The sequence below is a fragment of the Vibrio profundum genome, from assembly GCF_050337555.1.
GTDB lineage: Bacteria > Pseudomonadota > Gammaproteobacteria > Enterobacterales > Vibrionaceae > Vibrio > Vibrio profundum.
In genome coordinates this window covers 1-51,780 of record NZ_JAKJTA010000024.1, presented here as the reverse complement: position 1 = coordinate 51,780, position 51,780 = coordinate 1, and the positions used below count along the sequence as shown (strand labels likewise).

Sequence of the window (51,780 nt, the reverse complement as noted above, 5' to 3'; positions counted from 1 at the left end):
CATGACACAAGCACTCAAAGGATGGTGTCGTCTAGCGAAATCAACACGAGTTCTCTCCCTATGTAACTTTGCTGATGCTTTATGGGATAGAAGAGTCGGTATCTGTAACTATGCAAAATATAAGCTAACGAATGCTCGGGTTGAAGCTGGGAATGTTTCTATAGGTTTACTCAGAAGAAGAGCCCGAGGCATCAGAGATATAGATTACTTCAAACTGAAGATCAGACAAACATCCGTACCTGATACTCATTCAACCTTTTATCCAAATATCAAGCTCACTTAAGCGGAGAAGAGCCCTTAAGCTAATCCGTTGTTTTATAAATTAGCAAAGTCACCGACTCACTTTTGTCCAGTAATCAGTTTCAATCTTTAGTGCCAGATTCTCGTGACTTCTTCAACAGTAAAAAAACTCTCACAAGGTGTGAGAGCTCTAATAATTATTATTCACTGACAGCCATTCGACTTTTATTTTTCGTACCGACATAGAAACATTTCCGCCGACTCATCTGCTAGAAATTCAATCTCTTCATCAGACAACTCACTTCGCATTCCCATAAGTTGAGGCCAAAAACCGTTGCCTTTGATCAGGCTATGAAGTTGATTATTGGCAAACTCAATGTTGATATCCTTCAGTCGGCCATCTTCTCGGGCTATTTTTATCCAGCGTTGAATAGCCGTTTCCTGCCCTGAGACCTTTTCGAACTCTTTCTTTAGCTCTTGTGCGTTGTAAAACAGGTAGCCAAAGGCCACGCGCGCTAAGTTAAGGTAGTCGGTTGAGCCGATAAATTTTAGCTCGATAGTCAGCATGTTAGCAAGCTGCGCTTTGAGTGAGCTATCAGCGTTATATGCAACTGGAATATCAACGGTCGCGCGTTTCCAAAGATCGGAGACGAGATGCATGACTAAGGCTTCTTTGGTGGCAAAGTGGTTGTATACGGTGCGTTTAGATACGCCCGCAATTTGTGCCAGTTTATCCATACTGGTGGCCTGAACGCCATAATCTTTAAATGCAGAGGTTGCCGCTGAGACGATCGCCTCTCGCTTTAGTTCACTACACGTTTTTTTCTTCACGGTCATAATTTCATATTGCTCGGTGAGGTTGTAAATATTCTACACTTACCAGTTTACTTTTTAAACCCATGAGAATAAACTGCACCGTACAGTTTACTTTTTTGTTCAAAAAACAAGCTTGTTAGTTTGATGGTTTAGAGAATCGAATTGACGTGCTTCGCCTTGTGAGTTTAGGGAGAGTCGTGATGACTACAGAAAAATCTAGTCAATTGTTATCGAACCGTGTTGAAGGGAAGTTTGTTAACTCTCCTAGCCAAAACCACAGTTCTTCGGCCAATTTTTGGCAGGTAAGTAAGGCGTATTTTACTGCGAAACGGCAAACGCCTCGGCCAACGGCTGATATTCCGGTGTTACCGATCCAAGCCGAGCAGCTCGCAGCTCACCACGATGCTATTTTTCGCTTAGGGCATTCAACTATGCTAATACGCTTAAATGGTAAATTCATTCTGACTGATCCGGTGCTGAGCGAGCGAGCTTCTCCAGTACAATGGGCTGGGCCTAAACGTTTTCACGATAGCCCGCTAAGTGCGCAAGAGCTGCCGCCAATTGACGTTGTGGTGATTAGTCATGATCATTATGATCACTTAGATAAAAGCGCGATTGCGCAGCTTAAAACTAAAGTTAAGCAGTTCGTGACCCCAACTGGAGTCGGGGAGAGGTTGGTGAAATGGGGAGTAGACCAAGATAAGGTGCTGGAATTAGATTGGTGGCAAGAGAAAGTCATTGATGGCATTAAATTCGTGGCGACTCCTGCTCATCACTTTTCCGGCCGAGGTTTGTTCGATAGAAATACAACCTTATGGGCAAGTTGGGTGATTCAAAGCGAGCAGCAGAATTTGTTTTTTAGCGGTGATAGTGGTTATTTCGAAGGCTTTAAGCAAATCGGCGAGAAGTATGGCCCTTTTGATATCGCGATGGTGGAAACTGGCGCGTACAATGAGCTGTGGAGCACCGTTCACATGATGCCAGAGCAAAGTATGCAGGCTAATCTAGATTTAAATAGCTGCTATATGATGCCAATCCACAACGGCACGTTTGATTTATCTTTGCATGATTGGTTCGAACCTTTAGAGCGAATTCTATCACTCGCTAAACAAAATAACGTCACCTTGCTAACGCCAAAGTTTGGTCAAGAAATGATGCTAGATTCCCTACCTGATACGCCTCGCTGGTGGCGAGAGGTTGAGCCACAGCAAAGCTGGGTAAATAGCGCTGCAGCGGGTACTTGCTAGCGCGTTAATTTGAAGTGTACTGTTGTTGAACAGTGCGGTTTATGAATATTAGCGATCATCTATACAGTGGTGAAGCTGAGAAGTGTTAACTAAAAAGGCCGATAGATAACTATCGGCCTTTTATTTTTATCAATCTATTATCAGCAACAAGGTCACGTTCTAGATAGATTGGGTCAGCTGATGGTAGCGTCCGCCACGAGCAATGAGCTGTTCGTGAGAGCCGTATTCGATTATTTCGCCTTGTTCAATTAGACAAATAGCGTCCATGTTTGCAAGGTTCACTAAACGGTGAGTGATAAAGAGCACGGTTTTGTCTGCGTAGTGCTTTTCCAAGAGAGACATGATTTGCTTCTCAGTCGACTTATCCAAACCTTCGGTTGGTTCGTCTAGCAATAACACTGGTGCATTGTGCAAGATAGCTCTTGCTATGCCGATACGGCGCTTTTCACCACCGGATAGCTGACGCCCACCGTCACCGAGCCAAGCATCTAGCCCTTTGTCATCGAGAAGTTTGTCGAGGCCGACCTCGGTTAGAGTCTTAGATAGCTGTTCGTCTGAAGCGTCTGGTGATGCCATCAACAAGTTGTCGCGTAGCGTACCATTAAGAATGTCGACACGTTGGCTAACGACACTCACTGCTTGACGAAGCTGGCTTTCATTCCACTGGGTAAGAGGTTTGCCTGCGATCGATACTGAGCCTGATTGCGGGTCCCAGTAGCGAGAAAGTAGTTGCAGCATGGTTGATTTTCCTGAACCAGTTTGACCCAAGATTGCCACTTTTTTCTTGGCTTCAATGCTAAGGCTCACTTTGTTCAAGACCACTTTTGATGAATCAGGGTAGCAGAACTCCACGCCATCAAAATCAATCGAATATTGGCCGCTATGGCTGGTGGGTTGCGCTACAAACTCAACATCAGGCTCAGCTAAGATCACGTCATTTAGGCGTCGAGCTGAAGTTAATGTCTGGCCTAAGTATTGGAATGCGCCAGCAATTGGCATAATCATTTCAAAACTGGCCATTGTGGCAAACGCCATCAAGGCAATCATTGGGCCCGGTGGATGACCACCAACGCCATTGGCAGATAGCCAAATGATTAAAACTAACGTCCAGCCGCTTGCCAGCATAAGTAGCGCTTGAGCTAAGCCGTTTAAGTGAGCATTGATGAACTGATTCTTGAGCAGTTTAGATTGCGCAGTATAGATGGCATTACGGTAACGCTCTTCAGCACCAAATAGCGTGAGCTCACTGTAACCTTCTAGCCAATCGAGAGTCGCCACGCGCATCTCTGCCGTATTGAGCGTCAGTTTTTCACCATTATTTTTGCCTAGTTTGTAAAACAGGATCGGCCAAAGCAATAGTAAGCCAAGCAAAATTGCGCCTAGTGTGAGGCCCAATCTGACATCAAAGTAGCATAGGAAAATCGTTAGTGAAGCAATACCGAAGACACCAACGACGATAGGGCTGATAAGGCGCAAATAGACATGGTCCATTGCGTCAATGTCAGACACTAGGCGGTTCAGTAAGTCGCCATCACGTAAGTTGGATACGCGGCCGGGGATCAGCGGCGTTAGCTTTTCAAAGAAGAAAATGCGCAGATCAGTCAGCAGTTTGAAGGTCGCATCGTGGCTAACAACCCGCTCGCCCCAACGACCTGCGGTTCGACCGATGGCGAAGCCGCGTACAAAGCCTGCTGGTAGCATATAGTTGAACGACTTACGCGCGACGGTGAGTCCAGCGACGGCAGACGCAGACAAGAACCACCCCGACAAGGTTAGCAAGCCAATCGAGCACAGCAAGGTAGCAAAAGCGAGCAGCATACCCAGAGATAGGCCAAACCAATGCTTCTTATAAAGTTTCAGGTAAGGGAGTAAATCACGCATCGAGGTTCCCCTTGTTAGCCAAGTCTTGTTGTAAGTTGGACTTTAGCATGTCGTTAAATAGACCATCTTGGCCTGAAAGTTGTTCGAAATTACCAGCTTGAACCAGTTTACCCTCTTGCATGACAAGAATTTGCTGCACGTCTTTAAGTGGCGCTAATTGGTGAGTGACCATCAGTGTAGTTTTACCCTGAATTTGTTTATTCAGGCCATCCATAACAAGGCGTTCGCTGCGAGCATCAAGGCTTGCTGTTGGTTCATCCAGTAGCCAAAATTGCCCATTTTGCAGCATGGCACGAGCTAGCGCTAAACGCTGAGCTTGTCCAACTGAAAGGCCACCTGAGCGATCTGAAATTTGATAGTCAAGACCGTGCTGGCTGACAAACTCCTCGGCATAGGAGTCTTGTAGGGCTTGATCAATCGTGCTCTCAGGCACATCTTGTTGACCTAACGTGATGTTTTCTTTGATGGTGCCATGCAGCAGCAATGGGTTTTGTCCAACCCAGCTAATCTGCTCACGCCAGCTATTGTGGCTAAGCTCACGTAGCTCAATACCATTCACTTTTAAGCTACCTTGGTAAGGCATAAAGCCTAAAATTGCGTTGATTAAGCTGGTTTTACCTGCGCCACTTGGGCCAACAAGAGCTGAAGTGCTTTGGTTATCAATCTTAAATGAAACAGGGCCGACAAGTTGGCTGCCATCAGGACTAAAGACTTCTAGTTGGTTTGCTTCAATTTCCACTCGATTTTGTTTTTCAAGCAGTTGTTCACCGGATTGGACTTTACTGACATCCACTTCGAGGAATTCAACAATACTTTCTGCAGCGCCGATGGCTTGCATTTTTGCATGGTAGAAAGTCCCGAGATCTCTCAGTGGCTGATAGAATTCAGGCGCTAAAATCAAGACAAATAAAGCCGAAAGCAAAGAGATTGCGACACCGTAGTGGCCAAAATCAAGTTCACCAATGAAGCTAAAGCCAAAATAAACCGCAGTGATGGCGATGGATACGGACGTAAAAAATTCCAACACGGCAGACGAAAGGAAGGCAATCTTCAAGACGTCCATGGTGCGGGTACGAAATACTTCGGATGCGCCTTTCATCACTTCGGTTTCTGCCGGAGCGCGGTCGAAAAGACGAATAGTGGTCATCGCTTGTAAACGGTCGTAGAAATGACCCGACAAGCGTTGCAGCGCTTTGAAGTTCTTTCTGTTCGCTTCGGCAGCTTTGATACCGACTAGCGCCATAAAGAAAGGAACCAGTGGGGCAGTGATCAAGAAAATCAGTCCAGCGGCCCAGTTAACGGGGAACACAACCGCCAAAATAACAAATGGAATCAGCACAGAAAGCGACATTTGCGGTAAGTAACGTGCAAAAAAGTCATGCATGTTTTCGACTTGCTCTAGCATCAAGGTAGCCCAAGAACCAGCAGGCTTGCCTTTAATGTAGGCAGGGCCTAATTCACGCAATTTTTCTAAGATTTGCTGTCTGATATAAATACGGATTTGTTCGCCACAGCGTTGTCCGGCGATTTCCCTTCCCCAAGCACATGCAGCGCGTGCAGCGATGGTAGCAACGAGTCCGGCGAAGTAGGGTAATAACGTATATTTATCAGCATGTTTCATGATTAACTGATCAAGTATGCTAGCAAGCAGTGCCGCTTGCACTAGCAGAAATAGACTTGATACTACGCCCAAGCCGACAGCAATCATTAGCCAGCGTTTTGCTAACTTACTTTGCTGCTTGAGCCAGGCGTTCAAGCTGCGTCTTTTATTTTTATCCATTTTGAAGGCTTAATGGTCGTTGTTAGGTGTGTAATGAGCACGGGATTATACAAAAGAAAGCCCAATGGTAATACCATTGGGCCACTGCGAATTTTGACTAAATATGCAAAATCACTTTACGAATTACGATTCATTCACCAGCCCGTCGAGGTAGCGCTCGGCATCAAGCGCAGCCATGCAACCTGTCCCTGCGGATGTGATTGCTTGACGATAATTGTGATCCATAACATCACCTGCCGCGAAGACGCCCGGGATACTGGTTTGAGTCGCGTTACCTTCTAAGCCTGATTTCACAAGAATATAATCATCTTTCATGTCTAATTGGCCGTTGAAGATTTGTGTATTTGGCTGGTGGCCAATGGCAACAAACACGCCCATTACATCCAATGTTTCAACACTGTCAGACTGAGTATCTTTGATGCGCATACCCGTAACGCCCATGTCGTCACCCAACACTTCATCGAGGGTGCGGTCGGTGTGCAGCACGATATTGCCGCTCGCGACTTTCTCCATGAGACGTTTGACGAGAATTTTCTCGGCACGGAAGCTATCACGGCGATGAACCAAGTGAACTTCAGACGCGATATTCGACAGATACAGGGCTTCTTCAACCGCCGTATTTCCGCCACCGATGACGGCTACTTTTTGGTTACGATAGAAGAAACCATCGCACGTTGCACAAGCAGAAACGCCGCGGCCTTTAAAGGCTTCTTCCGAGTCCAAACCAAGATATTTCGCTGATGCACCCGTTGAAATAATCAAGGCGTTACAAGTGTATTCTTGGCTATCACCTTTGAGGCGGAATGGGCGCTGTGACAGATCAACTTCGTTAATATGATCAAACACCATCTCAGTTTCGAACTTTTCCGCATGCTCTTTCATTCGTTCCATTAGAGCGGGTCCAGTTAGCCCTTCAGCATCGCCAGGCCAGTTTTCCACTTCTGTGGTCGTTGTTAGCTGACCGCCTTGCTGGATACCCGTGACCAGAACAGGTTTTAGGTTCGCTCTCGCAGCATATACTGCGGCGGTATAGCCAGCAGGCCCAGAGCCTAAAATTAATAAATCACAATGCTTTATGTCGCTCATGCAGACTCCATATTCGATGATGGCGATAGTTCTTGGCTTGATTGTATGGAAATCACAGCTCTAATAAAAGTGTTTTAGGCCCGCTGTTTGTTTTATCTTCACTCGGCATCGACGGAAACTTCAACTTCATAGGAGGTGAACTTTCTTACATTGATGACACCAGTATCAAAAATAAGGTACTGGCCTTTAATACCTTTTAAAACGCCTTGCACTTCAGGGTTCTTATCAAAGTTATGTGAAGTAATTTTGGTCGGGTGCTCGGTCACTGGGTACGACAGTTGCGTGATCGACTCCGTTAGTGGGGTGATGGCATCGTCACCAAACTCTTGTTTGATCTCAGCCACTTTAGGTTCAACCAACGCCATTAGACGGGCGCACTCTTCTTGCAGGGCAAGAGGGTCACCATCGCCTTTCAGTAATGCGCGCCAATTGGTTTTATCTGCAATGTGTTTGGCGATTTCAACTTCAATTAACCCCGAAATATAGCGAGTCTTTACCTTGAAAATAGGTAAGCCTTGCGTAGCGCCTTGGTCAATCCAACGTGTTGGTATCTGAGTGTGCCGAGTAATGCCTACTTTCAAGTTGGAAGTGTTAGACAAATAGACAAAGTGATCGACCATGCAGTTTTCTTCCCCCCACTGAGGCTCTCGGCAAGTGCCTTCGGCGTAGTGACAGGTTTCAGGCTTCATAATGCACATGTCACAGCTGGCGAGCTTCCTCATACAAACGAAACAGTGGCCCTGTGAGTAGCTTTTCTTAGTTTTCTTACCACATGAACTGCAAAAGATATTGCCAGTATGAGTAAGAGAAAGCGTTTGGCCAATGTATTGGTTTAGCTCAATGCTGGCCTCACCTACGGGTAAGTGGTAGCTGACCGCGCCGTTTAGGCTAGCACGCATTTTTTTTAGTGTTCCAGTCGCAAGTTTTTGCATAGACATGACTCTGCTATTGTTTTGTTTTTATCAATGGTTTTGTTTTTATCAATAAGTGTTGTGCTTTTATCAATAAGGTTAAGCGCCGCTGGCCAAAATGACCAACGGCGGAAGAAAAGATTTAATGCTGGTTGAGGATGGGGTTATCTGGGTGTTGATCGCCGTCTTCAAGAGGCGTTGAGTTTGGGGCCGTGATGGATATTTTCGGACCAAGAAACTTTGGCTGGGCATCTAGGATAAAGAGATCCAGAAAGGCTTTGACTCTCGCGAATACTTCACGAAAACGCGTCATAAATCCGGTTTTTTCGGTTGGTCCCGGTACGGCTAAGCAAGTGGCGTGAATGCCACGATGTTGAGCGATATAGAGTGCTCGTTCACAGTGAAAATTTTGCGAAATAATCAAAAAATGATCGGCGCCAAATACTTCTTTCGCGCGCATGACGGAATCCAAGGTGCTAAAGCCAGCGTAATCGAGATAAATACGTTGATCAGGCACACCGGCCTTGATTAGGTCGCGTTTCATGGTCCAAGGTTCGTTGTATGAACGATGGGCGTTATCGCCACTCAATAGAAAGTAGTTAACTTTCCCTTCTTTATACAACTTAATCGCAGCATCGATACGGTGGGAGTAGTATTCATTGAGCGTGCGGCCTAGGTATTTGCTGGTTCCCAATACCAACGCGATATTAAAGTGAGGGACAGGTTGTCCCTCTTCAATAATGGCGCTATCTGTTTGTAAGCTAACCCAGCGATCTAAGGCAAAAAGCACTAACGAACCGGCAAGGATAGCATAGGAAATATAACGAATAAGACGTCGGAATTGAATCCGAATAATTGGCATAAGATCCTACTTTTTATCTCTTAGATAGTGAGGGTTATCAACCCTAAATATGACGATTCCGTTGTGCCCAGTCGCCGATGACGATGAAGCACAGCAATATGATAGCTAACATAACACCGGGGCTGAGCTGACGGAAGCCATGAGCGACATATGGGGTAATTTTGACAATCACTAAACCGTAACCGAAAGCGTTGATTAGAACAAAGATAACAATTCTGATGATGAAATGCTGGTTGCGCATAGCACGACGAATAAACCCATTGATCTCGTTACCAAGTAAGATCAATGTACATGCGATAAGCGCTGTGGATATTTCAGAAATGTACGGGAGAATATCTTTTCCAAACGGAGCTAATAATTGAAACATGATAGTAAAATATATGCCCCTCGAAAGAAGGGGCACCTCATAGTTTAAGTTGGACGTTAACTTATTCTGTTACTTTGAAATTAAAACGCGGTGCGCTTGTAGCGACGGTAAACTGGTTGCCAGAAGTGCTGGTCAATTGCAGCTTCTAGAGCTTCGTCAGTGATTTCTAATGCAACACCTTGCTCGATGGCTTTTTTCGCCACGGCAAATGCGATTTTCTTCGATACAGAGTGAATTTCTTCTAGCGGCGGCAACAGCGGACCATGGCCATTGATAGCTAGTGGTGAACAAGTTGCCAGCGCGCGACTTGACTCCATCAGCATGCCTTCAGTTACGCGCTTCGCATTGACAGCGAGAACACCCAGACCGATACCTGGGAAAATGTAGCTGTTGTTACATTGTGCGATCGGGTAAGTTTTGTCGCCATGGACGACAGGATCGAACGGGCTGCCGGTTGCAACGAGTGCTTCGCCGTTAGTCCAACGAATGATGTCATTTGGTGTCGCTTCTACGCGACTCGTTGGGTTTGATAGCGGGAAGATAATCGGACGGGGGCAATGCTTGTGCATCTCTTGAATGATTTCTTTGCTAAACAGACCCGGTGCACCTGATACGCCAACCAGTACCGTTGGTTTACCATTGCACATAACATCATGCAGAGAGTAACCAGTGCTTTCGTCACTCGTCCAATCTTTGGTGTTGCTACGTTTTTGTACCAGCTTTTGCTGGAAGTCGAGCAGGTTAGGCATGCCTTCTTGTAGCAAGCCCCAACGGTCGACCATGTAGACTTGCGAGCGAGCTTGCTGGTCAGAAATGCCTTCCGCTACCATTTGCGCAATAATCGCTTCGGCAATACCACAACCTGCAGAACCTGCACCGAGGAATGCAATACGTTGATCTGATAGCTTATTACCTGCTGCTTTACATGCCGCGAGTAGTGAGCCAACAGTGACGGCTGCTGTACCTTGGATGTCATCGTTAAAGCAGCAAATGCGATCTTTGTAGCGCTCTAGCAGCGGCATCGCGTTTTTCTGCGCGAAATCTTCAAACTGGACCAGTACATCAGGCCAGCGGCGCTGTACGGCTTGAATGAATTCTTCAACAAATTCTTCGTATTCTGAACCGGTAATACGTGGATGACGCCAACCCATGTACATTGGGTCTGCTAAGCGTTGCGGGTTATTGGTACCCACATCAAGAACAATTGGAAGGGTATAGGCTGGGCTGATACCACCACATGCCGTGTAAAGTGCCAGCTTACCAATCGGAATGCCCATCCCGCCGATACCTTGGTCACCCAGACCAAGAATACGCTCGCCATCAGTGACAACGATAACCTTAACGTGCTGGTTGGTTGAGTTGTTTAGCAGGTCGTCGATGCGCTCACGATTTTCGTAAGAGATGAACAGACCACGGCCACGGCGGTAAATATTGGAGAAGTTCTCACAAGCGGCGCCCACTGTCGGAGTGTAGATGATAGGCATCATCTCAGTGACGTGGTTTTGCACTAAACGATAAAATAGAGTTTCGTTGGTGTCTTGAATGTTACGTAGGTAAACATGCTTATCCATATCATTTTCAAAGTTTTGATATTGTTGGTAAGCACGTTCTACTTGTTCTTCTATGGTCTCGGTCGATTCTGGAAGTAAACCTTCTAAGTTAAAAGACATGCGCTCTGAAGCGGAAAATGCGCTGCCCTTATTTAAAAGAGGAGTACTAAGAAGAGCGGGACCAGCATAAGGGATATAAAGAGGACGTTTGTCGTTATTCATCGTTAGCCTAAGCCTATCTGACAGTGTAAGGAAACCCGCAAATAATAGGAGTAAGTTACTATGATGTAAATAGTGAATCGTTTTCGTGACTGATAAAACTCTTATTTATGTTGATATGGCTCAATCTTAGAGCACTGAGCGCGGTGTTTTTTCCGTGTTAAGAGACATTTTCAATGAAAGCGTCATTATGTATATAATCTGTTTCGATTTTACCGACGGAAACTTAGCTTTTATATGCTCTCATTGCCGATAGATACGATTCAAGATGATTTTTGTGTTTTGCTTGCTGATAACCATATGGTTGTGCAGGCGGAAACTGGCTCAGGGAAATCAACGCGTTTACCCGTATGGGCGAAGCGATTCGGACGTGTCTTAGTGATTGAACCCAGACGCATAGCGTGTACTTCTTTAGCGGAATACGTGGCCGATCTTGAAAACTGCCAGTTGGGTGAACAAATAGGCTACGCGATAAAACTGGATGTGCGTTGCACTGATAACAGCGATATCGTGTTTGTGACTCCTGGGGTGGCGTTGCAGTGGTACGTGGAAAACCAGTTGTCTGACTTCGCGGTTGTCATGGTGGATGAGTTCCACGAGCGTCGTTGGGATACGGATTTACTGGTGGCGCTACTTAAAAAAGCAGCAAACCATCGTTTGATAGTGACGTCGGCTACTTTGGACAGCGAGAAAATAGCCCATTATTTGCAAGCCAAAAGGTTAATTGCGAAAGGCCGTAATTATCAAGTCTCAACCCTATATCGTAGCCGGGAGTCCCATTTCCTTCCTGAGGTTTACAATCTTGAACGAAGGGTGAAGGAAGAGGTTCATCGCCTTGAACTCGATGGAGATATCTTGGTGTTTCTTCCCGGAAGAAAAGAAATATCAGCGTGCCAAGCCGCTTTGAACGGTTTAGATGATTGGATTGTTGCGCCGTTGCACGCGTCAGTATCGGACCAGCAGCGTCATGTTGCGCTGAATGTTCAGCCGCAGAGAAAAATCGTGTTGGCGACAAATGTGGCTGAAACCTCCTTAACTATTCCTAATATCACGGCCGTGATTGATAGTGGATTAGAGCGCCGCAACGTGCAGCGCAATGGTCGCACCGCACTGATTCTGACTCATATTTCTAAAGCCAGTGCTCAGCAGAGAACTGGTCGTGCAGGGCGGGTGAGAGATGGCGTATGCGTTCGGCTTTATGGGCAATATGCTTCGCTGGAAAATGTGACTCCGCCACAAATGCAGCGTGAGTCTCTGGTCGATCCCGTTTTAGCGGCTGCGGCATGTGGTTACCGATTAGACGATCTAGATTGGCTAGATGTTATTCCAGAAAAAGCATTGTTCTACGCGAACGAGCAACTTGTGTTGATGGAAGCGCTCGATGAGGCTGGCAATATTACAGCACACGGTCGCCAGTTAGCGACATTGCCTATTGACCCTTTATACGCAGACTTAGTGAGCCGAATCGAGAAAAAGGCGACTAAAGAAGCCATGATAGATCTCACCGCGGCTTTGTCTGTCCCAGCTGCCTTGTATAGCTTGCCAAAAGGGGCGGAAGAATTGGAGAGTTTGAGTAAGTCAGAGCCATATAGCTGCGATGTCTCTATATTGATTAACCTCGTGCGGGGAAAGTACTACCCAGAGATCTCAGTAGACACTGAGGCCATTAAGGAAGCCAAAGGGCTAGCCAGCCAAATGCGCAGTGCGTTTGCGTTACCGGACTTATCTGTCGCGTCGACATATGTTAGGCATGCATTGGCTGAAGCCATCGTTACTTTGCACCCAGAGCTGCTGTTTGTTCGGCGTGTTAAACGACGAGAGACAATGGGTAATGGCGTGATGGAAGTGCAAATTGGCAAACACTCAAGACTGTTGGACAAGAGTGAATCGGTGTTAGTTTTGGATACACACAGTTTGTCTGGGCGGGGCGTTAAGCAAACAGTAACCATCGCAACGGTTACTATGCCAGTGCCGCTAGAGTTTATTGGAAAGCATGGGTTAGGTGAGTGGCAGCAGGGCGAGACGGCGTTGAAAAATGGTGAGCTATTAAGTCAACTAGAGCTTGTTTATGCTGGCCGTATTATTTCGACCAAGCAAGTTGAAGCGCAAGGAGGTTTGAGTGTAAAGCCCGTGCTTGATGCCGTTATGTCAGGCAAATTACTAGGGGATTTTGCAGTTGTGATGACGCGCAAGATTGATCATTGGAGACTTTATGTTGAGTTGGGGTATAGTGACGTCAAAGATCATCACAACGTCACTTTTACAACTTGGTTTACGCAGCAATTACATGATTTAGAAGTGCAATCGCTTCATGATATAGCCTTGTTCTCGGCCGACGATTTCGCTTTCGACGGCATTCCTGACTGGGAATATTCAGAGTTTGCTCAAGCTCACCCCCTAGAGTTGACCTTAGCAGGGGTGCATCTCAGTGTGGAATACGATACGGCGAAAAGACGTATTTGTGTCACCTATTGTAGTGGTTTGAGAAAAGATGCGCCGAAACGCTGGGAGCTGCCTAAATGGTCTGGATGGCGCATTCAATATAAGAAGGCCAGTAAAACGGTCGATATCAGATAAAAGTATCGTTGGTCATTATCGGTCGGTGTGAAGCGCTTGATTAGTGTTACTTACAAGTGCGCGTTTCGACAACAAGTCTGTAACTTTGTTATCTTCAGATACCAAATTCACGTTGGCTTTGTAGGGTGAATGTTAACACTGTGCCTTTTATATGCCCTTTGTGCTCGCAAAATGGTAATAAAATAACGTTTTCTTATAATGTATTGATATATGCAGCGGTATCTATAATAGTAGGACAATAGTAGCAGTAATATGGGTGAGCAAATGGCACAGCAAGAGCTTGAATATGTAGAGTTTGATTACACCTCTTTCTTGAGCGAATCTTGTGGGAAACAGTGGACATTCGTTGAAGCAATGAACGCCTACATTGCAGGGCTAGCCACAACTCTTGGATATAGCAATCTGATTAGTGCCCAAGATGCCCATTCTTCGCCAGAAGATCGCCTTTGGCATGCTGCTTTAAAAGTGTTATCGACGAACCATAGTGATGAATCTAATTTAGTCACCCTTTGCACGTTGGCGAAAACAGAAGGCATCGAAAGTATCAAACTCGTCATGCCTTACCCGCTAAATCACACCCAGATAGACTCCATTATGGTCGAAAGTGGTACTGATATTTCGTGCCTTAACGAGGGCATGGAAGAAGAGTTCATTATTCAGCTCAAAGCAGAAAGCGAATGACTTTACCTACGCTAAGTTATAGATATACTTCAAACTTTTTATTATTTTTCCTTTATCTAGCTCACTCATCCCAATGATTGTTTAGCCTTTTTCTGCGTGTTTGTTAACCTTAGTTATAATCAGGATGATTAATTGAGGTATGGAATGCAGACGGCGCGGAATCGACGACCCCTCACTCAACTTGCTGGCTGCTCGTTAGCTGTATTTTGTCCTTTTGCCTTGGCACAAGACGGCTCACCGGCAGGAAAAATCACTTATGATTATTTGTATGTTGATGCGAACTCTGGCTCGAATAACTCAGATTTTGGTGACAACAGCAACGTAACCGCAGTCGGTGTCGGTGGGAGCATGTTGTACAAAGAAAACTGGCTGCTCGTCACTGACTACGCAGCTCGGTTTGTACACCCAGAAAATCAAACCAACGAATACTATACGTTACGCCCCGGGGTCGGTTACAAATACAGTTATAATGAACAATTGGACTTTTCTTCACGTGCGCGTTTTGGCGTATTGTGGTCTACCGTAACCAATGACATTACCAACCAGCAAATCTCTAGCGACACCGCCTCAATCTATGGTCTTGATTTAACTATTACGTATCGACCAATAAAAACGTTCGAACTGAATTTAACCGGTGAGCTTAGCAGAAGCCGCATTATAGATGAAGATATCTGGAAGCTCAGCGCTGAATACTGGTGGGAACCACGTTTCGCTGTCGGCGTATTCTACACCTACAGAGACGCTCAAGTGAGCTCCACTAGCGAAGGTGGAGTGCTAGCGAGATATGCTTACTAGTGCGTATAAGCTTATGTTAATATTCTATTCCGAAAATAAACTCAACTTAGGATGAAACAGAATGTTTATTGTATCGATCTGTTATACGTGCGAGCTATCAGAGGTGGAAAAGCATCTAGCTGCTCATGTGGAATATTTGGATAAGTATTATCAGCAAGGCGTATTTCTAGCGTCAGGTAGAAAAGAGCCGCGCACAGGTGGTGTGATTTTAGCAAAAGCGTCGAGTCGAGAAGAGCTTGAGCAGGTGTTAAATGAAGACCCATTTAAGCAACATGGATTAGGTGACTATCAAGTGACCGAATTCCTTCCAACTAAAACGGCTTCCGAGTTGGAGTTCATGCGACACCAGCCAGAGTTAGCGTAATACTCAGCATATTTAGAGTGGAACAGCATTACTAAAGCGACATGACTAAAGAGCCACACGACTTTAAATCGTGTGGCTCTTTGTTGTCTTATACGAGTTCAGCTAACATCTCAGCAGAGTACTCAACCAGTGGTTTTCCTGTTTTTACTCTCGATACATAGTCAGGGTTAGCAATGAAAGGTCGGCCAATCGCCAGTAAATCAAATTTGTTGTTTTCAATTGCTTCACCGCCTGATTGCGCAGTATAGCTGCCCACGCCAATTAAGGTTTTACTGTAATGCGAGCGAAGGTAGTTGGAGACGGTGCCATCGAGGTGTGGGTAAACGGCGCTGTCATCAAAAATACCTGCATGTATGTACGCAAGACTGCGCTTTTCTAGTTCCAATAGATAATGGTCGAATACTTGTCTGTCGCGATCGTCACTATCAATGTAGTGGTAGGCAGCCGGAGACAACCTAAGCGCGGTACGTTGCTCGCCAATCCGTTTGGTGATGGCATCAATCACAGCTAATGGAAAGCGAACCATGTTCTCTGGCGTTCCGCCAAACTCATCTTCACGAATGTTCGTTGAGTAGTGTAGGAATTGATCGATCAGATAGCCATTTGCTCCATGAATTTCGACGCCATCAAACCCTGCGTCAATTGCATTTTCGGCAGCTTGTGCGTAGTCGGTGAGTAACTGTTCTATTTCTGTTGGGTTTAGTGCTTTTGGTACGGTATAAACTAACTCGCGCATACGAGGTACGGTCCCATCAAAGGCGATAGCCGATGGGGCGACGGTTTCTCCGCCGAAGAAAAATGGGTGTGCAACGCGACCAGTGTGCCAAAGTTGGGCGAAAATTTTGCCTCCATTACCGTGAACAGCATCAGTAACTTTACGCCAGCCTTGGATTTGCGCCTCGCTAAATAGACCGGGAACGTTGGGGTAGCCCTGAGCATCTGGGCGGATAATGACCGCTTCTGAAATAATCAAGCCAGCCTCAGCTCTGCGCGCATAATACTCAGCCATTTGTTGAGTTGGTACTAAGTTATCGTCGGCCATACAACGGGTTAAGGGAGCCATGACAATGCGGTTGTTTAACGTGATAGAATCGTTCAGCGCGAGAGGGGTAAACAGATTATCCATGATGATTTTCTCAGTAATTTGAACACGCGTTCAAGTTAAATGATTTTGAATGATCGTTCAAGTTGAATTTGAACGATCATTCAAATTTGTTTAAGATTCAATTTTACGGTGATAGAGAGGTATATAGTGCGCAGCGCTGAGTTTAATCGTGAAGAAGTATTGCGGTCTGCCATGGATGCGTTTATCGCCAAAGGGTACAACCAAACGAGTATGCAGGATCTAAAAAAAGCGACTGGCCTGCATCCGGGATCCATTTATTGTGCATTTACCAATAAACGTGGTTTGTTATTGGCGGCGCTAGAACATTACCGTCGTGAGCGTCGGGATGAATTCGCAGCGCTGTTCTCTGAGTCAGACTCGGTGATCGCCGGAATTGAAGCGTATATTGCACAAGTGGTCGATGAATGCGAACGTGATGAAATAAAAGATTGCTTGTTGCAAAAGGCGTTAAGCGAGCTTGCTCCACAAGATCAAGAAGTCGAAGTATTGATCAGCAGTATTTTGAAAGAATGGCACAGCGCGTTTCAACATCAGTTAGAACGGGCCAAAACGAATGGAGAGATCAGCCAAGATAAAGACACGATGCTGCTCGCACAATATATCGTAATGAGTATCTATGGTTTAAGAACGTTCTCACACACACAGCCTGAAGCGGGAACCCTTAGACAATTGAGTGAGATAGTGATTACAACTATTCGCTGTGACACTCAGTAGCGGTTACCGCCCCAATCTAGGGCTTTCATTACGACTATCGACAGCTATTACCACCGCCAATCACTATTATTGATAACAGCGATTATTGATAACAGCGAATGCTGAGAGCAGCTGTTGCTGTCACTATGGTAGCGATAACTGTGGAAACAAGGTGTCTTTTTACGACTATACTTTCTTACACCTTATTCATTCTCGGTTAATGAATTTAAGCCGTAATGACAGAAAAAAGATTGGTGAAGTGCAATGATGAAAGGGCATAAGAATAAGCACGGTTTCTACGTTCTTGATAAATCGTACTACCCAGAGCATATTCATATCGCACGTTTGCTTGGTTCGTGGAACTTAGAAACGGCGCGTGATGTGATGCGAGAGCAAGAGCGATTTTTTGTAAACTCTTTTTCTGATGAGCAATGGGCTGGGATCGCAGATATGACTGGCTGGAAGTCGGCTACGCCTGAAGCGTTAGACGTCGTTAACTCTGCCGTTGTCGGGTTTGTAGAACTGGGTTTTCGGTTCCACGCGGTCATTGCTAGCCCTCATATGACTTGTTTGCAAGAGAGTATTGCAGAGAGCACCAGTGAGTTAGAGCTTGAGATCTACTACGTGGATAGTGAAGAAGAGGCTCTGGCTTGGTGCCGTGCCAAACTCGCTGGCCTCAAATCTAAATAAACCTCCGTAGCCACTACGAAAGTGGCTTACCATACCTTGCTAAGAGCTAAGAGCTAAGAGCTAAGAGCTAAGAGCTAAGAGCTAAGAGCTAAGAGCTAAGAGCTAAGAGCTAAGAGCTAAGAGCTACGGGCAAGATTATCGACATGCCGGATACCCGCGGTGACGGCGCTTTTTACGATTTGTGCTGGTGCATTGGCCCGAAGCATCACAAAAAGACCCAAAATAGATGTCGTCAGAAAATCAGCCTCTTCTTTTAGTGACACCACCCCTTGAAGTTTTCCATGTCGCTCTGCGTTCCCAAGCGCGTTATAGAATGCATTGGTGATTCGGGCGAAATACTTATTAATGAATTCTTCTCCGCTGGGGTCACTTGGCCCAAATTCCACGGCCGTATTGCATAATAGGCAGCCCAAGCCCGCCGCATGACCATCGATCGCTTGTGCGAAAAACCTAAATAAACTACGGATCTCGCCTAATCCAGCCTCTGGTGTTTCTAGAGGACTGAAGTTTCGCTCAACATTTGTTTGGTTGTATCGGTCAAGAGCTATTTTAAACAGCTTCTGCTTACTTTCAAATTCAGCGTATAGACTAAACCGACTAATACCTAACGTTTCTACTAGCATCTGCGAGGAGGCGACGGCAAAGCCGTGGCGTTGAAACAAATCGATGGCCTTATCAATCACAGTATTTCGGTCATAAGATTTGGTTCTCGGCATAGGGGTGTATCCTTGTTGATTTCTATTTATGATCGAATTATAGTCTATACCAGAACGATCGTTCTGTTAACGTTTCTACTGGTCATTTGGAGGACCTATGAGCACATATTCTTTACTAGTTGTTACTGCTACCCCCAACCCTAATGAAATGGCGTCGGTTCAAGAATATCTACAAGGTGTAATGCCATTATTTGCTCAAGCGGGCGCTGAGTTAGTTTCTCGTTCGAAAGTCAGTGAGGTTCTGAAAGGGAATCCGGTAGGAATGGTGTTGGTCATGAAGTTTGAATCAGACGATGTAATTAAAACATTGTTTAACCTGCCTGAATATCAAGCTCTGGTTCCTGTGCGCGACAAAGGCTTTAAGGAAATAAACATCATGATTAGTCATGAATTGTAATTCGAGTCACAATGTTAAGGTTTAAGCAAAGCTTACATTTCAGTGACGCAACTAGCCGTTTTGATACCACAAGGTTAAGAAATTCCTAAATTATATTCTAACCAGGCTTGTGGTTTATCGCTGCAATAAAAAAGCAACCTAACTTTCGGCTAGGTTGCTTTTTAGCTTTTACGAGCAGTGATGGTTTTCGTTGTACAGTAGCTTGTTAGGCATTAACCGTTCGGAATTTGAGTAGGTGTTTTATTCGTTTTTTTGTTTGCAGCAGCATTCAACCAATAAATGATAACGCCAACGGTAATACATCCAGCAATGACTCTCACTACGGTTGTCATCGTGCCGTCATAGACGTCGCTACTGATGTCGATGAGAAGGGCGACGAGAGCAAGGCGAATGGAAGTAAGCAAAGAAGCGCTTATTCCCGTTTGACCTGTGCTTGCTTCCATTGCTTTGGTAAAGAATATTCCGATACTTATACCTGCACCCAACGAGTAGAGAACCATAGCGCCCGTGATGTACATCGGTGTTTGTTGCCAAGCCACTGGCATTGACCACATTAAGATAGTGGAGAGCACCAGAATAGTGAAACCGACGCTTTTCATTTTTTCCAAGCCAAACCAACCGATTAAGCGGCCACTGTTCAGGCTGGCAATAACGAAGGCGATAAGCAAACTGACTTGATAGAAAGGAAAGTGGGCTTTTTCGACATGCAGTTTATCAACATAGATCAGGGACATATTGGAGATAAATACCATGTATCCAGAAAATATCATGGTTGTAATAATAGTGTTGGCCCAAAAGTTACCATTTTTCAACACAGTAAGATAATTACCACCAATCTCTCTTGCCGAGAAGGGCTTACGCTTTTCAATGGGTAATGATTCAGGCAACTTCAGCCAGCAGATGGCACCGGAAATCAACGCCAAGCCAGCAATAAACAAAAAGTTAAAGTGGAAGCCTAGGGTATAGTTGATCCAGCCACCAATCATAGGCGCAAAAGCGATTAGGCTGACAACCAGACTATTTAGGTCACCAACTAACTTTGCGGCTTTCTCGGCTTTATATAAGTCAAAGACAACAGATGCGCCAATAATAAAGCACGCTGCGCTACCGAAACCCTGAACAAATCGCCAGAAAATCAGCATATTAATACTGCTTGAGAATACACAACCAAAGCTGGCTGTGATAAATAAAATGTAACCGACATTGAGCACGCGCTTACGGCCAAACGAATCGGAAGCTGGCCCATGAATTAATGACGCGACACATACTCCCAGAAAGTTAAAACTCAAAATGCGTTGGATCATGACTTCGTTCGTCGCGAAGGCATGCATGATATCCGGGAATGCGGGTAGGTAGATGTCCGTTTCCATGGCAGCTGCCAAGAATATCATAATGATCAGGAAGCGAATGGTACGTTCACTTAGCCGATGTTGTGTCATAAAGGCTCCTCGATAGGATTTTCTCAACGAACGCTGAGAAAAGGAATGCTACAAGTTGCAGCAAACGGGTTATCTCAAAAATACTTGAAAGGGGCGTATCTGCCGACGGGAAGTCGGATGTTAAATTTCGGCCCTATTTGGTACGAGAGTCAGATTATTGAGTCCAGCTCTAAGAAGGGATAATGAATACCTTCCCATAGTTTTACCTGACGATGTAAAACTATGTGGGTCATGTAACTGTATTTGGCGAAGAGAGAGGATAAGGTTCTTCTTTGAGGCAGTCTAACCTTCTTTACTTTATGGCACAAGTTGCCATGGTGGTGTTTTACTCTGTTTTTATATTGAACAATGGAAGGTTATGGGGTTGGCATCAGGTGAGGTTTGTCCAAGGGAAAGCTAGCAGGCTTTTTCATGATATTTTGTCGTATCAGACTGGATTTCATCCCTCCAAAATGGTAAAAAGTCCGATTCCCATGCTCATCTTGAACAAGCTCGCTGAAAGTTTGTTTTTCGTTGTTTTGGACAACAGTTTAGGCATTGAAAATGATTGTCGATGGCTTTAGCGTTTAGTTCGCTAAAGAGTCGAATTTGGTTAATTTATTTACGGAACGCGAATGTTAGTAAGAAATTTAAAAGCAAGGCATCTTAACATGATTGCGCTTGGCGGCTCGATTGGTACGGGGATCTTCCTCGCGAGTGGCTATGCAATCTCAGTTGCTGGACCTGGTGGAGCGATAGCCGCTTATAGTTTGATTGCCATCATGGTCTATTTTCTTATCACTAGCCTAGGGGAAATGGCAACGCACAAACCAACGACTGGTTCGTTTTGTGAATATTCAACGGAATATGTTAATTCATCGTTTGGTTTCGCGATGGGCTACAATTATTGGTTCAACTGGGCGATTACCATTGCTGCTGAAATTTCTGCGGCGACAATTATCGTTAAGTTTTGGTTTCCGGATATGTCCCCCGTTTTAGTCTCTGGCCTTTTCTTTATCCTGATCCTTGGCGTTAATCTGTTTTCAGTGAAAGTATTTGGTGAAACCGAATACATCATGTCTTTCATGAAAGTAGCAGTGATCATCATCTTTATCGTTTTGGCGACATGTTTGTTGTTTACTCAGCCTCATCTTGGTACACACAATTTCACCATCGCAGATGGACCATTCCACAACGGCTGGTCAGGGTTTATAAGTGTCTTTTTAATCGCTGGATTTTCATTTCAAGGCTGTGAGCTGATAGGCATCAGTGCTGGTGAAACGAAAGATCCTGAGAAGAACATCCCGAAGGCAGTCCGTAGCGTATTCTGGCGTTTACTATTGTTTTATGTATTGTCGACGTTACTAATCAGCTTACTCGTGCCTTTCAATGACCCGAGTCTGGCTCATGGTGACAGTGTTGAATCTAGCCCATTTACTTTAGTGTTCCAGCAGTATTTCAACACAGGCATCGCGACGAATGTTTTGAACTTCATCGTATTGATTGCTGTGATCTCTGCAGCTAATGCAAGCATGTACTCGTCTACCCGTACTCTTTGGTACATGGGTGATAAAGGACAAGCACCGAAAATTTTTGCTAAGACAACGTCATTCGGTTTACCAATATACGCTTTGATGGCGACAGCAGTGGTAGGCTCAGCTGTTTTCTTATCATCATTGACCGGCAGCGGCCAACTGTTCACTATCTTGTTGAATATTTCAGCTTTATGCGGCTTTATTGCTTGGTTTGGTATTGCGTTGAGCCACTATTGTTTCCGGAAGAAAGTTCTGAAAGGGGATACTTCTAAACTGAAGTACACGGCTAAGATGTTCCCTTATGCTCCGATCATTTCCATGATTTTCATTGCATTGATCATTGCGGGTCAAGCACTAGAAATGAAGCTGACGGTATTCAATGTAATGACTAACTATGGTGCATTGATTGTGTTCATCGCGATTATGGTCGCGCATCGACTGTTTAGAGCTAAGCCTCGGCCTCAGGTTCAATTAGAAAATCAGTAACATCATTTATAAATGAAGCCCAGCAATCTTGCTGGGCTTTTTGTTTTTATCAGAGGAATTCTATTGTGTATAGCGCAGAAAATACCCAAAAAATGAAATCAAGAACAAAGAAAGTCTCACTGTTCGCCTTTATTGGCATCGTAGGGATAATTTTAATGATGAACGCATTTACGTCTGTGCGGGCAGGACATGTCGAAGTCGCGACATTGTTCGGTAAAGTTCAGCCTAAGGTATATCAAAATGGTTTTCACTTTATTAATCCATTGGAAAAGCTGACGGTTTTCGATGTACGGAACAAGTCGTTGCTGTTTGCTAGTGTACCTGTTCCAACTCAAGATCAATTAACATCAGAAATTGATGTACGAATCCAATACCGAATCAATGCGGCCATGACTCCTAAGATCCTTGAGAATACGGGAACAGCTCAGCAGTTGGTGGAGGTGAAACTACGCAGCCAACTTTATTCCGTACTACGTGATGTCGCGAAGACGGTACCAAAGGCTGAAGACTTCTTTGATAGTTCTACTCAGAATAAGATGCAAGATAATATGCAGATATTGCTGAGTGATCGTCTCGCTCAATATGGCATAGAGGTGCAGCAGGTCTTGCTAAGTAATACAAAATTACCTGAATATATTGTGCAAGCAATCAAATCGAAGAAGGTGCGCGAGCAGCAAGTTCAGCAAGAGAAAGCAGAACTGCAGCGTATTGCCATTGCCTCACAACAAAAAGTAGCACAAGCCAAAGCTGATGCAGAAGCCGCCGCTCAAATTGCTAAGAAAACCGCGATTCTTGCTAAAGCAGAAGCGCAAAAGACTAAAACGTTAGCAGATGCTGAAGCATATAAAATTACGAAAGTAGAAAAAGCGCTCAGCAAAGCAGGCAAAGGGTATATACAACTTCAGTCTTTGAATACGTTAGCGAAAATGGCGAAAGACCCATCGAGCAAATTTTATTTCTTGAATGGAAAAAGCAGCCAGCCTTTCCCATTGTTAAACTTAAATAAATAAGTTCTTGTCAGAGAGAAAGTAGCTTCGGCTACTTTCTCTCTCTCTCTGTTTAATACCCTCTATGTGTTTTTAAAACACAGACTTGCGTAAGCAAACTTCAGTAATAAAGCCCCCCTACCAATAAATTACGGTGTCACTAAACGATATCCAATAGGCGATAAACCTAGCCTGAAGGTATAGTGAATCCGCTATGCAATAACTTGAATTCTGTCCTTTATAGCCTATTAATTACTCTAGAGAGATTTTTGGTCAGGGGGGATACTCAACATGTCGCGTACACTTATATTACTGGTGTCTTTCTTATCATTTTCAGCTTTTTCAGAAGAAATAGAAGTGATTGAAATTTCTGAATTAAAAGAAGAGTATGCTCGACCAGATAGTATTCCTTTTCCGGAAGATAACCCACTAACTCAGCAAAAATTGGTGCTAGGGAAAGCATTATATTTTGATCCTAGGTTGTCGGATTCTGGGACACAATCTTGTGCGACTTGCCATAACCCAAGTTTTTCTTGGGGAGATGGTATGGGGCTCGGGGTTGGGCATCAACATCAGAGGCTTGGCAGGAAATCGCCGACGATCCTGAATCTCGCATGGGATGAAATTTATATGTGGGATGGGCGTAAGGCAACGCTAGAGGAGCAAGCTCTTGGCCCAATGGAATCGACTGCCGAAATGAATATGGATCTGAAAAAGTTACCGACCGTTCTAGCGAGTATTCCCGGCTACGTGGTGATGTTCAAACAAGCGTTTCCTCAAGACCCCCATCCAATTAATGTGCAGAACGTGGGAAAGGCGATCGCTACGTTTGAAAGAACGGTAATATCTGGAGAGGCTCCTTTTGATCGCTGGATAAACGGGGATGAAGGTGCATTAACTGATGAAGAAAAACAAGGCTTTATGGTATTTACCGGTAAAGCGAACTGTGGAAGCTGTCACTCGAGCTGGACTTTTTCTGATAGCAGTTTTCATGATATAGGCTTACCGACTGATGATATTGGCCGAGGCAAGTTACTTCCCAATATGGAAAAAATGCAGTTTGCCTTTAAGACCGTGGGGTTGCGTAACATCGACTTACGTGGTCCGTATATGCATGACGGCTCGATAGGGACTTTGGAAGAAGTCGTTGAGCACTATAATTCAGGGTTTATAAGTCGACCAAGTTTGTCGGATGAAATTGAACCAATAGATCTCACTAAAGAAGAGAAGAAACAGCTGGTGGCCTTCATGCGAGCCCTGACGAGCCAAGATGAGCCAACTTCTCTTCCTTTGTTGCCGAGGTAATTATGAAACGTTATTACTTAGCTATGTTGGTATTGCTGGGCCTATCTGTAGGTGTTCACGCTTCAACCGAAGTCACTCAAGGTGATAAAGCCAAGCAGGAATATGAAGCGAATAAAGACACGTCAGTCGCTCTTATTCAAAAGAGAAAAAGTTTTTATCTCAAAAGTGTTGGTGTCGATAAACCCAAGCGTAAACCGAAAGAAATGAGAATTAAAGCAGGTGAAGTTCTATATATCCTTAATTCAGAAAAAAAAATCACTCACAATATTTATGATGAAACAGATAAATCATGGGTATTAGTGGCGCAAGAACCAGGAGATATAGCGGCGGTTATTTTTACCGAAAAAGGGGAGCATGACCTGAAATGTGCCATTCACCCTAAAATGAAAGTTAAGCTAATAGTTGAATAAGCCTTATGAAGCTAACAATCATCAAGACCTTAGTATTGACTTTTATCTTAGTCTTTTTAATGATTTTGGTTTTAGCGATCTATTCGGTTACATCTTTGGTAAAGCTTGGAAGCTACGTTGAGCAAATTTATCAAGGACCACTGCAAACGATCAGTTATTCGCGTGCTGCACAAGTCAATTTCATTTTGATGCGTAATGCGTATTCGACCATTAAACACAATACCGCAGAGATCGACGAAGAGGAAATGCTCGATCTCCTTTCGGAGCATTATGAAATTGGTTTAGAAGATTTAGATGTTGTAAAAGAATGGTCAAGAGATGATAAATCGCTGAAAGTGATGGACGAAATTATAGCTCTTGCGACGCAAGCGCATGAGGCTCTCCTTGATAGCATCGATTCGGGTGATGAGGTTGATCCACAGATCTTTGAACAGTTTGAAGAGTTAAATGAGCTGTGTGAGTTGTTAGTCGAATATGAAGCGGCGTATGGGTTCCGATTCCTCCACTCGGTTGGAGCTGAAGTGCAGCGCACGCCAATGATCTTTGGTGTATTTTTTGCCGTAGCGTTTGCTCTCATTTCGATGTTTGGCTATTACGTTATTCGATCTATTAATGGCCCACTAAAGTATCTAGTGAAAAAACTTCGTTTGTTGTCTTCGGGCGATCTTACACAAGTTCCTGAAGTATCAAAAAAAGATAATGAGTTCAATATTATTACACTCAACGTACGCGAATTAATTAAATCGCTGGAAACGATCATAGTGCAAATAAAGTCGAGCGTGCTGCACTTAAATGAAAAGTCGGAAGATATTATGTGTCACTCGACCAATACTAAAAAGTCGGTGACGAAGCAAAAAGACTTGGCGATCAATACGTCTCAAGCAATGTCAGAAGTAAAAGAAAGCACCCACGAAATATTCACCAGTATTACCGATTCTGTGAATGAGTTGAATGAAACGTCCAATTCAGCCCAAGAAGGTAATACTGTAGTACAGAAAACGATTGCCAATGTGAATGTCTTATCGGAGCAGTTCGCCATAGTATCGTCACAAATTGAGGAATTAGAGACCGATGTAGAAGGGGTCAACTCTATTTTAGAGGCCATAAAAACGATTGCCGATCAAACCAACTTATTGGCCCTTAATGCGGCGATAGAAGCGGCGCGTGCGGGTGAACAAGGGCGAGGTTTTGCGGTGGTTGCCGATGAGGTTCGTAGTCTGTCGACACGTACTCAAGAATCGACAGGTCAGATACATGAAGTGATCGAACGCCTGCAAACAAGCTCTCAAACAGCAATAAAAGCGATGAAAGAAGGGGTTCAGCATACTAAAAGTACCAGCGAAATGATCAATGAAGTGGGTGAGTCTTTCTCCGGCATTAACGCAAAAGTCGATAGTCTAATTACTAAAATGGATCACATTGAATCGAAAACCTCGGCCCAAGAAAGTACCATGGAGAATTTAGACCGTTTAGTACATGAAATAACCGAGATCGCGCAATCAACGTTGAATACAGCCGATAAAACCTCGGCAAAAAGCCAACAACTTAACCAAATATCAGGTGATCTTCACCAGTTGGTAGACAAGTTCAAACTAGAGTCTGATGATTAGTCCGAGTCCGAGTCCGAGTCCGAGTCCGAGTCCGAGTCCGAGTCCGAATCTGTAGAGAAGAATATGATCTGTTTAGAGGTAATCCGTCAGGGCGGAAATAGTATTCAATAGAAAAAGCCGCCAATATCAGGCGGCTTTTTTAAGGAAGATTACTTGCTAGGCTAAACATGCAAACTGGCAAGAATCCCGTATGTATAAGTTAAAAATCCGTTTCATCCAACGTGAGTATGCCAGATATTGCATCGTATTCGATGATTTCCGCGTAACGCGCCCATTCAATGAAGGTTTCAAAGACACGTTTTGCTTCGTCGTCACTAAAGTGATCTTCGAGCTCGGTCAAGAAGCGCGCTTCATGAACAGTATGGTTAGGGCGCTCTTTCAAGATACGAATTACGTGGCGTGCCAATGGGATGTGCTTCACCAATTGGGTGGAAAACATTACTTTACGGTCGGTGATTTCAGCCTCAACATACTGCTTACCAAGGCTGGTAATGGTAATGTCTCCGTCTGAAACTTGCGCTAAGCCCAACACTGATAAGATTTCCAATATAGGGAACAAGTCGTCAACATCTAGTCGGATGTGATCCGCAAGCTCCGGCAAATCGAGCGCGTGCCCTTGTTGTTGGATCTCCAAGGCTTCAGCCAACAAACCTGTAAGCTCTTCAATATCGGCTTCAGGTAAGCGATAAGCGATGGTCAACGCTTTGCGGCGGTTCATACGCTCGCGCAACTCGTTGGTCTCTGCCGTTGTCATCATTCGGTAGACTTCATCGATGAGTTCAGTTACCGCAGAATCTTGACCATTGCGTGGGTGGGGGAGGTCGACAGACAGTTCACCACGAATAAAGCCCGGGTTACTACCAAAGATAATAATGCGATCGGCAGTCAGTACCGCTTCTTCGATATTATGAGTGACATAAAGGATGCCTTTCATGTCGTTGTTCTTTTCCCACAGCTCCAGTAGGTCGTCACGCAGGTTTTCAGAAGTGAGGACATCGAGCGCAGAGAACGGCTCATCCATCAATAGTAAGTCTGGCTTTAGAACTAAGGCACGAGCAAAGCCCACACGTTGGCGCATGCCTCCTGACAGCTCACGCGGGTAAGCATTTTCAAAGCCATCGAGGCCAATCATATCGACGGCTTCAAGAGCTAATTGGCGACGCTCAGTACGTGATATTTTCCGAGCTTCTAAGCCGAGTTCTACATTTTGCAGTACCGTCAGCCAAGGCATTAGCGCAAAGCTTTGAAAGACCATAGAGATGTCTTTAACTGGGCTACGCACCGGGTTGCCACGATAGATAACTTCGCCCCCGCTAGGCGCAGTTAGACCTGCAATAATTCGCAATAAGGTCGATTTACCCGAACCAGATTTGCCGAGTAAGGCGACGATTTCGCCTTCTTTCATTGTGAAGTTTACGTTTTCCAAAACCAGTAGCTCTTGCTTGTCTGGTTTCTTGAATGCCTTCGATATTTGTTTTACATCAACAACGATGTTGTTATTGGACATTTTCAATTCCTTACAAAATTGGATTGCTAAGGTGAGGATTAGTAACGGAAACGAGTTTCAGCGTATTGATACAGACGTCGCCAAAATACTCGGTTAAAGGCGGTGACCCAAAAACACATCACTAATACGCCTAAGGCAATTTGCGGTAGGTGGCCAGCACTGGTGTTTTCGGCAATGTAGGAGCCAAGTCCTGTCGCCACTAATTTCGTTTTTCCCCACACCATGACTTCAGCGACTATGCTGGCATTCCATGAGCCGCCAGCTGCGGTAATAGCGCCAGTAATGTAAAAAGGGAACACTGCGGGAATCAGATACTTAAACCATTTACTAAAGCCACTGATATGCATGTTTTGCGCAGCAAATTTGAGCTCTTGCGGTATGGCAGAAGCGCCCGCGATCACGTTGAATAATATGTACCACTGGGTGCCTAATACCATTAGCGGCGCACACCAAATTTCCACATTTAAGTTGAAATGGATGATGGCAATAATAAACAGCGGAAAGAACAAGTTAGCTGGAAATGCCGCCAGAACTTGTGCAATCGGTTGAATTTTTTGCGCCACCTTTGGTCGAAGGCCGATCCAAATACCCACTGGAAGCCAAATTGCTGAGCAAAGTAAGATAAGAGCAAAAACGCGAATGCCCGTATATAATCCAAGAAGCAATACATGTAAGGTTTCGCCCAAGCCAACATCACCGCTTTTGTAGATAAACTGCCATGTAAAGTAGGCAAAGATAGCGGCTATACCGACGAGCGCGCTATACCAGATCCCTTTGCTTAAAGTGCCGTATTCTATATCGGCCATCCGGTGTTCGTTTTTGCGGTATTCCTTTTGTTTGAAGATACCGATATTGACGAAAGCATTGGCTTGTTGTGCGCACATATTAGAGAAGGCTTGCATCCAATTGGCACGTTTTAATAAACTCAAGAACCAAGAGCTTGAACCTTCAGAAGGCAGATCCGATACGACGAATTTCTCTGACCAACTGACGAGAGGACGGAATAAAAGCTGATCGTATAGCATGATGACAGCGAGCATTGCGAGAATTGCGTATCCCATTGCAGGGACATCACTGTGATTAATCGCTTGCTGAATGTAAGAGCCAATACCCGGTAGCATGACTTCTTTGTTACCGACAGAAATTGCTTCTGAAGCAACCACAAAGAACCAGCCACCCGACATCGACATCATGGCATTCCATAGCAGTCCTGGCATGGCGAACGGAACTTCCATCTTCCAAAATTTTTGCCATCCTGATAGCTGATACATCTCGGTGGCTTCTCGAAGCTCTTTAGGGACGGTGCGCAAAGACTGATAAAAGCTCAGCGTCATATTCCACACTTGTGAGGTGAAAACCGCGAAAATTGCCGCGCACTGTGGGCCTAATAATGAGCCAGGGAAAAGAGAAACAAAAAAGATGATCAAAATAGACAGATAGCCGAGGATTGGCACTGATTGCAGGACATCTATGATAGGAATGATTATTTTCCCTGCACGCTCGCTTTTCGCGGCAGTTACACCGACTACAAAACTGAAGATAAAAGACAAGATTAAGGCAATAAACATCCTTAATACAGTTTCTAGCGCATAGCCGGGTAATGCCCATGGACTAAGTGTGATAGACAGTTGGTCGCCAATGTTAAAGGGCCCAGCAAGGTGCGAACCAGCCCAGAACAAGGCGACGAGTGCACTAAAAATTAGCAGTAGTGCAAACAGATCCCACTGACTTGGCAGAAGTCGAGTGGATGGTTGGTTGTATAATGTACGCATGGCAGAAAGCTCCGAAATGCCTGTCGTCAATGCGGTTGATGAACAAATGCGGTGATGAACATAGGTTTGATGGAATAACTCATTGGTAGCAAATTATGCTGCGTAGAGTTAGTGTCGCAGTCGTCTAGCATCGCAGCCAATATTTGGCGAACGAAAGCATGAAGCTGCGCATTACGAATTTTTACAGAATGCCCTTTCATCTGAGGAACGGATTATGGCTCAACCGCTTATCGTTATCTTATACAAGATTACCTTCTAGTAGATGATCGACCTGGTCGATGTTCAGCCAATAGATTAGTCGCGAAGCCCCGTTGTCAGGAAAGAGCGCATCAACTCGGAGGGTTTAACGGTTGAACATTGCGATAGTAACACTCAATACGCGTATCAATCGTTGGAGTGCGTAGGATGTTACGAGCAATTTGTGAAGGTTTTATGACAACCGCAAGCATCTCTCCTCGGCAGGAAAGAGCACTATTTGATAGTAAGTGGTAAAATGCATGCATAATCATGATTTCTACAGTTGCGGTTGAGTAGCCTGAGCTAAGTGGCGGGGAATGTAGCACTATTTTTGTGATAAGTATAGCGAAAATAGGACCAATATTGACGAGAGTCTGGGTGACAATATCAGTCCGACTGGGCGTTATTTAGCGCAAAAGTTAGGGTAAGTTCCGCGAACTTTAGCTAGCAAAATATCTTTTGGCATTATTGAAGCAAATGTCTTCCACCATTTTTCCTAGCAACATACGATCATTAGGAAGTTCGCCATTTTCAACCCAAGTCCCTAACAGATTACACAGAATTCTCCGGAAGTACTCATGGCGCGTATAAGAAAGAAAGCTTCTCGAGTCAGTGAGCATACCAACAAACTGGCTAAGTAGACCAAACTGCGATAATTGTTCTATCTGGCGCTGCATGCCATCTTTTTGATCGTTAAACCACCAACCTGAACCAAACTGGATTTTTCCGGCGATTCCTTCGCCTTGAAAGTTGCCAATCATGCTGGCAAGCATCTCGTTGTCTCGGGGGTTTAGGCAGTAAAGAATCGTTTTAGGCAGGCTGTCGGTTTTGTCCATCTCATCGAGCAGGCCAGCAAGCTCGCGTGCATAATTGTTATCGCCGATGGAGTCGAATCCGGTATTGGCGCCTAGCCGAGACAGCATACGGCTGTTGTTATTTCGTATTGCGCCTATATGCAGTTGCATCACCCAACCGAGTTCGGCGTAACGTTGGCCAAGCCATACTTGTATGGCTGTGGAAAACTGTGCGATTTCGGCTTCTGACAAAGCCTCTCCCATGAGACGACGTGATAGCAAAGCACTAAGCTCGGTATCGCTTGGAATTGGTGCATAGCGCATGACTTCAATGCCATGGTCAGCTGCACGGCAACCGTGTTGGTTAAAGTGTACCAAGCGTTTGTCGAGCGCGATAAGGAGCTGTTGATAGTTGCCGATTTCGACATCAGCCGCTTCGCCAAGTTGCTCGAGGTATTCAGCGAAGCCCTCTAATTCGATTTTGAATACACGATCTGGTCGCCAACTAGGTAGCACTTCTATGTCGAAGGTATTATCCGCTGCAATTTGTTTGTGATGCACTAAGGAATCAATGGGATCGTCAGTGGTGCCGACCATGCGAACGTTCATTCGCTGCATGATACCACGCGCGGAAAAATTTGGTTGAGCGAGCAGCTGATTACCTTGGTGCCAAATTTGCTCGGCCGTGTCAGGACTCAACAGGGCATTTTTGATGCCAAATGGGCGACGAAGCTCCAAATGTGTCCAATGATAGAGTGGGTTAGCGAGCGCCATTGGGACTGTTTTCGCCCATGCTTGAAACTTGTCGTAGTCACTCGCGCCACCAGTAATGAAGTGTTCATCGATGCCCGCGGTGCGCATCGCGCGCCATTTGTAGTGATCGCCTTCTAGCCAAATTTGGCTGAGATTTTCAAACTGGCGGTCTTGGGCGATTTCCGCAGGATTCAAGTGGCAATGATAGTCATAAATAGGCTGACTCGCGGCATGCTCATGATAAAGGTAGCAAGCGGTATCGTTGGACAATAAGAAGTCGTCACACAGAAAAGCTTTCATGTGTTTCTCCAATTATAGTTGGCTAACGGCGGCTTTGGCACCGTGTTTAAGTAGGGATTGATACGCAAGGGTGACGGCCGTTATGACGTTATCATTGCTGCCAATATCTTGTGGGAAAATAGCTTCAATGCCGAGAAGAACAGGCACAACAGAAGCATTCAACCCGTGGCTATCGCATACCTCTTTGAGCATTGTCGCCATCGGGTCACGCACTTCAATGATGCAGCCCTGCTCATCAACGCCTGATACATACCGCATCCAGCCAGCGATGGCGAGCGCAATCCATTTGAAATCACTTCCAGCCTTAAGGTGAAACTTCAAGCTATCACACAGCCGTTGTGGGATTTTTTGGCTGCCATCGGTGGCGATTTGCCAAGTTTGGTGTTGTAGGCTCGGATTAGTAAAGCGTTCAATTAAGCGATTCGCGTACGCTTGGAGATCGGTATCAAGCGGCATATTTAGCGAAGGCGCTTGGGCTTGTAGCATCATATTAAGAGCAGCTTGACGAAACCCTGCGTCTTGCATGGTGTCAGCGATCGTTTTGTAGCCCGCTAAATACCCCAGATAGGCCAAAAATGAGTGGCTGCCGTTCAGCATACGCAGTTTCATTTCTTCATACGGGACCACATCGGTAACGATTTCTGCACCCGCGAGCTCCCACTCGGGTCTTCCAGCGACGAAGTTGTCTTCAATAACCCATTGGCGAAAGGGTTCACAAGCGATGGCGCAAGGGTCGTACACTCCTAATTTGTGCTCAATCTCTGCAAGCGATTCTGGGCTAGCCGCTGGCACGATTCGGTCGACCATAGTGCATGGGAAAGAAATATGCTCAGCAATCCAATTCGCTAAATCTGAATCAATCTGCTGAGCAAACTCAATCACGGCTGCGCGAGCAACATGTCCGTTTTCTTGAATATTGTCACACGACATAATTGAAACGGGTTCATGGCCGAATTCTCGGCGCAGCGCCAGTGCTTGCACGATATAGCCTAAGGCAGACTGAGGTGCTTTTGGGTTAGCTAAATCGTGAATCACTAGGGAGTTAGTGAGGTTAAGCTTACCAGTCGTAGGGTCGATACAATAGCCTTTTTCGGTGATGGTCAGTGAAATAATTGCGACTTGTGGCTCGGCCATTTTAGCGATGATGCCATCAATGCCGTTTAATTTGGGGTGTATTGCTTCGGTCACGACACCGATAATTTTCACGTTTGTCTGATCTGCGCCTTTTTCCGCCACACTAAACAAGCCATTTTGCTGTTGAAGCTGGCGAATCGTGTCTTGACCACTGAATAGGCTAATTTCACAGATCCCCCAGTCACTATCAGAGATTCTTGCAACGTCATCAGTAAATAGGGCTTGGTGAGCACGATGAAAAGCGCCAAAACCTATGTGTACGATACGAGATTTTAGCTTGGTTCGGTCGTAACTTGGAGAGCTAACCTGAGCACCAACTGGTGTGTTACTGATATTTTCCATGGGGCAATCTCTAGTTGAGTGGTAGGGGGCATGGCCTAATAAGATAGAATGACCATCTAAGATAGGTTAGCCACCTTAATTGGTCAGGCCAATTTGAGCAATTACTGTTTTTTTTGGTCGACCAAAATGTGATCTTGTAACGATATTGCTAAAATTTTGCTGGAATAAGGCTGATTTTTCTCGGATACTTCGGACATATTAAATAGAGCGATACCAATGAAATAATTGGCCTAACATCTTTGATCGCTAGGCTCGACTCATTTGGTATCGATGAATAACGACGTGGTTTATGACTTTTACTCACACAGAGCCAAAACGGCTTTATCAACGGGTTGCGCTTAAGTTACAGCAGCAGATTAGCGCTGGGCAATATCGACTTGGCGATAGGCTACCTCCAGAGCGTGAGATATCTGAAACAATGGAAATCAGTCGCTCAGTGGTACGTGAAGCCATCATTATGTTGGAGTTGCAAGGTTGGGTAGAAGTACGAAAAGGCTCTGGTGCATACGTTGTTTCCGAGTCCTCAGTCATCCAATCTTGCCACGTTTCCCCAGATACATCAGATGTTGGTCCGTTTGAGCTTTTACAGGCGCGCCAAGTCTTGGAAAGCCAAATCGCTGGGTTCGCGGCGATGAATGTTACCAAGAGCGATATCGATAAGCTTAAGCAGGCATTAAAGACTGAAAACGACAATCTTGCGTCTGAACACAGCGATACTGAAGGCGACAAAATGTTTCACTTTACCATCGCGGAAGCCTCACAAAATAGCGTACTCAGCGACATAGTGAAACAGCTATGGCGACAACGTGAAGACAGCGCAATGTGGCATCAACTGCATTCCCGCATCACCAATCAAAGCTATCAAAAAGCGTGGTTAGACGATCATCAAACTATCTTAGTTGCGTTGCAAAAACGCGATCCTGAAGCCGCTCGAGCTGCAATGTGGCAGCACTTAGAAAACGTAAAAGAAACCTTACTGGCTTTATCGGACGTCGACGACCCAAATTTCGATGGTTATTTATTTCGTTAGCCCTCAGTGCTCGCTTTCAAACGCTGGCTATTTCAATGTATGAATGTCAACAACAGGTAAACAACTTATGGAACAAACATGGCGTTGGTACGGCCCGCAAGATCCCGTGTCGTTAGATAATATTAAACAGGCTGGCGCGACAGGTATTGTGAATGCTTTGCACCATATTACCAATGGTGAAGTGTGGGGCACAGAAGAGATTTTGGCTCGAAAAGCACTGATTGAAGAGAAAGGTTTTACGTGGTCGGTTGTTGAAAGTGTTCCAGTCCATGAAGAGATTAAAACGCGTACTGGCCAGTACCAAAAGTGGATTGAAAATTATAAGCAATCTCTCGTTAATCTAGCACAATGCGGTATCGATACCGTCTGCTATAACTTTATGCCAGTGCTAGATTGGACACGTACAGATTTAGCCTACGAGTTGGCTGATGGTTCAAAAGCCTTGCGCTTTGATCATATTGAGTTTGCGGCGTTTGAATTGTTTATCTTAAAACGTCCGGGCGCAGAACAAGATTACAATTCAGAAGAGCAAGCTCAGGCGCAGCAGAAATACGCGACCATGACTCAAGCGCAAATCGATAAGCTAGTGGCGAATATTATTGCAGGATTGCCCGGCGCAGAAGAAGGCTACACGTTAGAAGAATTTCAAGCGCGTTTGGATACCTATCAAAGCATCGATAAAGCCAAGTTGCGCGCACACATGGTTTTGTTCTTACAAGAGCTTATGCCAATCTGTGAAGAGTTTGGTTTGAAGCTGGCAGTCCACCCAGACGATCCCCCAAGACCAATTTTAGGCTTGCCAAGAATTGTCTCTACTATTGAAGATATTCAAGCACTTACCGAAGCCGTGCCAAGCAAAATGAATGGCATCACCATGTGCACGGGCTCTTACGGAGTACGAGGCGACAACGATTTGGTTAAAATGATCGAAACCTTTGGCGAACGCATCTACTTTACGCATTTGCGCTCGACTCAACGCGAAGAGAATCAACACAGTTTCCATGAGGCAGCACACCTTGAAGGCGATGTTGATATGTATAACGTCATTAATGCGTTATTAAAAGAAGAGTCTCGCCGCAAGCAAGCGGGTGACATGCGGTTAATCCCTATGCGCCCAGATCATGGCCACCAAATGATTGATGATCTCAATAAGCAGACCAACCCAGGCTACTCATGCATCGGTCGCTTAAAAGGGCTGGCGGAAATTCGTGGCCTGGAATTGGCATTGCAAAGAACATTTTATCGTTAGAGGTTAGTGTAAAGCTCAAATGTTGCTCGTCGAATACGTGATTTTTTTGTGGGCACAGGCTCCTAAAGGCTTACGAATAGACTTGGGCAGCATTTGTGATTATTTTGCGTCACTTAGCGTTACTGTCTTGAGATGGCGAGCTTTGAGCGGTGTAACTAATGTCATTGGCGAATAATGTCGTTGGCGAAAAGTATTGGTAATTGCTTGGCGGATAATTATTCGAAAGTGACTAAGTGATTCCTGCCAGAGTATTTTATAATAAGGTTTTGAATCACTCCGCGTTGGTTGAGTTCTCTGACTGAGCGGCGTAACTTGCCGACTAACTGTTGGTTGTCGTTTTTGGCGGACAGAAGTAACCATACAGGTTTAGTGCTGACAACGTACGGAGAGCCTAGCACCTGCCAATCATACCCCATGTTGCTGAGCTCATGATAGATAGCGACGGAGCCACCAATTAACGCGTCGACTCGACCTTTAAGCAACATGAGGACGCTTTGCCGGTAGTTTTTGACATTGACTTTAATGATATTACTATCTGAATCAAACTCTGTTGAATAACTTGCGTTCCTTACCGTTGCGACCTTTCGGCCGTGTAAATCAGAGAGGGATCGAATAACTAAGCTTGGTTTACCTACAATCACGTTACTGTCGGTATAAACGACAACGATTTTGTTCACATTCCCTTCCAGTTGTTTGTTGCTGTATAAGATTGATATATCGGTGCTACCATTTTTCAGCTCGAGCAAAATACGAGGGTAGGGTTTAAGTACGTTGATATAATTGATATTTGCGTTTTCCATTATCTCATTTGCAACTTCATAGAGCATCCCTTTGAGTTTGCCATCTTCATCGATAAATCCAGCTGGCGCGAAGCTAGGAGTGGAAATTTTCAATTCTTCTGCATTGAGGTTGTATGCGTTGACGGTTATGAGAGCGATAAATAAGCCAGCGCGCATGACTTTGTTTCGCCATGCTCTATTGCCGCGACAGTTTTGATCTAGGTGTTTACAAAAGGTCATGCTGATTAGCTCGAAATCGTGTTTAACGATTTAAGCATAGACCATCACACCTGACCGCTATTTCTTCGACTGGTTGGAATGCCCCTTAAATCGGGCGGTTATTATTTTGTCGTTTGGGGAGGTTAATGTCATGTCATAGATTGAATTTAAATTAATGTATTCCGTATTTTTTTTCCAAGTTTGCTAAGGTTCCATCGTGAATCATGTCGAGAAAAGCATCATCAACCCTATGGTGGTCTTTATATAACCAGCTTTGTTTAGAAACCCCAACTTTCGTACCTATGGGCTTACCGAGTACTCCATAGCGGACGATTTCACTGGATGCGGCGTACTTTGCAAACGAAACATTTGGCATCAAAACGTATTTGACGCGCTCTTTGCTAACGAGTTGAATCAGTTGCTCATCGGATTTCGTTACCACGACTTTGATTTTCCCCGCTTCTACAGCAGACGTATAAGCTTTACTGACATAATACCCATTTCGTATTGCGATTGTCTTACCAAATAAGTTTTCAATTCTTTGAAAATTAAATCGATTTTTCTCAAAACCATACAATCCCATACGTACAGTCATTACGGTCGAAGAAAGAAAATGGATGTGGTTAGCTCTGTCTTTGCTGAAAACAATTGGCATTGCGATGTGGATTTCTCCGGTCTTCATATTTAGGAGAAGGCGTTTTGCGGGTAGCGGGGTGATGATTATATCTACGCTCATCCTTTTGGAAATCTCACTCAAAATATCAACCAGAAAGCCCTGAGGTTTCCCCTCCGACTGATAGCAAAACGGCGGAGTTTTTTCGATGCAACTCGCTAAGATAGTCGATGCGGATGTGAAGTTGGCATAAAGCAAAATCGTTAAAGCGATTACCATTTTAGATCGATACATAAATGCCATAGTTTTGTTATCTGTTACCTAATCCTATCTCAGTATAACAAGTGGGATTGGAATCTGTGCAAACAGGTATTCCTAATGATCTTACAGCGTATTTATTCTATGTTGGATGAACAGAAGCGATAATTCCTCAGCACAAATAACACAATAAATTCAACGTAGGAGTGCCGCTAAAATTAGTTGCCTTGTTGTGTTAAACGACAATTAACAAAATCATGACATATTGACTATGGAAATGTAAAGGTTTGTAACCTATCATTCGCGCCCCTCAAATAATAGCATGCAGAACATTACTTAAGGCTTAACATGGCGAAAACGCTTGTGCTTTCGGACTCACTAGTTATTCATGATGGTGACTTGGTTCGAGTTTCCACTCAAAACCTTTATTTAGAATACAATCCAAACAATAAAAATGATGATGTAAAAGTCTACCTAAAAGGACTCAATAAGAATTCAGGGTTTCAAAAATTCATTGTCAAAATACTTGATAGTGGGAAAGTGAAACTTTATCAGAATACCCAATATCATACATCGGCAGGTAAATGGATTAGTGTGCTTGATACTATGGACGGGGGAGGCACCAAAACGGTTAATGGCCATAAAGTTGGCATTCGATATTTAGATGCACATCTATCCCCTAATACTTCTGAAACAGGGCGCGATCAAGAGCTGTCATTTATCCCACATGGTGGTAACGATGTCACCATAATGACGGCATCTAATGCTCATTTAATGCGTTATAGCAATCGCGTTGTAGCAGGAGACTCTACTGCTGGCGGTGGTCAAAAATATGATGACCTTAAATTCGAGATCCACCCAATTAATGAGAGTAAACCAATCCTTGTTCAGGATAGGTTGACTTTTAATCAATACTAAAATCTCTTTGGTATTCATCCAGATTACTTTATCTATCTAACGAAATATAAATAAGAAAATCATGTCAACGTCATCTAGTGTCTTCCAGTTAAGACACAGGCTCTCTGCGCGCCTAAAAAAAATAATAAAGAACGAAAAATTACTCGATAAGCAACTTAAAAGCTTTGATTATATTGTCTCTCGTCGCCAATTTTTGGGGGCTGCGGGAAAGCTGACTGCCCTTGCCGCTGTGGTAAATAGTGGCCTAGCACCTTCTGCTTGGGCAAATGAAAACCGTATCTATGAAGTGAAAGATCCCGCTTTACAGCTTACCGAAGAAGAAAAGACTCTGATGGCGCAGCCAGCAAGCATCACCCTATCTGGCGAACTTATTGATGACCAACTGTTATTGAAAACAGGTGGTGAGATTTCTAATTTTGAAGGGCATCATCACGTTGTTTATGGCGCTCACCCCATGCCATATGTTGAAACAGAGCAAGGTGAAGAGGTAGCCCAGCCAAACCCTATTCAGATGGAACTGATTTCGCTTGAACAAAGCGGATTCATCACACATAGGCATCGGAATTTGCAATCTGGGCACGGATATACGACGGATATAGTAGCGCCAATCTGGGCAGGGACTAAAGTAGAAGATTGCCGAAATTTTGCTTACAGCCACCCTAAAAATGGCTGGGTTGATGCTGAAGGGTACACCGTCGAAGCAATGATAAGTGTTCTTGTTTATAAAACAAACATGATGCAAATTCATTATCGTACCAAGAGAACCCTAGTAAAGCCTGGCGCGGAGACGGATATTAAGGACTCTGGTTGGCAAGCTTTTAATCATTATTTTGGTGTATTTAGTCATATATTGGTTGGTGACTATCCCTATATTGTGACGGCTGATGGCACGGGTAAAATGTGTGTCTTGACGTTTGGCGATCTAAGCGATGTGGCTAACGGTAGTGCTTGTCTCAAAATGTCGAACCCATATTCGCTAGAGCAGTTCTTCCCAGACAGTAAGATTTCCTACGACCAGTTCAATATGAAATGTGTCAAGTTAACTGAAGCTGACTACGCTACTGACACCTATACATTTACTTGGCTGCCAGGTGGAACAACTGGATGGGGGGACAACAACTCGGTGGCTTGGTCTTCTAAATCTGACCCGTATACTCACGATATCATCTATACGTGTCAAGACGACAATGGTCATCCTAGCTTAGTCATGATGCAAGGAAACAGTTCCTACAATGCAATTCGGTATACGACACAGAAATCTAGCGGGAGTGGCGCGCAATATTACAATAAGTTAGGCAAGCAACCAAGTAAACCTATAGCTAGCTCAATTAATGTGACGAGTTTAGTAAGAGGAACGGATCTTGAGGGTGAAGTCAAAACCCTTCACCGGCAGATCAATAACGATGGTCTTTATTCGATTGTTGCCCATTGCCAAAATAAAGATACCTATCGCTTGGGACAGTTTAGAGAGAGAGAAGATGACAGCTCTATTACTAGCTCGTTTGTTCCATCAAGCTATTTAAATCAAATAGGGTGTTTTGAATCTGAATTTTTAATGAATGGCGGGTATCTAAAACATCATTGGTATCCAGACAGTAAGAACTTACTTGGTGTTGCGGTGCCACCTATATCAAATGGTGAATACAGCGGAGTTACGTTCAAACAGCAGGGTAATGAACAAGTAACAACACTCGTTTCACAAGACAAGTATACCCTCACAACTCATGAAGAGCAGTTAGTGGTACCGATGTCGCAGGCTGAGATAGACGCCAATGTGAAAGCGGGCCAAAAACAGATCACAGATACTTTTTATCACGGTGAGCTTAACGTATTAGACAGCAATGGCTGTCCGGTGCCAGCCGGAGTGAAGGTAGAGATTCGCAGTTCACGCCCATGTCGCTTGATCGATAACCATCATGGGTATGCCCATACTGTCAGCCGTGAACACTCAGTGGTGATAGCAACCAACAGTATGGGCCGTGTGGTGGTGTCTTCGCGAGCCACAGACATGACAGCGCCAACTCTATACGCTCGCATTTATGCTGATGATAACTCTCTTGCTGGTGATCGCATTTTGCTCAGCACGAAAGGGGCTGATTATGATTGGTTTACGCTCAGTGCGGATGTTGATGCTAACAAGCGCATGGCGGATGAGAGCCATACAACGACTCAAAAGTTGCGTGACGCCAAGTTAATCGATGATAGTGTCCCCAATGAGCAGGCCAACGGCGTTGCCGAAGTGTTACGTGGTGCCGGACAGCAAATGTCTACGCGCAGTAACACGCCGCCAAGTTCCTCTATGCTGCGAGCAAGCAGTACTGCTTTCAAGGTAAACCCTCTGAACCAGATCAGCTATATCGCTGGTGCGAGCAATAATAAATTAATGGTTCAGGCGAGCGGAAGCTGGACGATTGACTTAGAGACAGGGGAAGTTGGTCAAGTCAGTTCTTCTAACTTGCAGGCTATGGCGCTAGGAGGAATATTCCACAGCATTGGTCACACTTTCAGCCATATCATTCACAGTATCGCTCATGGCGTGAAAGCGGTTATTAATGGTGTGGCACGAACCATTACCAAAGTCACCATGGAGTTTGGTGACGTGGTATCTGCCGCTTTTCATTACATCGAAAACGGTGTGGAAAAGGCCATTAAGTTTGTGATGGATACGGTTGAGCATATTGCTAAAACTGTTTACGCCGTGATGACCAAGGTGGCCAAGTTTATTGGTGATGTGGTTAAGGGAATTATCGCATTCATCAAACTATTATTGGAATTCGCGGATATTTTGGCACTGACACGCAGTGCTAAACGTTATATCAACCAACACATGGATCAGCTTTCTGGAGACTGTAGTCAAGCAGCCGCTCATATTAAAGGTGTTGTTGCAGGGCATGATAGCTCCGACACAAGCACAATTGATACGGTGGCTGATAAGGTTAGGCAGAGCACTTCTCCAAAGAACTCCAACTCTTCAGGCAATAGCTCTGTACATAATTACGCTTTAAATAAGTTTCATTCTGACGCAGAAAAGAACCCGTCGGGCGGCAAGAAATTACAATTGTCCATTCCTAGTCTTGGGGGGAATGACACTGAAGAAACGAGTGACTATCTCCAGCTCGGTGACAGCAAAAGCATAATAAGTTCGCTGATATCAATGATGGGAAAAGGGTTTAGCTTCGGTTGTGCCGGTGACATGTTGGTAGAAGCAGAAAAGCTGATTGCTGGATCCGCCGACTCTGTAAACGGGATTGTGGATTTGATGGCTGGCCAAGCTCAATCAACGGTTGACGGTATATCATCAATGCTGAAAACAGAAGTTCCTTTTATTGGTTGGTTGCTCAAGTTATTTGGCATAGATTTCACGATAGAAGATGTACTTTGTTTTGTCGGAGCGTTTGGTGCTCATACTATGTATGCAGCAGCTTTCGGGAAGTCTCTCCGCTCAGTTTATGGTAATGGGCCTAAACCCACTAATTTAGTTACTTTTTCTGAAGAAGAGGAAGAAGGTGGGGGGCTTGAAGATACATTAAAATACTTTTTCTACGTATTCGGCGCAGCGAATGTAATATGTGTTGCTCTAGATGTAGCGACGGAAGGTAAAGCGACGATTCCTAAGATTCTAATGACTTTTTGCCAATTGTGGACCAATTCCTGTGAAATGTTCATGATTGACACATCTAATTTACCTATCTCATTTAAATTGATGCCGCTTAGCAATGCTTTTTTATTGCTTATATCGGTATATGCTCGATTCCACAAGCATGAATCCACCTTCGCTAAATACAATATCGCTTGTTTGGCTATTAAAGTAGCGCTAGTTATAGATGCAGCTATCAAGTATAACGGTATTGAAGAAAAAGAAGAGCAGCACGAGGCGCAGAAGATTTTCGCTTGTACAGGGCTCGATGCATTAGTCAATATATTTGAAGCATTAGAGGCAACTTTGGGTGAAGAAGATGAAGAAGCAGCAATGTATATGGCTGTCGCCGCACTTGTCTTTGAGGCTGGCGCTTTTATGACTGCTGTTGCCTTTACAGAAGGGTGGGGGAAGTTGGGCTGAATGTAATTTGAATCCAAAGGTCAGTAAATGTACCGGCTGCGATTATTGCAATCGGTATGTCTATTCTAGATAAATGCTGTAAGAATATATTTTTAATTAAAGAGGAAATGAAAATGGGTGGAGTAAGTATTTGGCAATTGTTGATCATTGCATTAATTGTGGTCATGTTGTTTGGTACAAAAAAACTGGGCACGATTGGTAGTGATGTCGGCGCAGCAATCAAAGGTTTTAAAAAAGCAATGGGCGATGAAGAGTCTAAATCGAAGACAGGTTCTCAAACAAAAGATGCTGACTTTGAAGCAAAAAACCTGAACGCTAATCAGAACCAATCGGAATCTGATCTGACGGGCAAAAAAGATAAAGATCTTGCTTAATTATGTTTGATGTCGGTTTTGGTGAACTGGTATTAGTGTTTGTGGTCGCGCTTGTCGTGCTTGGTCCAGAACGCTTGCCTCATGCTATTCGCAGTGTGGCAAGGTTTGTAGCGACGGCCAAATCAATGGCGAACAATATTAAGCAGGAAGTCGCTGACGAACTTAACGTTCAGGAACTGCAGGAAAGCGTTCGTAAAGCGGAAAAGGTGATCACGGAAGACTTGTCTTCGCAGTTGAAATCTTCTTCTGATGAATTGAAGCAAGTCACGCAAGAGGTACAGCGTCCTTACGCTCGTCAATCTGGCAATCATCAATTACAAGCTAGTGAGCATGATTCTCAGTAACTTGTGACTGATATGCTGGCTATTAATGAGCCTATTTACGTCTTTTAGCTAAGGATTAGTGTTTCTCCATTACAAGCACTATGCAGAAAAAGCATAGTGCTTGGTTTTTTAGAGTATATAGTATGTCGTCTTCGGACAAGTCTCAGTCGTTACTTGACCACCTTATTGAACTGCGCAGCCGATTATTAAAATCGATAACCGCAGTGATGGTGGTATTTGTTGGTCTAGTGTATTTTTCCAATAATATTTATAATTTTGTTTCTGCCCCTTTAATCGATCGATTGCCTAGTGGGGCGAATATGATCGCGACAAGTGTGGCATCTCCATTCTTTACGCCACTCAAACTTACATTAGTGACGTCGGTATTTATTAGTGTGCCATTTATTTTATACCAATTATGGGCATTTATTGCGCCGGCGCTATACAAGCATGAAAGGCGCTTGGTAACGCCTTTATTAATATCAAGTTCACTGCTTTTTTATATCGGCGTGGCCTTCGCGTATTACTTGGTGTTACCCATTGTATTCCACTTTTTTACTGCTATATCGCTCGGTGGTGTGGAATATGCGACTGATATTACGAGCTACCTTGATTTTGTGTTGACTATTTTTATGGCCTTTGGCGTCGCGTTTGAAGTGCCAGTAGCCATCATTTTACTGTGCTGGACGGGTGTGACCACCCCGGATGCGTTACGTGAAAAAAGGCCGTACATTATAGTGGGCGCGTTTGTCGTGGGGATGTTTCTTACCCCGCCCGATATGTTGTCTCAAACTATGCTAGCAGTGCCGATGTGTTTTTTATTTGAAATTGGGGTGTTTTTTGCGCGCTTTTATGTGCAGAATGCTGAGCGGAAGAAAGAGAAGAATATGGCCTAGTATGGTGAAAGTTGGTAATTCACTTTCAATCAGATAGAATAGCCGGCCTTAAAACTTGTTCACTTTTTAGGCCTTATATTATGTCTTCTAGTTCATCTATGCGTTTGTTGCAGTCTTCAATTCATCCCGATTTGACCGATCTCAGTGGCAGTAGCTTCTATCGCAAAGCAGCGCGCGGCATCATTTTGAATGGAGACAATATCTTGATGCTCTACACTGAGCGTTACGATGATTATACCTTACCCGGCGGTGGCATTGATGAAGGGGAGGAGACGATTGCGGGGCTAATTCGCGAGCTGGAAGAAGAAACAGGTGCGAAAAACGTTCACGATATTCAGGCGTTTGGTATTTATGAAGAATACCGTCCTTGGTATAAATCGGATTACGATATCATGCACATGGAATCTTATTGTTTCGTCTGTCGCATTGATTCCGAATTAGGGGAAACCCGCTTGGAAGCGCATGAGAAAAATAATGGCATGAGACCTGTGTGGATGAATATTTTTGATGCGATTGCCCACAATGAGAAAACTATCGCTAATAGCAAGAAAAAAGGCATGTCGATTGAGCGGGAAACCTTTTTGTTAAAACGAATTGTTGCAGAGTTGCTTCCGGCAGATTTACAACAAGCGAGCTAAGAGCAGGGCTCTGGATTCAAGGCCAGAGTATCCATTTTTCGCTAGGTAAGGTTGAGGCTAGCTTATTCAATCAAGCACGTTCACTTTATGGCGTGATGACAAGTATACAGAAATGAAGTTTACCTCGGCTTGTTTGCATACGCCCCTAACTTCGAGAGGGTTAGGGCAGTTTATTCCCCATAAAAACTCTACAAGTGATCTTTCCTGAGCAGGTTTTCCACAGCGACTTCGTTGTGTCTATCGCTCTATTCCTACCGAGATCTCTCTTTTACTATTTGTTACAAACACCGCTATTGCGAATCACCTCTGTGAGTGATTTACTGTTGATCCCTAAGTAATAGAGGTAAAAAAACTTAAATGGACGACCCCGATAGTCGACTGACCATTTCTCCGGCTTCTTCATCCGAGGAGGCTATTTTATGTTAGAACTTTTCATGCAACCCGAGACTTGGGTTATCTTTGCCACGCTTTTCGCACTGGAAGTTGTACTCGGTGTCGATAATGTTGTGTTCATTTCCGTACTTTGTGAACGCTTGCCCGCTTATCAAAGAAAATTAGCCCGTAACTTGGGTATTTCATTAGCTGTTATGGCGCGTATCGTACTGGTTTTTTCTATCTCGTGGGTCATGTCACTGACACAGCCTCTGCTAGAAATTATGTCAGCGAGCTTTACTGGTCGTGATTTGATTATGATCGCTGGTGGTGCGTTCTTGTTGATGAAAAGTCTCAAGGAGCTGTGGTCTTGGCTAGCACACCATGAAGACACACATTCTACTCACCTCCGAACTGGGCTTGCAGTCGTATTGCTACAGATTGTGGCTGTCGATGCCGTGTTTTCAATGGACTCGGTGATTACGGCTGTTGGATTGACGAGTGAAGTACCTATCATGGTTTTAGCGATCTTGTCTTCGGCGGTGGTCATGATATTGACAGCAGAGAAGATCAATAACTTGGTCAGCCGCTACCCTGGCTTTAAAACACTGGCGCTGCTGTTTTTAGTGCTACTTGGTGGGCTACTGATGGCCGAAGGTTTTGCTATTCACGTTAACAAAGGGTACGTCTATTTCGCGATGGCCTTTGGTATTGTACTGGAGTTGTGCCATATCCGGCTTAAGAAAAAACAATCCGCGTATAGTAAACATGGCAGGCTGGTATGAGTAGTGCAGCTTACTACGGTAGTACAGAAGCTTTACTTAAGGACTTTGAAACAACCAAAATCGCCGACGCTGAAATATATGATTGCTCCAAGAAATGAACGAGGTAAGAAAATTTTAGAGCTTTATGTTGAAGGGACTAAAGAAATATATATGAACGGTCGGTTGCATGAGATATTTAAAGTTAACAATCTCACTCCTCCCAACCTTGACAAATTATTTCAGAATTAATTGTGGAATCGTCACAGCTAACTCACTTTTGACTGTCCTACTAAGTAGGCAACTACTGCTCCTTTCCTGTTCAGTCCTACAACGTGATGGGCTTATTAAAGCTAAGTTTGGCCGGCTTAAGGTAATCCGAAAAATCGGCTAAATTAACTACGCTACATGAGTTGGGTTAACCACTTAAGGAATTAGCTTATATGTATAGAGATCTAGGGTCTTACCAATCCCTGCTATCCTAATATTATAAACCCTGAAATATGTAGGTACTGAGGCGTTACCATGAGTAGAAAGAAAATAATTTGGATCTCTTTCAGCGTAGTTCTTATGTTGATCATTGGCTTTATGGCACCAATTGCATCCCGTTTGCCTATTGCGCAAGCAGACCGAATCGACGGAAAGAATCTTGTCGGTATCGACGCAGGAGGCTCATTTACATGGGTTATTCCCACCCAGACGGGGGTTGCCTTAATTGATTCTGGATGGGATTCGGACGCAAAGGCGCTGAAGGAAGAAATTGGTGATCGGAAAGTGCATGCAATTTTAATTACACATGGTCATTTTGACCATACCGGAGGGTTACCTTTCTTTCCTGACGCCGTTGTCTATATTGCTCCCGGCGAAGGGCCACTCCTAAAGGGCGAGGCTAAAGCAAAAGGGTGGATGGCAAGAATGTCTACTTTTATGATGAGTCCACAACCTTATTCACCTCGGCACTTGAAAGAATTCAAAGACGGAGATGTGATTGAAATAGACGGAGAACAATTCAAGGCAATTCATATGCCCGGACACACGCAAGGGAGTGCAATGTATCTATGGAAAGATGTACTCTTTACAGGAGATACCATTGTAGGTCGTGGCGGTTATGTTAATGAAATCCCTAAACCTACATATGCTGACTACAATGCCGTTCGTGGCAATGTGTCCCAAGTACTCGTATATCCCTTTGACAGGATTGCGGATGGGCATGTTGGTTTGCATATGAATGCTTACCAACAAGTGAAGGTTTATCTTGAGGAGTGATATGATACATTTCACGTTATTTAAAGCGCAACACCCGCTAACGGGGTGGCTATTGTTGCGCTTCTTCAGGCTAAAATTATCCGTTGATAACTTTGTATGAGTGGAGGTTATACACACTCTATATTGGAATTTAGAGTGCGTATGACTCGTTAATATCTGCTATTTGTTTGCCTAGTTTTTTGGCTTCAAGAAAGTGGCGACAGGCCAGAATAGTAAAGACTATCACATCGACGCCAAAGGGTTACCTGGAAGTCAATTAGTCTAGCTAAGTTATCTTCAGTCTTTGAATAGAAACGATTAACAAGGATAGTATGAAAATGCTTAGGCTAAGAGGTAGCAAACCATTGCTTTCAAAATACACACTAATGATAGAGACAAAAGATGTAAAAATGAAAATGAACGCACTAAATAGTCCATTAGAGACACCGGCCATTTGGGGGAATAGGGACAAGGCAAACGTCATATTTGAAGTCAGTAGCATTCCAATAACCATATAAATGATAGAAATTGGTATCATTATTAGGTAAGTAGATAACGGAAAAAGCGCCCCAAATATGAGGAAGGAAAGGCTCACTATAGTCAGGATTGCCAAGCCAACTTTCAACCTTAATTCCAGAGAATACTTCATCAAATAACGATTGCCAAGGCTTCCAATTGAAAGTGAAGCGCCTAGTGCCAAAGCTAGGTATCCATATTCGACTGAAGAGAAATGTAGGTTGTTTTTTAACAAAAACGGTGATGTGGAAATGAATAGTATTATAATAGAATAAAGTAATCCGTTGGTGACGGCTGAAACAGTAAAATCTCGGTTAGTCAATATTGATGTATACTGGCCAACGATAGATTTAACATTGAACTTGTGATAGTTTTGTGTGGTTTCAGGTATATTGATCATGATCAATGTGAATACTATGAGCGTGTAACAAAACAAGAAATAAAAGCTTGCCTGCCATCCAAAATAATGGACTAAATAGCCACCAATAAAAGGTGCAATAACAGGGCCTAGCGTCCAGCTAAATGCCACATAGGTCATTATTTTCTGAAATTCTTTACCAGAAAATAGGTCAGAAATGACCGAACGCATCGGTACGATCATCATAGCAGTCATTGCCCCTTGTAAGAATCGCAAACCAGTAACTTGTTCTATTGATGACGCGTGTGGGATAAGAAAACTCACCAATAAATACGTTGTTGTCGCAAGTGAAAAAGGTTTTTTTCGACCAAAACTATCAGAAATCGACCCAGCGATTAATTGCATCAGCCCTAAGCCAAAAATATAAGATGTAATAGATAGCTGCACAGAGCTGTCTGAAACATCAAAGAAATTTTTGATATCTGGTAATCCCGGAACAAAGATATCAGTACTTAGTCCTGATAATGGCACCACGAATATTATCAACAAAGCCATAAAGTACTTATTTGTTATCGATTCTTTTTTCGGAAGCGTAGTTGAAGTTGTAGTCATATTGTAAGCCTTTCTAATAAATATCGAGTCAGAACGTCCTTACTTTAGCTACCTACAACATATAAATGTAAAGGAACTACGAGTTAACTGTTTGTGTCGATTATTGTCAGTTTATATCTAGTGATATAACCTTCAGAACAAAGTTATACCTGTAAAAATAATCCATTATTTATTTTTCCTGAATAGCCACCTGGGGTATAACTAGAACAACTTCTATTGCGGTTATCTTCTAGGGGCGATACGGAGTGTTCATATATAATACTGCATTTTAGCTAATATTATTGTTGGTGACAGAATCTATAAGTTCATTGACTATACTTTGATTAGGTGTCTATGGATTCAAACGATACGTATTTTGTACACATCGGAGTCTAGGCTAAATTGTATTGTCACCCAACTAGTTGAAATGGAAACCTAACGATCTCCTTCCATGTTTTACTTTTTAATTTAATTTAGCTGCTAGTACATCGGCCATTGAAATATCTGGTGCTTTCGAAAACCATGTGTCTGCCGTGCTCAGCAGGGTCTTCACAATATCACCGTTCAAGTGACGTTGGCGTCCTTCTTTGTTGACAAAAGTATCGAAAATCCCAAAATGGGTATCACTTATTTTAAAAGCAAACCAAGTGATAGTTCCTGATTCTTGGTTTGCAATCTCAATGAGGCTTTTTAACAAGGCTTCCATATCATCAGAATATTCTGGTTTTACTTCAATTTTTCCTAAAATTGCTTTATTTACCTGTATCATGAGTGTTGTCCGATGTTCGTTAAGGAGTTGTCTACTATAAAGCAATACCCTGAATATAAAAAAGGGCAAAACCAGACAGAAACCGTGCGTAACTCGCCAAGTTATAGCTTTCCTACGACAACTGGTTTGTAGGTCGTGATGCCAAGTGGTTGATTCAGTAATAGTACTCTCTTTCAATAAAAGTACCGATTACTGTTCTGGTCAACTAAAGTGGACCTAATGAGTTAGACACTACCCCCTCATTTATAAGTGAAGGACCTGTGGTTATACCTGAATTTAACTAGCTTGAGTCATGACTTACAATCAGATTTTAACGTGGCGGATTGAGGTGCTTTGGCACATTTTTCCTAAAATAAATGTTTTGGATATAAATTATTATGAGTAGTCATACCTTGGTTATTATGGCCTTCAATAAAGCGTTACCCTCGGCTTTGATGGGAATTGCTGACATGTTGGCAATTCCCAATCTCTGCGATATACACTCTCCACTCAATTCTGAAAAAGGCCCTGATGAAGGTAACAAAGTGTCTGATTTATGGGAGCCAAGGATTGTCATCGCAAGTCTGGATGGCCGCGATATCGTCGATGGACAAGGTAGAACCTTTAAGCCTGATTGCGCTCTTCAGGATATTGATCATTGTCACGGAGTTTTGATTCCCGGATTTGCGACTTGTGCCAAGGGCCTGCCTCCGAATCAAATGACCGATGGGGCTTGTCAAAGTTGGCTAAAACGTCAATATGAGCACGGAGCATTATTAGGTGGTTCCTGCAGTGGTGCATTTGTATTGGGTGAAGCCGGGTTGCTTAATAAACGGCGTTGCACTACTACTTGGTGGCTACATTACGAGCTGACTAAGCGCTTCCCTTTGGCCAATACTGCTTGGGGGAGTTCATTAATTCAAGATGGCAATATCATAACTTCAGCGGGCCCGCTATCTTGGGCCAATATTAGTTTACGACTAATGCGCTCCTTGGCGGGTTGTAATGTGGCCAATCGAGCCGCAGATTTTGCGGTGCTGGACACGATACCTAATTCTCAGGAGCGCTATATACTTCAAGGGCACTTGACGTCGACAGATCCATTTGTCCTTCATGCAGAACAAAAAGTTCGGCAGAATTTGAGCCAAGTATTAAATACAGTTGAGTTGGCCAGTATCTTGTCTGTGTCTGAGCGAACCCTACACCGTCGATTAAAACAGTTGACGGGAGAATCGCCAAAAACATTTATGGACCGTATCCGCATGGATATGGCAAAAACCTTACTCTACACAAACAATGAGAAAATTAGCAGTATTGCTTTAGATCTAGGTTATACCGATGAATCAGTATTCCGTCGTCTTTTTAGCAAGCAGGTTGGTATGAGCCCATCAGAATATCGAAGCTGGCAGAGGCAGCGCCAAAATTGAGGTATCCAATTCTATTGTGGACTCCGTTGCAAAGTTAGCCATGTGAATCACACTGATTAAAAATAGCAGCAGGAGCTAATGATGCCTGACTTCAAAAGTCGCCATTTTACTGGCGACATCATCTTATGGGCGGTGCGTTGGTACTGTAAATGTGATGCAGATGTTTCGCAAAGGCCAATGCAAATTTTAGATGTATGCTCGAAGCATCTAGGAGAAATACGCCTAATAGAAAGCCAATTTAGCTTCTAATCTACAAATTACCTGTAAAATCAGCTCTTCGCTAAACTTTGCAACGGAGCTATAATTACTCGGAAAGAACTTTAGTAACCCAATCAGAGAGGGGAGTATGTCAACAGTGATATACTCTCCGTTTCCTCATTCAGCATAACGTGATTTCCCCTAGATTATTTCACCAGAATTAGAGGCGTATAAATATTATTTCTAGTTCATTCCTGTCCAAAAATGTACTAGCAAAGGCTGATTTTGTGTGTGTTCACCGAACGATTTTTTGTACATCGATATGGCGTTGTTGCCCAAATCGATTGAACCTTTTTCCATCCTTACGATCTGATCTTTTGAGAATGATTGTTGGGATACAAAAATGGGTAAGTCGAAAGCTAAAATCACGAACTGGAGAGCATACAACCAAGCACTCTGTCAGCGTGGCGGGGTTACTTTTTGGATTGACGATTCAGCGGTGAAAGCCTGGAAATGTATGACCCATCACGGCAAGAGAGGTCGAGGGTTTCAATACACCGACACGGCGATTGAAACCGCCCTAATGATAAAAGGTATCTTCTCTCTCCCGCTTCGTGCTC

Annotated in this window: 46 protein-coding genes and 1 pseudogene; 27 read left to right on the top strand and 20 right to left on the bottom strand. The window is 44.1% G+C overall.

Features of this window, described 5'->3' with window-relative positions:
• The coding region (locus L4C34_RS18400) for a transposase (RefSeq protein WP_428789508.1) at positions 1 to 283 on the top strand (283 nt) is incomplete at its 5' end.
• 182 nt (positions 284 to 465) lie between these two features.
• Here the strand turns inward: L4C34_RS18400 and L4C34_RS18395 are convergent.
• Positions 466 to 1,077 (bottom strand): TetR/AcrR family transcriptional regulator, encoded by a 612-nt coding sequence (locus tag L4C34_RS18395; RefSeq protein WP_428790780.1) that lies wholly within the window; start codon positions 1,075 to 1,077, stop codon positions 466 to 468.
• Between the two features lie 179 nt (positions 1,078 to 1,256).
• Here L4C34_RS18395 and L4C34_RS18390 point away from each other — a divergent pair, with 179 nt between their 5' ends.
• Positions 1,257 to 2,303 carry an MBL fold metallo-hydrolase gene (locus L4C34_RS18390; protein ID WP_428790779.1) on the top strand — a complete coding sequence of 349 codons (1,047 nt, stop codon included), beginning with the start codon at positions 1,257 to 1,259 and terminating at the stop codon, positions 2,301 to 2,303.
• A 159-nt stretch (positions 2,304 to 2,462) separates the two neighbouring features.
• On the opposite strand, the gene cydC is transcribed toward L4C34_RS18390, so the two are convergent.
• From cydC to L4C34_RS18355, 7 genes are all read right to left on the bottom strand, one after another.
• Positions 2,463 to 4,184, bottom strand: a complete 1,722-nt coding sequence (gene cydC, locus L4C34_RS18385; protein ID WP_428790778.1) for a heme ABC transporter ATP-binding protein/permease CydC — start codon at positions 4,182 to 4,184, stop codon at positions 2,463 to 2,465.
• The gene (gene cydD / locus L4C34_RS18380) at positions 4,177 to 5,964 is read right to left on the bottom strand and encodes a heme ABC transporter permease/ATP-binding protein CydD (protein ID WP_428790777.1); all 1,788 of its coding nucleotides are present in this window, start codon (positions 5,962 to 5,964) and stop codon (positions 4,177 to 4,179) included. The genes cydC and cydD overlap by 8 nt, the downstream gene beginning before the upstream one ends.
• A 123-nt stretch (positions 5,965 to 6,087) precedes the next feature.
• A complete protein-coding gene (gene trxB, locus L4C34_RS18375; RefSeq protein ID WP_428790776.1) occupies positions 6,088 to 7,050 on the bottom strand; it encodes a thioredoxin-disulfide reductase in 963 nt (320 codons plus the stop codon).
• A 98-nt stretch (positions 7,051 to 7,148) separates the two neighbouring features.
• Positions 7,149 to 7,982 carry a DUF2797 domain-containing protein gene (locus L4C34_RS18370; protein ID WP_428790784.1) on the bottom strand — a complete coding sequence of 278 codons (834 nt, stop codon included), beginning with the start codon at positions 7,980 to 7,982 and terminating at the stop codon, positions 7,149 to 7,151.
• Between the two features lie 121 nt (positions 7,983 to 8,103).
• The gene (locus tag L4C34_RS18365; protein WP_428790775.1) at positions 8,104 to 8,823 is read right to left on the bottom strand and encodes a SanA/YdcF family protein; all 720 of its coding nucleotides are present in this window, start codon (positions 8,821 to 8,823) and stop codon (positions 8,104 to 8,106) included.
• 43 nt (positions 8,824 to 8,866) lie between these two features.
• Positions 8,867 to 9,190 (bottom strand): DUF3392 domain-containing protein, encoded by a 324-nt coding sequence (locus L4C34_RS18360; RefSeq protein WP_428790774.1) that lies wholly within the window; start codon positions 9,188 to 9,190, stop codon positions 8,867 to 8,869.
• A gap of 80 nt (positions 9,191 to 9,270) precedes the next feature.
• Positions 9,271 to 10,962, bottom strand: coding sequence for an NAD-dependent malic enzyme (locus L4C34_RS18355; protein WP_428790773.1), 1,692 nt, complete (start codon positions 10,960 to 10,962; stop codon positions 9,271 to 9,273).
• 234 nt (positions 10,963 to 11,196) lie between these two features.
• On the opposite strand from L4C34_RS18355, the gene L4C34_RS18350 reads away from it, so the two are divergent.
• The 4 genes from L4C34_RS18350 (at position 11,197) to L4C34_RS18335 (ending at position 15,376) form a co-directional block, all read left to right on the top strand.
• Positions 11,197 to 13,536, top strand: coding sequence for a helicase-related protein (locus L4C34_RS18350; RefSeq protein WP_428790772.1), 2,340 nt, complete (start codon positions 11,197 to 11,199; stop codon positions 13,534 to 13,536).
• A 264-nt stretch (positions 13,537 to 13,800) separates the two neighbouring features.
• The gene (locus tag L4C34_RS18345) at positions 13,801 to 14,217 is read left to right on the top strand and encodes a transporter (protein WP_428790771.1); all 417 of its coding nucleotides are present in this window, start codon (positions 13,801 to 13,803) and stop codon (positions 14,215 to 14,217) included.
• Between the two features lie 144 nt (positions 14,218 to 14,361).
• Positions 14,362 to 15,012, top strand: coding sequence for a porin family protein (locus tag L4C34_RS18340; RefSeq protein ID WP_428790770.1), 651 nt, complete (start codon positions 14,362 to 14,364; stop codon positions 15,010 to 15,012).
• Between the two features lie 61 nt (positions 15,013 to 15,073).
• Positions 15,074 to 15,376, top strand: a complete 303-nt coding sequence (locus L4C34_RS18335) for a YciI family protein (RefSeq protein WP_428790769.1) — start codon at positions 15,074 to 15,076, stop codon at positions 15,374 to 15,376.
• An 88-nt stretch (positions 15,377 to 15,464) separates the two neighbouring features.
• On the opposite strand, the gene L4C34_RS18330 is transcribed toward L4C34_RS18335, so the two are convergent.
• On the bottom strand, positions 15,465 to 16,505 hold the full coding sequence (locus L4C34_RS18330) for an alkene reductase (RefSeq protein WP_428790783.1): 1,041 nt from the start codon (positions 16,503 to 16,505) through the stop codon (positions 15,465 to 15,467).
• A gap of 123 nt (positions 16,506 to 16,628) precedes the next feature.
• Between L4C34_RS18330 and L4C34_RS18325 the strand changes: the two genes are divergently transcribed.
• A complete protein-coding gene (locus tag L4C34_RS18325; protein WP_428790768.1) occupies positions 16,629 to 17,216 on the top strand; it encodes a TetR/AcrR family transcriptional regulator in 588 nt (195 codons plus the stop codon).
• Positions 17,217 to 17,459: 243 nt separating this feature from the next.
• A complete protein-coding gene (locus tag L4C34_RS18320; RefSeq protein ID WP_428790767.1) occupies positions 17,460 to 17,885 on the top strand; it encodes a hypothetical protein in 426 nt (141 codons plus the stop codon).
• Between the two features lie 116 nt (positions 17,886 to 18,001).
• On the opposite strand, the gene L4C34_RS18315 is transcribed toward L4C34_RS18320, so the two are convergent.
• Complete coding sequence (locus tag L4C34_RS18315; protein WP_428790766.1) at positions 18,002 to 18,601, bottom strand: TetR/AcrR family transcriptional regulator; 600 nt, start codon at positions 18,599 to 18,601, stop codon at positions 18,002 to 18,004.
• A 97-nt stretch (positions 18,602 to 18,698) separates the two neighbouring features.
• On the opposite strand from L4C34_RS18315, the gene L4C34_RS18310 reads away from it, so the two are divergent.
• Complete coding sequence (locus L4C34_RS18310; RefSeq protein ID WP_428790765.1) at positions 18,699 to 18,998, top strand: DUF1330 domain-containing protein; 300 nt, start codon at positions 18,699 to 18,701, stop codon at positions 18,996 to 18,998.
• A gap of 212 nt (positions 18,999 to 19,210) precedes the next feature.
• Here L4C34_RS18310 and L4C34_RS18305 read toward each other — a convergent pair whose 3' ends face one another.
• Positions 19,211 to 20,437: a multidrug effflux MFS transporter gene (locus tag L4C34_RS18305; protein ID WP_428790764.1), complete on the bottom strand. Its 1,227-nt coding sequence runs from the start codon at positions 20,435 to 20,437 to the stop codon at positions 19,211 to 19,213.
• Between the two features lie 614 nt (positions 20,438 to 21,051).
• Between L4C34_RS18305 and L4C34_RS18300 the strand changes: the two genes are divergently transcribed.
• The 5 genes from L4C34_RS18300 to L4C34_RS18280 all read left to right on the top strand — a co-directional run bounded on the left by L4C34_RS18300 (position 21,052) and on the right by L4C34_RS18280 (position 26,748).
• The gene (locus tag L4C34_RS18300) at positions 21,052 to 22,437 is read left to right on the top strand and encodes an amino acid permease (protein WP_428790763.1); all 1,386 of its coding nucleotides are present in this window, start codon (positions 21,052 to 21,054) and stop codon (positions 22,435 to 22,437) included.
• 155 nt (positions 22,438 to 22,592) lie between these two features.
• Positions 22,593 to 23,447, top strand: a complete 855-nt coding sequence (locus L4C34_RS18295) for an SPFH domain-containing protein (RefSeq protein WP_428790762.1) — start codon at positions 22,593 to 22,595, stop codon at positions 23,445 to 23,447.
• A 267-nt stretch (positions 23,448 to 23,714) separates the two neighbouring features.
• On the top strand, positions 23,715 to 24,728 hold the full coding sequence (locus L4C34_RS18290; RefSeq protein WP_428790761.1) for a cytochrome-c peroxidase: 1,014 nt from the start codon (positions 23,715 to 23,717) through the stop codon (positions 24,726 to 24,728).
• Positions 24,729 to 24,730: 2 nt separating this feature from the next.
• Entirely contained in the window at positions 24,731 to 25,138 is a 408-nt protein-coding gene (locus tag L4C34_RS18285) for a cupredoxin domain-containing protein (RefSeq protein ID WP_428790760.1), read from the top strand.
• Between the two features lie 5 nt (positions 25,139 to 25,143).
• Positions 25,144 to 26,748, top strand: a complete 1,605-nt coding sequence (locus tag L4C34_RS18280; protein ID WP_428790759.1) for a methyl-accepting chemotaxis protein — start codon at positions 25,144 to 25,146, stop codon at positions 26,746 to 26,748.
• A 199-nt stretch (positions 26,749 to 26,947) separates the two neighbouring features.
• Here the strand turns inward: L4C34_RS18280 and L4C34_RS18275 are convergent, their stop codons facing one another.
• The 5 genes from L4C34_RS18275 to L4C34_RS18255 all read right to left on the bottom strand — a co-directional run bounded on the left by L4C34_RS18275 (position 26,948) and on the right by L4C34_RS18255 (position 33,587).
• Entirely contained in the window at positions 26,948 to 28,255 is a 1,308-nt protein-coding gene (locus L4C34_RS18275) for an ABC transporter ATP-binding protein (RefSeq protein ID WP_428790758.1), read from the bottom strand.
• A gap of 38 nt (positions 28,256 to 28,293) precedes the next feature.
• Positions 28,294 to 30,027 (bottom strand): ABC transporter permease, encoded by a 1,734-nt coding sequence (locus L4C34_RS18270; protein ID WP_428790757.1) that lies wholly within the window; start codon positions 30,025 to 30,027, stop codon positions 28,294 to 28,296.
• Positions 30,028 to 30,053: 26 nt separating this feature from the next.
• Positions 30,054 to 30,227: a hypothetical protein gene (locus L4C34_RS18265; RefSeq protein ID WP_428790756.1), complete on the bottom strand. Its 174-nt coding sequence runs from the start codon at positions 30,225 to 30,227 to the stop codon at positions 30,054 to 30,056.
• Positions 30,228 to 30,704: 477 nt separating this feature from the next.
• Complete coding sequence (uxaC, locus tag L4C34_RS18260; protein WP_428790755.1) at positions 30,705 to 32,111, bottom strand: glucuronate isomerase; 1,407 nt, start codon at positions 32,109 to 32,111, stop codon at positions 30,705 to 30,707.
• A gap of 12 nt (positions 32,112 to 32,123) precedes the next feature.
• Positions 32,124 to 33,587, bottom strand: coding sequence for a mannitol dehydrogenase family protein (locus L4C34_RS18255; RefSeq protein WP_428790754.1), 1,464 nt, complete (start codon positions 33,585 to 33,587; stop codon positions 32,124 to 32,126).
• 289 nt (positions 33,588 to 33,876) lie between these two features.
• On the opposite strand from L4C34_RS18255, the gene L4C34_RS18250 reads away from it, so the two are divergent.
• Together L4C34_RS18250 and uxuA are read left to right on the top strand one after the other, a co-directional pair.
• On the top strand, positions 33,877 to 34,617 hold the full coding sequence (locus L4C34_RS18250; protein ID WP_428790753.1) for an FCD domain-containing protein: 741 nt from the start codon (positions 33,877 to 33,879) through the stop codon (positions 34,615 to 34,617).
• 67 nt (positions 34,618 to 34,684) lie between these two features.
• Positions 34,685 to 35,866 (top strand): mannonate dehydratase, encoded by a 1,182-nt coding sequence (gene uxuA / locus L4C34_RS18245; protein ID WP_428790752.1) that lies wholly within the window; start codon positions 34,685 to 34,687, stop codon positions 35,864 to 35,866.
• A gap of 215 nt (positions 35,867 to 36,081) precedes the next feature.
• Here the strand turns inward: uxuA and L4C34_RS18240 are convergent, their stop codons facing one another.
• A complete protein-coding gene (locus tag L4C34_RS18240) occupies positions 36,082 to 36,885 on the bottom strand; it encodes a substrate-binding periplasmic protein (protein WP_428790751.1) in 804 nt (267 codons plus the stop codon).
• Between the two features lie 151 nt (positions 36,886 to 37,036).
• On the bottom strand, positions 37,037 to 37,756 hold the full coding sequence (locus tag L4C34_RS18235) for a substrate-binding periplasmic protein (protein WP_428790750.1): 720 nt from the start codon (positions 37,754 to 37,756) through the stop codon (positions 37,037 to 37,039).
• Between the two features lie 327 nt (positions 37,757 to 38,083).
• Here L4C34_RS18235 and L4C34_RS18230 point away from each other — a divergent pair, with 327 nt between their 5' ends.
• The 8 genes from L4C34_RS18230 to L4C34_RS18195 all read left to right on the top strand — a co-directional run bounded on the left by L4C34_RS18230 (position 38,084) and on the right by L4C34_RS18195 (position 47,343).
• Positions 38,084 to 38,653, top strand: coding sequence for a hypothetical protein (locus L4C34_RS18230; protein ID WP_428790749.1), 570 nt, complete (start codon positions 38,084 to 38,086; stop codon positions 38,651 to 38,653).
• A gap of 61 nt (positions 38,654 to 38,714) precedes the next feature.
• Positions 38,715 to 42,713, top strand: a complete 3,999-nt coding sequence (locus L4C34_RS18225; protein WP_428790748.1) for a hypothetical protein — start codon at positions 38,715 to 38,717, stop codon at positions 42,711 to 42,713.
• A gap of 113 nt (positions 42,714 to 42,826) precedes the next feature.
• The gene (gene tatA / locus L4C34_RS18220) at positions 42,827 to 43,087 is read left to right on the top strand and encodes a twin-arginine translocase TatA/TatE family subunit (protein ID WP_428790782.1); all 261 of its coding nucleotides are present in this window, start codon (positions 42,827 to 42,829) and stop codon (positions 43,085 to 43,087) included.
• 2 nt (positions 43,088 to 43,089) lie between these two features.
• Positions 43,090 to 43,431 (top strand): Sec-independent protein translocase protein TatB, encoded by a 342-nt coding sequence (gene tatB / locus L4C34_RS18215; protein ID WP_428790747.1) that lies wholly within the window; start codon positions 43,090 to 43,092, stop codon positions 43,429 to 43,431.
• Positions 43,432 to 43,553: 122 nt separating this feature from the next.
• Positions 43,554 to 44,306, top strand: coding sequence for a twin-arginine translocase subunit TatC (gene tatC / locus L4C34_RS18210; RefSeq protein ID WP_428790746.1), 753 nt, complete (start codon positions 43,554 to 43,556; stop codon positions 44,304 to 44,306).
• A 98-nt stretch (positions 44,307 to 44,404) separates the two neighbouring features.
• Complete coding sequence (locus L4C34_RS18205; RefSeq protein WP_428790781.1) at positions 44,405 to 44,944, top strand: NUDIX hydrolase; 540 nt, start codon at positions 44,405 to 44,407, stop codon at positions 44,942 to 44,944.
• Between the two features lie 419 nt (positions 44,945 to 45,363).
• Positions 45,364 to 46,101, top strand: a complete 738-nt coding sequence (locus tag L4C34_RS18200) for a TerC family protein (protein ID WP_428790745.1) — start codon at positions 45,364 to 45,366, stop codon at positions 46,099 to 46,101.
• Between the two features lie 501 nt (positions 46,102 to 46,602).
• Positions 46,603 to 47,343, top strand: coding sequence for an MBL fold metallo-hydrolase (locus tag L4C34_RS18195; RefSeq protein ID WP_428790744.1), 741 nt, complete (start codon positions 46,603 to 46,605; stop codon positions 47,341 to 47,343).
• Positions 47,344 to 47,608: 265 nt separating this feature from the next.
• Here L4C34_RS18195 and L4C34_RS18190 read toward each other — a convergent pair whose 3' ends face one another.
• Together L4C34_RS18190 and L4C34_RS18185 are read right to left on the bottom strand one after the other, a co-directional pair.
• Complete coding sequence (locus L4C34_RS18190; protein WP_428790743.1) at positions 47,609 to 48,808, bottom strand: multidrug effflux MFS transporter; 1,200 nt, start codon at positions 48,806 to 48,808, stop codon at positions 47,609 to 47,611.
• 442 nt (positions 48,809 to 49,250) lie between these two features.
• A complete protein-coding gene (locus L4C34_RS18185; RefSeq protein WP_428790742.1) occupies positions 49,251 to 49,556 on the bottom strand; it encodes a putative quinol monooxygenase in 306 nt (101 codons plus the stop codon).
• A gap of 377 nt (positions 49,557 to 49,933) precedes the next feature.
• Here L4C34_RS18185 and L4C34_RS18180 point away from each other — a divergent pair, with 377 nt between their 5' ends.
• From L4C34_RS18180 to L4C34_RS18170, 3 genes and pseudogenes are all read left to right on the top strand, one after another.
• Positions 49,934 to 50,962 (top strand): GlxA family transcriptional regulator, encoded by a 1,029-nt coding sequence (locus tag L4C34_RS18180; RefSeq protein WP_428790741.1) that lies wholly within the window; start codon positions 49,934 to 49,936, stop codon positions 50,960 to 50,962.
• An 81-nt stretch (positions 50,963 to 51,043) separates the two neighbouring features.
• Positions 51,044 to 51,145: pseudogene (locus L4C34_RS18175) on the top strand (IS6 family transposase); the annotation flags it as partial.
• Positions 51,146 to 51,563: 418 nt separating this feature from the next.
• Positions 51,564 to 51,780 (top strand): transposase (locus L4C34_RS18170; RefSeq protein ID WP_428788723.1); only part of this gene is annotated, 217 nt, incomplete at its 3' end.

Excerpts from the sequence above, each read along its gene's own strand:
- tatB (WP_428790747.1), top strand. The coding sequence starts at position 43,090 with ATGTTTGATGTCGGTTTTGGTGAACTGGTATTAGTGTTTGTGGTCGCG.
- L4C34_RS18290 (WP_428790761.1), top strand. The coding sequence starts at position 23,715 with ATGTCGCGTACACTTATATTACTGGTGTCTTTCTTATCATTTTCAGCT.
- L4C34_RS18195 (WP_428790744.1), top strand. The coding sequence starts at position 46,603 with ATGAGTAGAAAGAAAATAATTTGGATCTCTTTCAGCGTAGTTCTTATG.
- L4C34_RS18315 (WP_428790766.1), bottom strand. The coding sequence starts at position 18,601 with ATGCCGAGAACCAAATCTTATGACCGAAATACTGTGATTGATAAGGCC.
- L4C34_RS18295 (WP_428790762.1), top strand. The coding sequence starts at position 22,593 with ATGATGAACGCATTTACGTCTGTGCGGGCAGGACATGTCGAAGTCGCG.
- L4C34_RS18205 (WP_428790781.1), top strand. The coding sequence starts at position 44,405 with ATGCGTTTGTTGCAGTCTTCAATTCATCCCGATTTGACCGATCTCAGT.
- L4C34_RS18270 (WP_428790757.1), bottom strand. The coding sequence starts at position 30,027 with ATGCGTACATTATACAACCAACCATCCACTCGACTTCTGCCAAGTCAG.
- L4C34_RS18240 (WP_428790751.1), bottom strand. The coding sequence starts at position 36,885 with ATGACCTTTTGTAAACACCTAGATCAAAACTGTCGCGGCAATAGAGCA.
- L4C34_RS18280 (WP_428790759.1), top strand. The coding sequence starts at position 25,144 with ATGAAGCTAACAATCATCAAGACCTTAGTATTGACTTTTATCTTAGTC.
- L4C34_RS18190 (WP_428790743.1), bottom strand. The coding sequence starts at position 48,808 with ATGACTACAACTTCAACTACGCTTCCGAAAAAAGAATCGATAACAAAT.
- L4C34_RS18180 (WP_428790741.1), top strand. The coding sequence starts at position 49,934 with ATGAGTAGTCATACCTTGGTTATTATGGCCTTCAATAAAGCGTTACCC.
- cydC (WP_428790778.1), bottom strand. The coding sequence starts at position 4,184 with ATGCGTGATTTACTCCCTTACCTGAAACTTTATAAGAAGCATTGGTTT.
- L4C34_RS18225 (WP_428790748.1), top strand. The coding sequence starts at position 38,715 with ATGTCAACGTCATCTAGTGTCTTCCAGTTAAGACACAGGCTCTCTGCG.
- L4C34_RS18285 (WP_428790760.1), top strand. The coding sequence starts at position 24,731 with ATGAAACGTTATTACTTAGCTATGTTGGTATTGCTGGGCCTATCTGTA.
- L4C34_RS18255 (WP_428790754.1), bottom strand. The coding sequence starts at position 33,587 with ATGGAAAATATCAGTAACACACCAGTTGGTGCTCAGGTTAGCTCTCCA.
- uxuA (WP_428790752.1), top strand. The coding sequence starts at position 34,685 with ATGGAACAAACATGGCGTTGGTACGGCCCGCAAGATCCCGTGTCGTTA.
- L4C34_RS18235 (WP_428790750.1), bottom strand. The coding sequence starts at position 37,756 with ATGGTAATCGCTTTAACGATTTTGCTTTATGCCAACTTCACATCCGCA.
- L4C34_RS18230 (WP_428790749.1), top strand. The coding sequence starts at position 38,084 with ATGGCGAAAACGCTTGTGCTTTCGGACTCACTAGTTATTCATGATGGT.
- uxaC (WP_428790755.1), bottom strand. The coding sequence starts at position 32,111 with ATGAAAGCTTTTCTGTGTGACGACTTCTTATTGTCCAACGATACCGCT.
- L4C34_RS18275 (WP_428790758.1), bottom strand. The coding sequence starts at position 28,255 with ATGTCCAATAACAACATCGTTGTTGATGTAAAACAAATATCGAAGGCA.
- tatA (WP_428790782.1), top strand. The coding sequence starts at position 42,827 with ATGGGTGGAGTAAGTATTTGGCAATTGTTGATCATTGCATTAATTGTG.
- L4C34_RS18360 (WP_428790774.1), bottom strand. The coding sequence starts at position 9,190 with ATGTTTCAATTATTAGCTCCGTTTGGAAAAGATATTCTCCCGTACATT.
- tatC (WP_428790746.1), top strand. The coding sequence starts at position 43,554 with ATGTCGTCTTCGGACAAGTCTCAGTCGTTACTTGACCACCTTATTGAA.
- L4C34_RS18345 (WP_428790771.1), top strand. The coding sequence starts at position 13,801 with ATGGCACAGCAAGAGCTTGAATATGTAGAGTTTGATTACACCTCTTTC.
- L4C34_RS18300 (WP_428790763.1), top strand. The coding sequence starts at position 21,052 with ATGTTAGTAAGAAATTTAAAAGCAAGGCATCTTAACATGATTGCGCTT.
- L4C34_RS18370 (WP_428790784.1), bottom strand. The coding sequence starts at position 7,982 with ATGCAAAAACTTGCGACTGGAACACTAAAAAAAATGCGTGCTAGCCTA.
- L4C34_RS18355 (WP_428790773.1), bottom strand. The coding sequence starts at position 10,962 with ATGAATAACGACAAACGTCCTCTTTATATCCCTTATGCTGGTCCCGCT.
- L4C34_RS18365 (WP_428790775.1), bottom strand. The coding sequence starts at position 8,823 with ATGCCAATTATTCGGATTCAATTCCGACGTCTTATTCGTTATATTTCC.
- L4C34_RS18310 (WP_428790765.1), top strand. The coding sequence starts at position 18,699 with ATGAGCACATATTCTTTACTAGTTGTTACTGCTACCCCCAACCCTAAT.
- trxB (WP_428790776.1), bottom strand. The coding sequence starts at position 7,050 with ATGAGCGACATAAAGCATTGTGATTTATTAATTTTAGGCTCTGGGCCT.
- L4C34_RS18200 (WP_428790745.1), top strand. The coding sequence starts at position 45,364 with ATGTTAGAACTTTTCATGCAACCCGAGACTTGGGTTATCTTTGCCACG.
- L4C34_RS18395 (WP_428790780.1), bottom strand. The coding sequence starts at position 1,077 with ATGACCGTGAAGAAAAAAACGTGTAGTGAACTAAAGCGAGAGGCGATC.
- L4C34_RS18335 (WP_428790769.1), top strand. The coding sequence starts at position 15,074 with ATGTTTATTGTATCGATCTGTTATACGTGCGAGCTATCAGAGGTGGAA.
- L4C34_RS18350 (WP_428790772.1), top strand. The coding sequence starts at position 11,197 with ATGCTCTCATTGCCGATAGATACGATTCAAGATGATTTTTGTGTTTTG.
- L4C34_RS18250 (WP_428790753.1), top strand. The coding sequence starts at position 33,877 with ATGACTTTTACTCACACAGAGCCAAAACGGCTTTATCAACGGGTTGCG.
- L4C34_RS18320 (WP_428790767.1), top strand. The coding sequence starts at position 17,460 with ATGATGAAAGGGCATAAGAATAAGCACGGTTTCTACGTTCTTGATAAA.
- L4C34_RS18305 (WP_428790764.1), bottom strand. The coding sequence starts at position 20,437 with ATGACACAACATCGGCTAAGTGAACGTACCATTCGCTTCCTGATCATT.
- L4C34_RS18340 (WP_428790770.1), top strand. The coding sequence starts at position 14,362 with ATGCAGACGGCGCGGAATCGACGACCCCTCACTCAACTTGCTGGCTGC.
- L4C34_RS18390 (WP_428790779.1), top strand. The coding sequence starts at position 1,257 with ATGACTACAGAAAAATCTAGTCAATTGTTATCGAACCGTGTTGAAGGG.
- L4C34_RS18265 (WP_428790756.1), bottom strand. The coding sequence starts at position 30,227 with ATGAAAGGGCATTCTGTAAAAATTCGTAATGCGCAGCTTCATGCTTTC.
- L4C34_RS18185 (WP_428790742.1), bottom strand. The coding sequence starts at position 49,556 with ATGATACAGGTAAATAAAGCAATTTTAGGAAAAATTGAAGTAAAACCA.
- cydD (WP_428790777.1), bottom strand. The coding sequence starts at position 5,964 with ATGGATAAAAATAAAAGACGCAGCTTGAACGCCTGGCTCAAGCAGCAA.